This is a genomic window from Noviherbaspirillum soli (genome assembly GCF_015352955.1).
In the GTDB taxonomy this organism is placed as follows: Bacteria; Pseudomonadota; Gammaproteobacteria; order Burkholderiales; family Burkholderiaceae_D; genus Noviherbaspirillum_A; species Noviherbaspirillum_A soli.
Genome location: NZ_JACYOX010000023.1, coordinates 1 through 56,003, shown reverse-complemented (window position 1 = coordinate 56,003; position 56,003 = coordinate 1). Strand labels below are relative to the sequence as shown.

The window sequence follows — 56,003 nt, the reverse complement described above, 5'->3', positions numbered from 1 at the left end:
GGTCATGGCCCGCATCGCCTGCCATGACTGCATGGCCAGGCATCGGGATGCGCCTGATGCGCGCATCCCGATCCACCGCGGCAACGCGTTTCGTCAGAAGCGATAGCCCACGGCTGCTCCGAACAGTACCGGATCGCGCTTCACACCGCTAGTCTGCCCGCCAGCCATCGAGACGTCGCCGCGTAGCTGCACCTTTTTTACCTTCGTGTTGATGGAGCGGTTGCGGTTGAGCCTGACGTCGAATCCGGCCTGCAGCGCCAGGCTCCAGCTGTTCTTCTCCAGCGAAATGTCGCTATCCAGCCTGTCGCCGGAAATGCGGGGGTTAGTTGATGCCGGCACCGAGGCAGGCAGCGAAGGCGGCAACAATGCCAGCTTGTGCATCATCACGGATGAATGTCATGATGCGCAGACCTGCCCGACCGCATCCAACCCGATCCACAAGGAGGATCCAGCATGCTCCATGGCCTGAGCGCCTTTCCCCTGACGCCGATGAATGAAGACGCTGTTGATGAGGCTGCCTTTGCGCGGCTGCTCAAGCGCCTGGTGATGGCCCGGGTCGATTCGATCTGCGTGCTCGGCTCGACCGGCAACTATGCCTATCTCGGCATGGCCGAGCGCAAGCGGCTTGCGGAGCTGGCGCTCGACCAGGCATCCGATGTGCCGATGATGATCGGCATCGGCGCGCTGCGCACCCGGGATGTGCTGGCGCTGGCCGAGCATGCGCAGAAGGCTGGGGCGGATGCCGTGCTGCTGGCGCCAGTGTCCTACCAGAAGCTGACCGATGATGAAGTCTTCGGTCTGTATGAGGCAGTGACGCGCTCCCTTTCCGTGCCCCTGTGCGTGTACGACAACCCCGGTACGACCCACTTCAGCTTCAGCGATGCCTTGCACGCACGCATCGCGCAATTGCCCCGGGTCGGCTCGATCAAGATTCCCGGCGTGCCGGTGGATGCCGTGGCGGCAAGGGAACGCGTGCAGCGCCTGCGCGCGCTGATTCCATCTCATGTGACGATAGGCGTCAGCGGCGATGCACATGGCGCCACCGGGCTCAATGCCGGATGCGATGCCTGGTACTCGGCCATTGGCGGCCTGCTTGCCGGGCCGCTGCTGGCCATCACGCGCGCCGCGCAAGCCGGCAATGCCGACGAAGCGACACGCCTGTCCGAACGCCTGCAGCCCTTATGGTCATTGTTGCAGCGACATGGCAGCCTGCGGGTGATTGCCGCCGCCGCAGAGTTGCTGGGCCTGGTTGCCAGCCCCAGCTTGCCCTTGCCACTGAAGGCCCTGACGGGAGAGGACCGGCAGCAATTGCGCCGCGTGCTGGAAGAACTGGGGCTGGAAGAATAAGTTCTTCCGGCGCGAAGGCGGCAGCCGGCCTGGTGTTCACCGTTCGCCGCGTCGCGGTTACGGCAGCCTGGCAAGGTCGCCCTGCCGGTCCAGCGCATAGCGGTCGAGGTCGCTGGCAAGGAACAGCCTGCCCTGATAGCCGGCGCGCGCTTCGGCTTCGAGATCGGCCAGCGTGGGTGCGCCATTGCGCGCCGTATCCTGCTCCTGATAACGCGGGCTGAAATGGGTGAGCACGAGATTGCGGATGCCGGCCTCGCCGGCAAAGCGCGCCACCGCTCCGGCCGAGCTGTGCTGCGGGCCGGGTCCTACCTTGTCCAGGCCGGCCTGGGTGTAGGTGGCCTCATGCACCAGCACGTCGGCGTCCGCTGCCTCGGCGGCCAGCAGCCCGGGGCTGTCATTGTCGCCGCCCACGATGATCTTGCGCGGCTTGCGCGGCGCGAGCAGGTAATCGCGCGCATGGATGGTGCGGCCGTCTGGCAGCGTCAGCTCGCGGCCCTGCTGGATCCGGCCCCAGCCGGGGCCGGCCGGCACCGCGTCGCGCCTGAGCTTGTCCACGTCCAGCTTGCCCTCCACTGCCTTTTCGCAAAAGCTGTACGCATAGGACGGCACCCGGTGCGACAGCGCGGTAGCCCGCACGGCAAGGTCGGGCAGCGGCTGCGTATCCACCAGCGCCTCCACGCTGATGAATTGCAGCGGATAGGGCAGGTGCAGTCCGGTGGTTTCCAGCACGCAGTCGATAAAGCGGCCTATCGAAGGCGGACCGATGACGGACAGTGTTTCGGACCGGTTGAGCATGCCGGCGCTGGCCAGCAGGCCGGGCAGCCCGTAGCAGTGGTCGCCATGGATATGGGTAATGAAGACGGCGCGCAGCGTCATCAGCGACAGGCTGGTGCGCAGGATGCGATGCTGCGTGGCCTCGCCGCAGTCGATCAGGCACCATTGCCTGGAGGCCTCCGCACGCAAGGCCAGCGCAGACAGGTTGCGGCTGCGTGTGGGCGTGCCGGACGAGGTGCCCAGAAACTGGATTTCCATGGTTCTCCATGTGCTGCGGCAAGCCGCGTTGGCGCCAACTGGCCTGCCGCGTCGCTCTGCTGCTTCTGCTCAGCGGGTGAAACGGTCTCGGGTGGCCTGGGCGCATTCATCATCACCGTCGGTGAGCCCTTGACGATGGACGTTCCCAGGACGAAAGGGTTGCGCTTACTCGCGGCTTGCCTTGCCCTGGCCGCCAGCTTGTCCGACATGCCATCGTAGCCTGAATGATTGGACAGCATCACGTTGATCCCGGCATGGCAGGCACTTTCGCATCGGGGGCCTCACCAGTGAATCGACAACAGCACCCGCTGCATGTTGGGGCCGCACAGGCTGCTGATTTCATTCCGCCTGGCCCACCTGAAGCCATCCATCTCGGGTGTGGGCTGGCCCGTGACCGGATGAATGAAATGGCTGATGCATACCAGCTGGTCGATGCCGTTCACATGATTCGGCGCCTGCACCTTGAACAGGTGCAGGCGCTTGTCGGGCCGGAAATCGAAGAGGCCGATTTCCAGGAACAGGTCGGCGGCGAATTCCAGCCCGGTTTCCTCATGCAGTTCGCGCCGCGCGGTTTTGACGGCCGGCTCGCCGGGTTCCTGCATGCCCTTGGGCAGATCCCACAGATCATGGCCGGTGACATGGCACAGCAGCAGTTCGCCGGCGCTGTTGAGGACCAGGGTGCCACAGGAAATGGGTAAATCCTTGCGTGTACTGAAATCCATGGACGGACCTTTTTAAAGGCATAGTCGGAACTGGAAACCGTGGAATGCGCAAGGGCGTCACGCGGCCAACCGAAGACGATGTCTGCCGCAGGGGCCTGGCGCCGCCGGATGTGCTGTCCAGGTGGCGCCGGCAATGCAGGCGCTCAGGCGCTGGCGCGTTGCAGCCAGCCTACTGCGTCTGGTAGTACCAGGCAATGAAACCGTTGGTCTTCCAGCCCGCTGCCTTGAGCGCGCTGCGGTCGCTTTCAGACATGGCTGAAAACAGGAAATCCTGCAGACTGATCGGTGCCGGTCCGGAGGAGAGCACCACGGCGGGGTTGGGCGAGTACTTCTTGAAAATCGGTAATGCGACTGCAATCGCTGTTTCAAGTTCAGTCAAGGTCATTGATGCTCCCCGGGCAGAGGCGGATGGGCGACAAACCGTAGCGTCAACATACTGCAATCTTCGTTGAAATTCAGTCAGAAAAATTCCCGATCGGGTGTAGGACATCGGCTGCCTGCGCATCGGCCGGATGCCGATAGAGGGTTTTTCCTACGTCGGGTCGGGCATTTCTCTGACGATGGCTGCCTGCAGCATTCGCTAGACTGCTGGTTTACTTTCGAGCCAACTCCGGCACGCCGTGCCATGCGGGCAATGTTGTTTCCCTGTCGATGAGGCTGTCAGCATGCTTGCTTTCTTTACGAGACGTCCAGTACTGCTGGCATTCACCGTCCTCACCGCCACGCTTGCAGTGGGGCTGCTGATCTACTACGACATGATCTGAAACGGCAGGCCGCAGTGTCGGGAGGCGACCTCCTTCCTATCCTTTCACCAGCCGAGATTGATGAAAACCTTTCATTGCGACCGATGCGGGCAGCAGGTGTTTTTCGAGAATGTCCTTTGTGAAAATTGCGGCGGAATGCTGGGCTATCTGCCCGAACAGCGCGGGATCACCACCTTCGAGGCTGATGGCAATGGCCTGTGGCGCAGCCTGCATCCGGCCAATACAGGCCGGCTGTTCAAGCAGTGCTTCAACTATTCCCGTGAAGAGGTCTGCAACTGGATGCTGCCTGCCGATAGCCCGGAAGACCTGTGCGTTTCCTGCCAGCTGACGCATTCCATTCCGGTGCTGTCCGGCCAGAACCGCCTGTACTGGCGGCGCCTGGAGTCGGCCAAGCGGCGGCTGCTGTATTCGCTGATGGAGCTGAAGCTCACGCCGGTATCCAAGCACAAGTCGCCAGAGACCGGCCTGGCCTTCGAATTCCTGCAGGACCTGCCGATGAAACGCGTCATGACCGGCCACGACAACGGCCTGATCACCCTCAATATCGCCGAAGCGGACCCGGCGTTTCGCGAGAAGGTTAGGGAGCAGATGCATGAGCCGTACCGAACCCTGCTCGGCCACTTCAGGCACGAAAGCGGCCACTATTACTTCGACCGCCTGATCGCCGGCAGCCAATGGGTGGAGCCCTACCGCGACCTGTTCGGCGACGAGCGGGCGGACTATGGGGAAAGCCTGCAGAAGCATTACGAGAACGGCCCGCCGGACGACTGGAACCAGCGCTACATCAGCAGCTATGCCAGCAGCCACCCATGGGAAGACTGGGCCGAAAGCTGGGCGCACTATCTGCACATGATCGACACGCTGGACACCGCATTCGCCTGCGGCATGACGCTGCAGCCCAGGCGCGATGACGAGCCGCAGCTGCTGCTGGAAAAGCAGCCGCTGAAAAGCGCGTCGTTCAACGACATGATGACCGACTGGTTTGCGCTGACCTACGTGCTCAACAGCCTGAACCGCAGCGTCGGCATGCCCGATGCCTATCCCTTCACGCTGTCGGCGCTAGTCAGGCAGAAACTGGGATTCATCCACAACGTAATACTGGAACGGCAAAAGACGGCGCCGCAAGCGGCAGGCGAGGAAGGGGCGCCGAGCATCGTGGTATGACGTCCTTTTCGGCAGCAGATCAACCACTTTCGCATGGCAGCCACTGGCGCATGCGCCATTGCCGTCTCGCGCAGCTGGCTGTCACCGAATCGGCCTGGCGGTCCAGCAGCCTTGCCGCCAACGCGTTCATGCCTGCGCGCCGTCATCCTTCAGCGGCTCTCCCTCCAGCACCAGCAGATAGTGGCCGCCATGATCCGGCCCGAAATAGGCCTTCGCGGTGTAGTAGCTTCTCTGGTCCGGCGAAAAGGGCTCGCCGATGGGCGGCATATGGTTCAGCTCCTGGGTGCCAAAGTCCTGGCTGGTGCCGTCCGGCAGCTGGCGGGTGATCCTGACTTGCATGGTGATCCTCGGAATGGGCAAAGCAGGATAGACGCTGCTTGCCCGGCACAGGTTCAACCGCATGGACGGCAGGTCCATCATCCCTTGATGCATACGATAGACCCAGGTCAATAGGGTATGTCCTATGTGCGCCTGCGTACCGATGACGGCCAACCAGCCGGAGTATGATTTTTGCAAGACTGCCCGCGATTGCGCATCGTGATTGCGATTACACATTGCAGCGCCATTTGGCAATGAATCAGCACTGACGCCCACAAGACCAGCCATGAACCAACTACGTGATTTTCCCTCCAGGAACGCTGTCCATGTCGATGACCATGGCAATGCCTTGCTCAGCTACCGGCCCGTGCATCCCAACCTGGCCGAGCGTGTCAAGAAGCCCGCTGCCGTCACCGGCGCGATGCTGGGCGCGGCCGCACTGGGTTACCTTGCCCTGCTGACCAGGGGCCGCGTGAAGTCGAAGCGGCCGCTGACGCCGCAGGAAGCAGCGCACAGGCTGGCCGCCAAGCCGGCGCCCGGCATGCCCGCCGGCCGTTTGCCTGCCGCGCCGCCGACCGGCATCGCCCGGGTCGCTGCGCCCGCCGCCGTCGCGCCTGCTGGCGCCGCCAGGGCAGGAAGCGGCGTCAAGCCGCCGCGCCATGCCAGGGCGAAGGCTGCGCACAAGGAAATCCGGCAGCAGGGCGCATGGCGCCAGATATTCAATACCGGCAAGTCCCTGATGGCCCTGTTCAATGCGGTGGCTGCATTGAAGGCTGCCCAGAACCACGTCGACCCGGTGCCGACGCCGGATGCGCCGCATGCCGGCATGCCGCCGCCACCGACCAGTGTCGAGACGCTGGCAGCCACGGGCCTGCCCGCCGACGCCAGTGCGAAGGCCGCGGCTGGCACGCAGGCCGCCACGGTGGTTGCGCCAGCGGCCAGCCAGCCCGCCTTCAAGCCCGTGCCCAGGGGCTCGCTATTGACCCGCACCTGGCACCTGATCAAGGCAGCCGTGTCGTCGTGGGTGGATGACTTTGCGCCCAGCATGGGCGCGGCCCTGTCGTACTACACCGTGTTTTCGCTGGCGCCGATGCTCCTGATCGTCATCGGCGTGGCCGGCCTGATCTTTGGCGCGGAGGCCGCGCGTGGCGAGATCGTGACCCAGTTGCGTGGCCTCATGGGCGAGCAGGGCGCGGTCGCGGTCGAGGAACTGCTCAAGTCGGCCAGCGATCCCGGCAAGGGCATCGTCGCCACCATCGTCGGCTTTGGCACGCTGCTGGTGGGCGCCACCGCGGTATTCGCCGAGCTGCAAAGCTCGCTGGACCGGATCTGGCGCACGCCGGCGCCGCCCAATGAAAGCGGCATCTGGGGCATCATCCGCACCCGCATCCTGTCGTTCGGCCTGATCTTGGGCCTGGGCTTTCTGATGATCGTGTCGCTGGTGCTCTCGGCCGGGCTTGCAGCCTTGGGCAAATGGTGGGGCGGTTACCTGGGCAACTGGGAATTCGTGCTGCAGACGCTGAACTTCGTGGTTTCCTTTGGCGTGGTCACCGTCATTTTCGCCGCCATCTACAAGTTCATGCCGCATGCAACCATCGCATGGAAGAATGTCTGGGTGGGCGCCATCGTCACCGCGCTGCTTTTCACCATAGGCAAATTCCTGATCAGCCTGTACATCGGCAAGAGCGGCGTTGCCTCCGGCTTCGGCGCTGCCGGATCGTTCGCCGTGCTGCTCGTCTGGGTCTATTACTCGGCGCAGATCTTCCTGCTCGGCGCCGAATTCACCTGGGTTTATTCCCATCGCAACGATCCGCCGCCGAATGCGGCGCCGGTACCCGTGCGTAGCGACACCAATCAGGCAACGGCGGCGGCAACCGCCTGACATCAACCTGTTTCCGGAGGCCAGGGGCCTTCGGCCAAAGAAGAAGAATACGGCAACAAGATATGGTCAAGTTCATCAGCCGGGAAGCCTATTTCTGGATACTGCAGCGTCTCTGCGCGATCTACCGCGCACCGGTTCCCGATGCGCCAGCCCAGCGGCTGGCCGCTTCCTTCCATTCTCCTGAAAGCCTGCTGCAGAGCGCGCGCATGTTCGGCTTCGATACCGCGTCACGCAACTGCAAGGCGGAGCGGCTGTGCAGGGAGCCGTTCCCGCTGATTGCCTGGCAGAGGGGGCAGGGCAGGCAGGCGGTGCCTTCGGCGTTGCGGGAAGTGCTGCGGCCGGTGCTGCTGCTGCGGGCAGACCAGCGCAATGTGCTGATCCTTGCGCCAGGCGACGCCGTTCCGAACACGGTGCCGCTGGCCGAATTCGCGCGCAGCTTCACCGGGGCCATTACCTCGGTGCAGCTGCATGAGGCACGCCAGGAAGCTGCGGCGAGCCTGCCGCCTCGGGCAGCGGCGGCAGCCAGCGCTGCAGCAGTTCGGTCAGCATGTCGCGCGTGATCGGCTTGGGAAGGTAGTCATCCATGCCGGCTGCCAGGCAGCGCTCGCGGTCACCCTCGGTGGCATTGGCCGTCATCGCCACCACGATCTGGTGGCTGCCTGTGTCGGATTCGGCCGCACGGATGCGGCGCGTGGCTTCAAAGCCGTCCATCAGCGGCATCTGGCAATCCATCAGCACCAGCGCATAGTCATGCAGCGCCATCGCGTTCAGCGCTTCCTGGCCATTGGAAGCGACATGGACGGTGTATCCCAGCCGGGCCAGCTGATGCAGTGCCACCTTCTGGTTGGTCAGATTGTCTTCCACCAGCAAGACCCGGCGGTCGGCGCCTTCCCCGGCCGGCGCTGTGTCCGGCGCATTGGCGATCGGGCGGGGTAGCGATGGCGTCTGTTGCAGGTAATGCCGGTGCTCCAGCGCGAAGACGAGCGCCTGGTGGAAGGCCGCCTGACGCAGCGGACGGCGCAGCGTCGCATGAAAAGCCGGCTTCTCGCCGGTCGCTGCCGCATTCTCGGCCAGCAGCACCAGCCGCATGCCGGGATGCGATTGCGCCAGCGCAGAGGCGATTGCTGCCGACATCGGCATGCCGCCGTCGATGACGGCCAGCGCATGCGGCGCGCTGGCCGCCAGCGCCAGCGCCTGTTCCTGCGTGCCGGCACATTGCGGCTGCATGCCCCAGGCCGCCAGATAGGAAGCCAGCGCATCGGCATGACCCGACAGGGCGCAGACCACCAGGGCTTGCGATGCCGGAAGGGGCGCCACTGCCGTCGGCTGTGCCACTTCGGCCAGATGCAGCTCGAACCGGAAGGTGGTGCCTTCGCCAGGCCGGCTTTCAACATCGATGCGCGAGCCCATCAGGCCCAGCAGCCGCTTGCAGATCGACAGGCCAAGCCCGGTGCCGCCGTATTTCCGGGTCACCGAGTTATCCGCCTGGATGAAGGGCTGGAACAGCCGCGCCAGGGCCTGCTCATCGATGCCTATGCCGGTGTCGCTCACTTCGAACATGACCCGGCAGCTGCTCCCGGTGCGTTCGCGCAGGCTGACCCGCAGCACGACCTCGCCCGACTGCGTGAATTTCACCGCATTGTCGATCAGGTTCAGCAGGATCTGGCGTATCCGGCCGCCATCGGCCCTGACCACGGCAGGCACGGCGGGATCGACAAAGCTGATCAGCGCAAGCCCGCGGCTGGCGGCGCGGCCGATCAGGGCGTCGACGCAGCCTTCGGCCAGCGTCAGCAGCGGGCAGTCGACCAGGTCAATGTCCATCTTGCCGGCTTCGATCTTCGAGAAGTCCAGCACGTCGTTGATGATGGACATCAGCGCATGCCCCGAATCCTCGATGGTCCGGGCAAACTCGTCCTGCTGTGAACTCAGCTGGGTTTCGCGCAGCAGCGCGGCCATGCCCAGCACGCCATTCATCGGCGTGCGTATCTCATGGCTCATGGTGGAGAGGAAGATGCTCTTGGCGGCATTGGCCTGTTCCGCCGCTTCCTTTGCCTTGCGCAGTTCCTCGCGCGTGCGCTCGCCATCGAGGATGGTCTTGTGCAGCGCGGTGGTATAGAGCAGGGCCAGCGCCGCGGCGAAGATGCCGATCAGCCTCAGCTTGTGGGCCGACTGTTCCCAGGCAGCCAGCGCATGCTGCTCCGACAGGCCAACCACCGCCACCACGGAAAAATTGCGGCTGGCGCGGAAGTTGACCAGCGTGTTGTCATCCATTTCCTCGCCGCCCTTGCGATTGAGGTCGAAGCGGCCGAACTGCTGGTCATTGTTGAGGGCGTCGAACATGGGCAGCCGGGCGTTGCGGCTGCCGATCACGAAGGGCGCATCCGGCGTTGCCGCCAGCACCACGCCCTGATAGTCAAACAGCGCTTCATAACCGGCATCGCTGCGCGGGCCGGAGCGATGGTCCGGGAACAGATAGGCTGGATTGACCAGCGCCAGCAGGGTCAGGCTGGCGCCGCCCACCCTGACCAGGGTGGCGAAGGGAACCACATACACGCCGCGCTGCCGGTACTGGCCTTCCATGCCGGCGTCGATGCTGTCGTCGAGCTCATACAGGTCGCGCACGAACAGCGGGCTCCCGCTGTTGAGGCCGGCGCCGATCTCGTTGCGAAAGCCCAGCTGCTGCAGCGAAAACCGGCGGCCGATGTTGTCCCCGTTCGAACTGCTGACCACGCGCCCGCCGGCATCGAGCACGGATACCGAGCGCAAGTGGGTGGAACTGGAGGCGATGGTGTCGAGCAGGGCCTGCACATCCACGCCGCCCGGATTGCCGCCGTGCCGCTGCGCGGGCAGCATCAGCATCTTGCTGATGGCCGTGAAATTATTGTCCATGCTGGACAGGGTGCGGCTGACGTGGCTTTCCAGCATGCTGGCCAGGAGCCGCCCGCGCGCGTCCTCGGTGCGCAGTTCGTTCTGGCGGTCGTGCCTGAGCAGGATCAGCGTGCCGGCAAGAATGACGATGCCGCACAGGATGCCCACCGCCACCAGGAAATGCCGCATGCGCAGGGCATGCCGGCCGATAGGGATTGCAAGCTTCATCGTCGCGTTACCTTGCCGTTTCAGCGGTCGAGTATGACCGGGTCCAGCTTGTGCTTGCGCGCGAAGCGGAGCAGGCGGCCATCCTTCCGGATGACCTCCATGAAGGCATCGACCCGGTTGCGCAGGCTGGCGTCGCCGGGCGCGAGCGCGTAGGCATAGTCGGTGAGGTGAAATGGCGCCGGCGGCGGCACCAGCCTTGCCCAGTCGGTGAGGTCCAGCATGCGGCGGCTGTAAGGGAAATCGGTCATGAAGGCATCGGCGCGCCCGGACTCGACTTCCTGCTCGCGGCTTTGCGGCGGGGTCACCAGCATCAGCCTGGCATGCTTGAGCGACTCCCGCATCACCGGCTCCATCAACGTGCCCGCCTGCACCGCAATCACGCGTCCGGGCTTGTCGATGTCCTGCCATTGCCGGATCGCGCCGGAAGAGCGGGACGCGATCGCGTAAATGTCGCTGCGCATGTACGGCCTGGTGAATTGCAGTCGGCTCCGCCGTACCGGCGTAATGCCGACCGCGTGCATGGCAATGTCGCAGTCGTCATCAAGAAGCTTGTCGATCAACTGGATGAAGCTGCTGTCGACATAGCGGATCGCCACGCCCAGCTCATGGCCCAGCTCATTGGCGATATCGATATCGAAGCCGGACAGCAGGCGGGTTTTCGGATTGCGGTAGGTAACGCCGTAATAGTCGGGCCAGATGCATACCCGCAATTCCTTGCTGTCAAGGACACGGTCGAGACGGGAAGGCGCCGCGATCGCCTGGGTTGCCAGGCTGGCGCCTGCAAAGGCGAGGGTGGCGGCGGCCAGTGGCAGCGATCGGATGCGGAACTGCATGCTTGTGATGTCCTGAAGAAACGGATGCTGCTGGTGTCTTGCGGCGCCCCGGACAGAGCAGGGTGGCGTCGGGCAGGCGATGGATTTCTGGTCGTCAATTTTCCCTCAAATCGCACGTTTGCGGAACGTGCAGGCCGTCTATTGTCACCCCAGGCGCCGAACGGTGCCTGGCCTGTGGCGTATTCGGCTACAATGGCGCCCGAAGCAGGCCAGACAGCCGCTGGTTCGCACGGCACTGGTTGTCGGGCGGACGGGAGGAAGGTCCGGACTCCATAGAGCAGGGTGACGGTTAACGGCCGTCCGCTGAAAGTCGCAAGACATAAGGCGAGGAATAGGGCCACAGAGACGAGCGTATTAAGTTACGGTGAAACGCGGTAACCTCCACCTGGAGCAATTCCAAATAGGCACGCGTTGATGTTGCTCGCGGAGCGTGCGGGTAGGAAGCTTGAGCCGTGGAGTAATTCACGGCCTAGAGGAATGGCTGTCATAGCGAACGGTTTGCGCCGTTCGCCGTAACAGAATCCGGCCTATCGGCCTGCTTCATTTACAATTCCAGCGTAGCCTGGTGTTACAATTCCGGCAATCTTCAGTACGGGTTGTGCACGCCATGGCTATCGCTCCCGATCCCCTCATAGACGAAACTCAGGCCGCTTTCCTGCAGGGCGGCGTTTCCATCAGCGCCGCGTCGAGTGGCGCGCAAGCTGCGTCAAGCTTTCCCAGCCTGTGCCGCGTTTTTGCCTGCGAGGTCGCACCCGACCGCCGCCGGCTGACGGTGCTGGTGTCGCGCGCGCAGGCTGCCCCGTTGCTGCGGGATGTCGGCGAGAGCGGTCGCCTGGCGGTTGTCTTCAGCCAGCCGTCGACGCACCGCACGCTGCAGATCAAGGGGGAAGAAGCGCAGATCGGACCGGCCAGCGCGCAGCAACTGGAGGCAGTGCGGCAGCATTGCGACGCTTTCGTCGCCGAGGTGGTGCCGCTCGGCTTTGCCGATGCCCCGGTGCGCCTGCTGCTGACCTGCGACGATGGCGAGATGGTGGCCATCCGTTATACCCCGGTCGCCGTATTCGACCAGTCGCCGGGCCCGCGCGCCGGCAATATGCTCAAGGCGGCGTCATGAGCTTGCCGCTCGAGGGTATCCGTGACTGCTTCGAAGGCGTCATACCGGCCACCATGGCAACCACCGGCGCGGACGCCATGCCCAACATCGCCTACCTTTCGCATGTTCATTATGTGGATGCGCATCACATTGCACTGTCCTACCAGTTCTTCAACAAGACCCGGCAGAACATCCTCGCCCGTCCCTGGGCGCGATTGCAGGTTACCAGCCCGGTGACCGGCGCGCAGTACCACTTGGCGCTCAGCTTCCTGCGCACCGAAACATCAGGACCGCTGTTCGAAAACATGAAAGCCAGGCTGGCCGGCATTGCTTCCCATACCGGCATGAGCAATGTATTCCGGCTGCTCGGCGCCGACATCTACCGGGTGCATGAAGTGACGCAGGTGCCCAGCCCGATGCTGCCGGCGCCGGCCTACCGCAATCCCCTGCCGGGGCTCCGGGCCGCGGTCGAAACGCTGGCCTGCTGCGCCGATCTCGAAACACTGCTGGCGGCCATGCTGGACTGCCTGCGCAGCCAGTTCAATATAGAGCACGCGATGGTGCTGATGGCCGACGGCGCGCGCGAACGCTTGTATACAGTGGCCAGCCACGGCTATGAAAATTCCGGCGTCGGCTCGGAAATTCCATACGGCCAGGGCGTGATCGGCGTCGCCGCGCGCGAGCGCACGCCGATCCGCATCGGTCACATGACATCGGAATATGCCTATAGCCGGGCGATCCGCGAAAATCTGCGGGAAGACGATGGCGCGGCCGTAATCGAACTCGAAATCCCCCTTCCGGGCCTGACCGATCCGCACAGCCAGATGGCTGTGCCCATTCTTGCCTGCCAGCGCCTTCTGGGCGTGCTGTATGTGGAAAGCGGCGAGGACCTGCGCTTTGGCTATGACGACGAAGACGCTTTGGCCTCGCTGGCCAGCCATTTGGGCGCAATGATCTTTCTGCTGCAGGGCGCTGCAGAGGATGCGGCGGATACGCCGGCGCCCGCGCCGCCCGGCGAACTGCCGCGCCAGGGCGTGCCGCTGGTGGTGCGGCATTTTGCCAGCAACGACAGCATTTTTCTGGACGAGGAATACCTGATCAAGGGCGTTGCCGGCGCCATTCTCTGGAACATATTGCGCGACTACACGGCCAGCCGCCGGATTGCCTTCACCAATCGCGAACTGCGCCTGGACGGCCGTATCCGCCTGCCGGATCTGGCCGACAATCTGGAGGCGCGGCTGCTGCTGCTGTCGCGCCGCCTGCTGGAGCGCCAGGCGGCTGTCCAATTGCAGAAAACCGGTCGTGGCAAGTTCCAGCTGTGCGTGTCGCGGCCGGTGCAGCTTCTGGAGCAGGCCTGAATAAGCTCAGGCTGCCATCGGGACCGGGGCCAGCGTCGCCGCCAGCCGGTTCCAATCGTCTGGTGCCAGGCTGTGCCGGGCGAGATCGAGCATTGCTTCGAATGCGGCAGGCGGCGCCTCGGCGCGCATGCCTGCCATCAGCCGCTCCCGTTCGGCCGGACTGGAACCGATCAGGATCCAGCGGGTAGACGTCGCCATTTCCAGCGGCGTCAGGGCGGCCAGGATATCGTGGTGCAGCGCCATCAGTTCCTGGTCGCTGTAGCAGGCCTGCAGCACCGCGTTGTTGGCGTTTTCCTCGGTATCCATATGCAACAGGTTCTCGCCGACGAAGATGGCCAGTTCCCGCTGCAGCCTGCTCCAGACTGCCGGCCTGTCTTCCGGCGCGCCCTGTTCCAGCGCCTCGCCGGCTGCCATGATAGAAGCCACCGTGCGGGCGTGGTGGAGGTGGTCTTCTGCCGTGCCGGCGGAGGAGCCGGGCTGACGCCGTTCCATGGCTGCATGCACAAAGCGGTCTTCATGCGCAATATGGTCGCTGCAGAATTCGAGCATGTCCCGTAGCTGCTTCATGGCACCGGCAATTGCTTGTCTGTCTTCGATATCGAGCGTGGCGACGCGGGCAAGGGTGTTGCACAGAAAAGCGCGCACCGCCTTGTGTATGCCCGCATAGATGTTGAATCGCTGCGCGGCTACGTTACTTTCCATCTTGAAATATTCGGTTGGCATTTGGGTCTCCATGGGTTCGGTGGTTGTCAAGCCGTGTCATGCACGGATGAAGTCCATGGTAGGCGTCGAAAGAACGATCGTTTGCTAAAACTTCCTTCAGCAAATCTTAAAAAAATCCTAAGGCAAACCCCAGACGCAATGATGCGCAATTCACATGACTAATGGTTAAAAAGGCATGTGTCAGGAAAATGTCCTGTAGGAGCGTAGCGTTGAATAAAAGCAACAATTCCGCTTAAAAATCTTGGCTAACTGCACACATTTGGTGCTAAAAAACGGCATTTTTGTTGAATTTCGTAAATGTACTTATGGAAACTGTTTCAATCAGAAAACAGTAAAACACATGTGTATACATAAGAAGATTCTTTGATTAAATGAGATAAGCTATTGATTCTTATATTATTTTGATTTTAAGCAGTTCTTGAGCGAAATCCGCTAAGTCCTTGACTTAATTGGAGAAAATGCAGCGACGTCGTCGGATATTCCTTGACCGCAAATAGAGCATCCTCTAAAGTGGGCGGCAGTGTGAAAAAGTGTATTTTTGTGGGTGATTTTCGATGTGCAGGACCCGGGCATGAAACATTGCGGCGCAGGCCGAAAACGAAAAAACAAAGGAATCCAGGGTGTTTCAAGGCGCGTCTGCACTAACTCTCGATGCGAAGGGCAGGATGACTATTCCTTCCAAGCATCGTGACGCGCTTGCAGTGCAATGCGAAGGAAGGGTCACGCTGACCAAGCATCCGCACGGCTGCCTGCTGTTCTTTCCGCGTCCGGTATGGGAAATCCACCGTGAGCAGATTGCAGCATGGCCAATGTCCGCACGAGCCTGGCAACGGATTTTTTTGGGCAACGCGTCGGATGTCGAAATGGATACCGCCGGCCGCATATTGATTGCGCCGGAACTGCGCAGCGCGGTAGGGCTGTCGCGGGAGGTGATGATGCTCGGCATGGGCAGTCATTTCGAGATCTGGGATGCGGCCAAACTCGCTGAAAGCGAGGCGCAGGCGGTGGCGGACGGCATGCCTGATGTATTGAACAATTTTTCCTTCTAGCCCGTGATGACTGAGAACACGGTGCCAGGGTTGCAGCACCGTACGGTGCTGTTGGAAGAGGCGGTCGATGCACTGGCGATCGAAGGCGCGCGCGCGGATGGCATCTTTGTGGACGGCACATTTGGCCGTGGCGGGCATAGCCGCCGGATACTTGAACGACTGGGCGCGAAGGGCCGCCTGATTGCATTCGACAAGGATCCGCAGGCGATTGCCGTGGCCCACGCGCTGATGCGGTCCGACAGCCGATTTGAAGTGGTGCATGACAGCTTTGCCACGATCAGCGAGGCGCTGCGGGAACGCGGCATCGAGCAGGTCGACGGCATATTGCTGGACTTGGGAATTTCCTCGCCGCAGGTCGACGATGCGGCGCGGGGATTCAGTTTTCGGATGGACGGTCCGCTTGACATGCGCATGGACACGACCCGCGGCGTCTCGGCGGCCCAGTGGCTGGCAACGGCGGATCAGCAATTGATTGAAAAGGTGATACGGGATTATGGGGAAGAACGGTTTGCTTTTCAGATTGCAAAGGCGATTGTTGCTGGCCGGTCAGTCGCGCCAATTTCAAGCACACGACAGCTTGCCGAGATCGTGGCACGCGCCGTCAAGACCCGCGAGAAAGGCAAGGACCCGGCAACTCGCACCTTTCAGGCTATCCGGATTTTCATCAATCGGGAGCTTGAAGAGCTCGAAATAGGCTTGCGCGGCGCATTTGACCGGCTGGCTCCGAACGGAAGGATGGCTGTGATCAGCTTTCATTCGCTGGAAGACCGCATGGTCAAGCAATTCCTTGCCGCCCGTGCCAATGCGCCACAACCCGACCGTCGCCTGCCTATCCGAGCCGTGGACCTGCCGCAGCCGGAAATGAAGCTGCTTGCCAAGATGAAGCCGTCCGCCACCGAAATCGCCGACAATCCACGCGCCCGTTCCGCAGTGATGCGCGTCGCCCTGCGTCTTGCGCAGCAACCCGCCGGGAGCCGCCAGTGAGCGCCCGGCTGTGCATCGTGCTGACCGCGCTGCTTGCCGGAAGCGCCTTGTCGCTGGTCAACGCGCAATACCAGGCGCGTCGCCTGTTCATCGAGATCGAGCGGGCGCAGACCGTCGCCCGCCAGCTCGAAGTCGAATGGTCGCAACTGCAGCTCGACCAATCCACGCTGGGCAAGCATGCCCGCATTGAAGCCAATGCACGGCGCGATCTCAATATGGTGCCGCTGACTCCCGCACGCACGCAATACATTACCGGAGAGGCCAGATAATGCGCGCCGCTTCCCGCCCCAACTCGCGCCGCGCCACTGCACGCGGCGTTCCCTTTTCTGCCAGTCCGCTGCTCGCGGTGAAGCTGCCGCCGTGGCGTTCGCGCCTGGTGCTGTTCATGATGTTCGCGGCATTCCTGGCGCTGGCCGGCCGCGCGCTGTGGCTGCAGGGACTGTCCACCGAATTCCTGCAGAAGCAGGGCGAGGCGCGTTACGCCCGGACGCTGGAACTGCCGGCAACGCGCGGCAGGATCACAGACCGCAATGGCGAAGTGCTCGCCTCCTCGGTGCCGGTCAAGGCGGTATGGGCCATCCCCGATGACGTGCTGGAAGCGCCGGCGGAAAAGCTGCACGCGCTGGCCGGCCTGCTGGAAATGCCCGAAGCCGAACTGCGCAAGAAGCTCGACTCGGACCGCAACTTCGTCTATCTGAAGCGCCAGGTCGAGCAGGAAACCGTGGACAAGGTGCTGAAGCTGGGCATTGCCGGCATCGAGACCCGCAAGGAATACAAGCGCTTCTATCCGCAGGGCGAGGTCATGGCCCATGTGGTCGGCTTCACCAATGTGGAAGATGCTGGCCAGGACGGCATGGAGCTGGGCATGCAGAAGACCCTGGCCGGCGTCACAGGCAGCCGCCGCGTGATCAAGGACCGCCTGGGCCGCATCGTCGAGGACATCGCCGCCGTGCGCGAGCCGCATGACGGCCGCGACCTGGTGCTGTCGCTCGACAGCAAGCTGCAATACATCGCCTTCACACACCTGAAGGAGGCGGTCGAGAAGTTCAAGGCCAAGGCGGGCGGCGTGGTGGTGGTGGACGTCAAGACCGGCGAGGTGCTGGCGCTGGCCAACCTGCCGACCTACAACCCCAACAACCGCTCGATCCTGACCGGCGCGATGCTGCGCAACCGGGTCATCACCGATACCTATGAGCCGGGCTCGACCCTGAAACCGTTCACTATCGCGCTGGCGATGGACACCAAGCGGGTCACCCCGAATACCACGGTGCAGACCGCGCCCGGCAAGCTGACCATCGGCACGGCCACCATCGGCGACGCCCATGCGCATGGCCTGCTGACGGTGTCGCAGGTGATCCAGAAGTCGTCCAACGTCGGCACTGCGAAGATCGCATTGCAGATGCAGCCGCAGGAAATGTGGGAAATGTTCACCACGGTGGGCTTCGGCCAGCAGCCCAAGCTGGGCTTCCCGGGCGCGGTGGCGGGGCGGGTCCGTCCCTACAAGGCCTGGCGGCCGATCGAGCAGGCCACCATGAGCTACGGCCACGGCATTTCGGTGTCGCTGCTGCAGATCGCCCATGCCTATACCATCTTTGCTCGCGACGGCGACCTGATTCCGCTGTCGTTCCAGAAGCTCGGCGCGCCACCGGTAGGCCAGCGCGTGATCACCGAAAAAACGGCGCGCGACATGCGCGCAATGCTGGAAATGGCCGCCGGTCCGGAAGGCACGGCGCCCAAGGCCCAGGTCCCTGGCTACCGCGTGGCCGGCAAGACCGGCACTGCCCACAAGCTGGTGGGCGGCCGCTATGCCAACAAGTATGTATCGTCCTTCGTCGGCTTTGCGCCCGCGTCCGATCCGCGCGTGATCATCGCCGTGATGATCGACGAGCCGACCGGCTCGCATTACGGCGGCGAAGTCGCCGCGCCGGTGTTTTCCAACATCGTCGGCAGCACGCTGCGGGCAATGAATGTCGGCCCCGATTCCACCGTCACCAGCATCATCGTGCCGGCCAATGCGCCCCAGGAGAGCATGTAATGGCGGACGGCACGGTCCGCATCGACGACATCGTGGCCTGGCTGCGATCGGCGGCGCCGTCGGCGCAGCTGACCTCGGACTCGCGCCTGCTCAATGCAGGCGATGTGTTTTTCGCCTATCCCGGCGACAGCGCCGACGGCCGCAACTACATAGCCGCTGCCGTGCAGCGCGGCGCCGCCGCGGTGCTGTACGACGATGGCGACGCCTATGCATGGCCTGCCGCGGCCGATGTGCCGCATTTCGCCGTCCCCGGCCTGAAGCAGCTGGCCGGCGAGATCGCCGGCGCGTGGTATGGCCGGCCGGACAGCCAGATGCGGGTGGTGGCGGTCACAGGCACGAATGGCAAGACCTCCTGCAGCCAGTGGCTGGGCCGCGTGCTGTCGAAGCAGGGCGAGCCGACGCTGGTGGTAGGCACGCTGGGCACCGGCGTCTATCGCAACGGCATGGCCGGCAGCTTCAGCAGCACCGGCTACACCACGCCCGACGCGGTGCTGCTGCAGCGCCGCCTGGCGCAGGCCCGCGCCAGCGGCGCGCGCGCGCTGGCGATCGAGGCGTCGTCCATCGGCCTGGACCAGGGCCGGCTCGGCGGCCTGCATGTCGACATTGCGCTGTTTACCAATTTCACCCGCGATCATCTGGACTATCACGGCGACATGGAGACTTACGAGGCGGCCAAGCGTCGCCTGTTCGACTGGCCGGGACTGCGCCACGCGGTGATCAACCTCGATGACGACATGGGCCAGCGCCTGGTTGCGCATCTGCGCGGCCGCTCCGAAGTCAGCGTCATCGGCTACAGCCTGACCGGCGCCGATGCCGGCGCCGTGCCGGTCCTGCGCGCCAGCGAGATTCGCTCCAGCCAGGGCGGCACCGTGTTTCAGATGAGCACGCCGCAAGGCGCGACCCAGGTTCGCACGCAACTTGTTGGCCAGTTCAATGTCAGTAACGTGCTTGGCATCGCTGGCGTGCTGATGGCGCGCGGCCTGGCGCTGCGCGCCGTGGTCGAACTGCTGGAAGGATTGCAGCCGGTGCCGGGCCGCATGCAGCAGCTCGGCGGCGCCGAAGCGCCGCTGGTGGTCATCGACTATGCGCATACGCCCGATGCGCTGACCAAAACCCTCGCCACCCTGCGCGAGGTCGCCCGGCAACGGCATGGCCGTCTGTGGTGCGTATTCGGCTGCGGCGGCGACCGTGATCCCGGCAAGCGGCCCCAGATGGGTGCGGCCGCCACGGCGGCGGATCACGTGATCGTCACCAGCGACAATCCGCGCGGCGAAAATCCTGCGGACATCATTGAACAGATTATTGAGGGCATGAAGATTTCCAATGCAATGCACAGCGCGCCGCACGTGATTGAAGACCGTGCGGCCGCCATCCTTTACGCAGTCAAGCATGCGTCGCGGGCCGACGTGGTGCTGCTGGCCGGCAAGGGCCATGAAACTTACCAGGAGATCAAGGGACGCAAGCTGCCGTTCCAGGATGCTGACCATGCTGCGCTGTCGCTGGCGGGCCGGGTGACGATGAAGGGCATGCTGTGATCCGGTCTTCCCTGACGCAACTGCAGCCACGCCTGACGTCTGCGCGCCTGACAGCGGCCGCCGCCTTCCAGGACATTTCCACCAACAGCCGGGAAATCAAGCCGGGCAGCCTGTTCGTCGCGCTGCGCGGCGAGCGGTTCGACGCGCATGACTTCCTCGCCGAGGTCGCCGCCAGCGGCGCGGCCGCGGTGCTGGCGGAGAACGTGCCGCAGGCTTATCCGCTGCCGGCGCTACTGGTGCCCGATACCCGCGTCGCCCTGGGCGAAGTGGCTGCCTACTGGCGTCGCCAGTTCGCCATCCCCGTGATCGGCGTCACCGGCAGCAACGGCAAGACCACGGTCAAGGAAATGATCGCGTCCATCCTCGCCGCCGAGTTCGGTTGCGACAACTACCTTGCCACCCGCGGCAACCTGAACAATGACATTGGCGTGCCGCTGACCCTGTTCCGCATGGATGCCGAGCAGAAGGCCGCCGTGATCGAGCTCGGCATGAACCATCCGGGCGAGATCGCGCAGCTGGCCGCCATTGCCCAGCCGACGGTCGCGCTGGTCAATAATGCCCAGCGCGAACACCAGGAATTCATGGCCAGCGTGGAAGCCGTGGCGCAGGAAAACGGCTCGGTGATCAGCGCGCTGCCGGCGGACGGCATCGCGGTGTTCCCGGCCGACGATCCGTACAGCCCGCTGTGGCGCAGCCTGGCCAAGGCCAGCGGCAAGCGCAAGATCCTCACCTTCGGCCTGTCGCTGGATGCCAATGTCAGCTGCACCTATGTGCCCCAGGCTTTCGGCAGCGCGATGACGGTGCGGGTCGGGCAGCGCGAGTTCTCGCTGCGCCTGGCCGCGGCCGGCGCCCACAACGTGCGCAACGCGCTGGCGGCGATCGCCTGCGCGCTCGCCATCGGCATCCACAGGCGCGCCATCGTGCAGGGCCTGGAAAGCTTCGTGCCGGTGAATGGCCGGCTGCAGCACAAGCGCGGACGCAATGGCGCCACCGTGATCGACGACACCTACAATGCCAATCCCGATTCGGTGAAAGCCGCCATCGACGTGCTGGCGCTGGCGCCGGCGCCGCGTGCGCTGGTGCTGGGCGACATGGGCGAAGTCGGCAGCGAAGGCCGCAAGTTTCATGAAGAGATCGGCGCCTATGCCAGCGGCCGCGGCATCGACCATCTGCTGACCCTGGGCGAACTGGCGGCCAGCGCCGCCAACGCGTTCGGCGCGCGCGCCCGTCACCACGACGGCATGGACTCGCTCAACGAGGCGGTTTCCGCGCTGGTGACGCCGCACACGACCGTGCTGGTCAAGGGCTCGCGTTTCATGCGCATGGAGCGGGCAGTGCAGCATCTGGTGGGTGAACCAGTGCGGGAGGCGCACTAGCATGCTGCTTTGGCTGGCTCAATTTTTCCAGGACGAATTTGGTCCGCTGCGGGTATTCAACTTCATCACCTTCCGCGCCGTGTTCGCAACGCTGACCGCGCTCGCCATCGGCCTGTTTTCCGGCCCGGCGGTGATCCGCATGCTGACCCGCATGAAGGTCGGTCAGGCGGTGCGCACCGACGGTCCGCAAACCCATCTGATCAAGTCCGGCACGCCAACCATGGGCGGCGCGCTGATCCTGATCTCCATCGGCATCTCCACGCTGCTGTGGAGCGACTGGAGCAACCGCTTCATCTGGCCGGTGCTGGTCGTGACGCTGGGCTTCGGCGCGATCGGCTGGGTCGATGACTACCGCAAGGTGGTGTACAAGGACCCGAAAGGCATGGCATCGAAGGAGAAGTACTTCTGGCAGTCCCTGATCGGCCTGGGCGCGGCGCTGTATCTAGCCTTTTCGGTCTCGGGCATCTCCAACGCCAATGTGCTGCAGCTGTTCATGGACTGGGTGAAATCCGGCTTCTCGATGGACCTGCCGCCCAAGGCCGACTTCATCGTGCCCTTCTTCAAGACCATCAGCTATCCGCTGGGCGTCTGGGGCTTCATCGCGCTGACCTATTTCGTCATCGTCGGCACCAGCAACGCGGTCAACCTGACCGACGGCCTGGACGGCCTGGCCATCATGCCGACCGTGATGGTGGGCACCGCGCTGGGCCTGTTCGCCTACCTGACCGGCAGCGCGACCTATTCCCGCTACCTGTTCATTCCGCACATACCGGGCGCCGGCGAGCTGATCATCTTCTGCGGCGCCATGGCTGGGGCCGGCCTGGCCTTCCTCTGGTTCAACGCCCATCCGGCGCAAGTGTTCATGGGCGACGTCGGCGCACTGGCTCTGGGCGGCGCGCTGGGCACCATTGCCGTCATCGTGCGCCAGGAAATCGTGCTGTTCATCATGGGCGGCGTGTTCGTGGTGGAAACCCTGTCGGTGATGCTGCAGGTCGGCTACTTCAAATACACCAAGGCCCGCTTCGGCACCGGCCGCCGGGTGCTGCTGATGGCGCCGCTGCATCATCACTATGAACAGAAGGGCTGGAAGGAAACCCAGGTCGTCGTGCGCTTCTGGATCATCACGATGATGCTGGTGCTGTTTGGCCTGTCGACATTGAAGCTGCGCTAATGAACTATCAAGGCAAACAGGTACTGGTGTTGGGGCTCGGTGAATCCGGGCTGGCGATGGCGCTCTGGCTGGGACGCTGCGGCGCCGCCGTGCGCGTGGCCGACACCCGCGAAGCGCCGGAGCGCCTGCAGCAGTTGCGGCAGGCATTGCCTGCGGCCGGCTTCATTGGCGGCGCCTTCAGGCCGGACCTGCTCGACGGCATCGACATCGTCGCGGTCAGTCCGGGCCTGGCGCCGGGCCGCGAACTGGCGCCGCTGCTGGCGCCGGCCGCCGAACGCGGCATCCCGGTCTGGGGCGAAATGGAATTGTTCGCGCAGGCGCTGGACGCACTGCGCGAAGAGCAGGGCTATGCGCCCAAAGTACTGGCCATCACCGGCACCAATGGCAAGACCACGGTCACCAGCCTGACCGGCCTCCTGGTGCAGCGGTCCGGCCTGTCGGCGCAAGTGGCCGGCAATATCAGCCCTTCCGCGCTGGACATGCTGCGCGCGCGGCTCGACGCCGGCGACCTGCCGCAGGTCTGGGTGCTGGAACTGTCGAGCTTCCAGCTGCATGGCTGCGCCAGCCTGCGGCCGGATGCGGCAACCGTGCTCAATGTCACGCAGGACCATCTCGACTGGCATGGCGACATGGCGGCCTATGCCGCCGCCAAGGCAAGGATCTTCGGCGCCGGCACGGTGCGCGTGCTCAATCGCGACGATGCGCTCAGCATGAAGATGGCAGGCAGGGATGCGCCCCTGGTCACCTTTGGCAGCGACCAGCCCGATCAGCCGGACTGCCTCGGCCTGACCCAGGAAAACGGCATGCTGTGGCTGACCCTGGCGGTGGCGGCGGAGGAAGGCGAACGCAAGCGCCGCAAGAAGGACGATGCCGCGCTCCCGGTGCTGCACAAGCAACTGATGCCGGCCGATGCGCTGCAGATCCGCGGCCGCCATAACGCGATGAATGCGCTGGCCGCGCTGGCGCTGTGCCGCGCCATCGGCCTGCCGCTGGCGCCGCTGCTGCACGGCCTGCGCGAGTACCGCGGCGAGCCGCACCGCGTCGAACTGGTGGCCAATGTGGCCGGCGTCGATTATTACGACGACAGCAAGGGCACCAATGTCGGCGCAACCGTGGCCGCGCTCAACGGCCTGGGCGCCGGCCGCGCCGTGCCGCACCTGCTGCTGATCGCCGGCGGCGACGGCAAGGGACAGGATTTCAGCCCGCTGGCAGAGCCGGTGGCGCGCCATGCCCGCATGGTGTTCTTGATCGGCCGCGATGCCGGCGCGATCCGGGCGGCGCTGGCCGACACCGGCGTTGAACTGATCAGCTGCGACACGCTGGAACAGGCGGTGGAGCGTGCTGGCGCGCTGGCGCGGCCGGGTGAAGCCGTCCTGCTGTCGCCAGCCTGCGCCAGCATGGACATGTTCCGCAATTATGCGCACCGGGCCGAAGTCTTTGTCGATGCGGTGCGTGAGCTGGCCCTGGCGCGGGGCGAGGTCATCGCATGAAGTTCGCGCTGCCTTTCTTTTCCCGCGGCACGCCCGCATCCGAGGCGCTGGCCCAGCGGCAGCAGGTCGCCGCCTACGACCAGGTGCTGGTCTGGGTTACCGTGCTGCTGATGCTGTTCGGCATGGTCATGGTGTATTCCGCCTCGATCGCGCTGCCCGATTCGCCCAAGTACGCGTCCTACCAGAACACCCATTTCCTGGTGCGCCAGGCCAGTTTCATCACGGTTGCGCTGATATGCGGCGCACTTGCCTTCAGGGTGCCGATGAAGACCTGGCAGAAACTGGCGCCGTATCTCTTCGTTTTTACCCTGGTGCTGCTGGTGCTGGTGCTGGTGCCCGGCCTGGGCAAGGGCGTCAACGGCGCCAAGCGCTGGCTGTCGTTCAAGGTATTCAACCTGCAGCCTTCCGAACTGATGAAGCTGTTCATGGTGCTGTACGCGGCCGACTACACGGTGCGCAAGCAGCAGCACATGCACCGGTTCACCAAGGGCTTCCTGCCAATGGCGATGGCGGTTGGCTGCGTCGGCCTGCTGCTGCTGCTGGAGCCCGACCTCGGCGCCTTCGGCGTGATCGTCTGCATCGCCATGGGCATCCTGTTCCTGGGCGGCATCAACGGCGTCTGGTTCGGGGGCATCGCTTCCATCCTGGTGGTGGTATTCGGCCTGGTGATCGGCTTGTCGCCCTGGCGGCGCGAGCGCATCTTCGCCTATCTCAATCCCTGGACCGAGGAAAACGCGCTGGGCAAGGCTTACCAGCTGTCGCATTCGCTGATCGCCTTCGGCCGCGGCGAACTGTTCGGCGTCGGCCTTGGCGGCAGCGTGGAAAAGCTGCATTACCTGCCGGAAGCCCATACCGACTTCCTGCTGGCCGTGATCGGCGAGGAACTCGGCTTTGTCGGCGTGCTGGTGGTGGTGGTGATGTTCTACTGGATCATCAAGCGCGCCTTCGAGATCGGCCGCCAGGCCATCGCGATCGACCTGACCTTCGCCGGCCTGACGGCAAAGGGCATAGGCCTCTGGATCGGCGTGCAAACCTTCATCAACATGGGCGTGAACCTGGGCCTGCTGCCGACCAAGGGCCTGACGCTGCCGCTGATGAGCTATGGCGGCTCGGGCGTGCTGATCAACTGCGTCGGCCTGGCCATCCTGCTGCGCATCGATTACGAGAACCGCATCCGCATGCGCGGAGGCCGGCTATGAAGCGCATGAAGCTGATGGTGATGGCTGCCGGCACCGGCGGCCATATCTTCCCGGGCCTGGCGATCGCCGAGACCATGAAGGCGCGCGGCTGGGATGTGTCCTGGCTCGGCACCGCTCGTGGCATGGAGCAGGAACTGGTGCCAAAGCATGGCGTGGCGATGGACAGCATCGACTTTTCCGGCATGCGCGGCAAGGGCCTGATGCATACGCTGTCAGGCGCCTTTCGCCTGAGCGCCAGCTTCGTGTCCTGCCTGCGCATCCTGGCGCGGCGCAACCCCGACGTGGTGCTGGGCATGGGCGGCTATGTCACCGTGCCGGGCGGCCTGATGGCGCGCCTGCGCGGCGTGCCGCTGGTGCTGGTCAATGCCGACGCCGCGCTGCTGCTGTCGAACAAGACCCTGACGCCGGTGGCGCGGCGGGTGCTGTTCGGCTTTCCCGCCGACTTCGGCGCGGCCGCCGGCAAGGCTTCCGTGACCGGCAATCCGGTGCGCCGCGAAATCACCGATCTGCCGCCGCCGGCGCAGCGCTATGCCGGCCGCACCGGTCCGCTGCGCCTCCTGGTGGTGGGCGGCAGCCTGGGTGCAAAGGCGCTCAATGACGCGGTGCCCGCAGCGATGGCGCTGCTGCCGGAGGAAAAGCGGCCGGTGCTGGTGCACCAGTCCGGCAAGCAGCATATCGATGCGCTGCGCCGCGCCTATGCCGAGGCCGGCATCAAGGCCGAAGTGGTGGCCTTCATCGACGACATGCCGGCCCGCTATGCCGAAGCCGACCTGGTGCTGTGCCGCGCCGGCGCGATCACGGTGTCGGAACTGACCGCGGCCGGCGTGGCCAGCGTGCTGGTGCCCTTCGTCGCTTCCACCACCAGCCACCAGCGCGACAACGCGCAGTGGATGGACGGGCAGGGCGCGGCGCTCTATCTGCCGCAGAATGAACTGACGCCGCAGCGGCTGGCCGCGCTGCTGGCGGAAATGCCGCGCGACCGCTGCGCGGCAATGGCCGAGGCGGCATACCGCAACGGCAGGCGCGACGCCAATCAGGCGATTGCGGATATCTTGGAAAAACTGGCGGCAACGCCAATGACAGCATGAAACATAAAGTAAAGAACATCCATTTCGTCGGCATCGGCGGCAGCGGCATGAGCGGCATCGCCGAGGTGCTGCTCAACCTGGGCTATACCGTCTCCGGTTCCGACATCGGCAGCAATGCCGCCACCGAGCGCCTGGCCCAGTTGGGCGCGAAGGTCAGTCGCGGGCATGAAGCCGCCCATATCGAAGGCGCCGACGCGGTGGTCACATCGACCGCGGTGAAAGCCGACAACCCGGAAGTGCTGGCGGCGCGCGCCCGCCGCATCCCCATCGTGCCGCGCGCGATGATGCTGGCCGAACTGATGCGCCTGAAGAATGGCATCGCCATTGCCGGCACCCATGGCAAGACCACCACCACCAGCCTGGTGGCCAGCGTGCTGGCCCAGGGCGGGCTGGACCCGACCTTCGTGATCGGCGGCCGCCTGACCAGCGCAGGCGCCAACGCCAAGCTGGGTTCGGGCGACTTCATCGTGGCCGAGGCCGACGAGTCGGACGCGTCCTTCCTGAACCTGTCTCCGGTGATCGAAGTCATCACCAACATCGATGCCGACCACATGGAGACCTATGACCACAGCTTCGCCAAGCTGAAGCAGGCCTTCATCGAATTCACCAACCGGCTGCCGTTCTACGGCGTGGCCATCCTGTGCCTGGATGATGCCAACGTGCGCGAGATCATGCCCTTCATCTCCAAGCCGGTGCTGACCTATGGCTTCCACCCGGAAGCGCAGGTGCGCGCAGTCGATGCCCGCGCCAGCGATGGCCTGATGCAGTTCACGGTAATCCAGGAAGGCTATGCGCCGATGGACATCAGCCTGAACCAGCCGGGCATGCACAACGTCCAGAATGCCTGCGCCGCCATTGCGATCGCCCGCGAACTGGGCGTGGCGGACAGCGCCACGCAAAAGGCGCTGACCGAATTCAATGGCGTGGGCCGTCGTTTTACCCGCTATGGCGATATCGCGCTGCCCAACGGCACTACCTTTACCCTGGTGGATGACTATGGCCATCATCCGGTGGAAACCGCGGCCACGCTGGCGGCGGCGCGCGGCGCCTATCCGGGCCGGCGCCTGGTATTAGCCTTTCAACCGCATCGCTACACCCGCACCCGCGACCTGTTCGAGGACTTCGTGAAGGTACTGTCTTCCACTGATGCGCTGGTGCTGGCCGAAGTGTATGCAGCCGGCGAGCAGCCCATCGTCGCCGCCGACGGCCGTTCGCTGGCGCATGCCTTGCGCGTGCTGGGCAAGGTCGAGCCGGTGTTCGTCGAGGACATCGCCGACATGCCCGCCACCATCGCCGATGTCGTGAAGGACGGCGATGTGGTCATCACCATGGGCGCCGGTTCCATCTCCGGCGTGCCGGCCCAGCTGGCGCAGCGCGCACGGGAGGCGGCATGACTGGCTTCAACCTGACGCAGGAACTGGGCAAGGTCGGCGTGCTGTACGGCGGCCGCTCGGCCGAACGCGAAGTCTCGCTGATGTCGGGCGCAGGCGTGCTGGCCGCGCTGCGCGCCAGGGGCGTCGACGCGCATGGCTTCGATCCGGCCGAACAGGGCCTGGCGCAACTGGCTGCGCAACAGTTCGACCGCGTCTTCATTGCGCTGCATGGCCGCTACGGCGAGGACGGCACGCTGCAGGGCGCGCTGGAACAGCTCGGCATTCCCTATACCGGATCCGGCGTGATGGCATGCGCGATCTCGATGGACAAGATCATGACCAAGCGCATCTGGCTGTCGCACGGCCTGCCGACGCCGCGTTTCATGGCACTGGACAAGAATGCGAGCGGGGAGCAATTGCAGGGCGTGGCGAAGGAACTCGGGCTGCCGCTGATGCTCAAAGCGCCGCATGAGGGTTCCACCATCGGTATTTCCAAGATCGAATCGCCGGAGGCCATGCGGGCCGGCTTTGACGACTGCGCCCGCTACGACGATACGGTGCTGGCCGAGGCATTCATCCGCGGCCGCGAGCTGACCGTGCCGGTGATGGGCGCCGGCCGCGATGCCCGTGCGCTGCCCGTGGTGGAAATCCGCGCGCCGCAGGGCAACTATGACTATGAGCACAAGTATTTCAGCGACGACACCGAATACCTGTGCCCGGCGCCGCTGGACGACGCGCTGACGACACGCATCCAGGCGCTGGCAGTGCAGGCCTATAACGCGCTGGGCTGCACCGGCTGGGCGCGCGTGGATTTCATGCTGCGCGCCCCGGACGATGAGCCCTTCCTGCTGGAGATCAATGCATCGCCCGGCATGACCGGCCATTCGCTGGTGCCGATGTCGGCCCGCGCCAGCGGCGTCAGCTATGAAGACCTGTGCCTGGAGATCGTCAGATCGGCCAGCCTGGACCTGCAACCCGCGGCCGGCTGGAAGCCGTCCATGGCAAACAAGAGCGAGTGACGGCAAACATGTGGCAAGACATCCGACTGCTCAATGCGACGGCCAATGCGCTGCTTGGCCTGCTTGCGCTTGCGCTGCTCGGATCGGCGCTGTGGTGGCTGGTGCATCGTCCGCTGTTTACGCTGCGCGAGGTGAAGCTGGAAGGGCCGGACCACGGCGCGCTGCAGCATGTCAGCCCCTCGACCGTGCGCGGCACCGCGCTGCCGCGCATCAAGGGCAACTTCTTCACCGCCAACCTGGAAGAAGTACGGGTGGCGTTTGAATCGGTGCCCTGGGTGCGGCGCGCGGCGGTGCGGCGCGAATGGCCCAACAAGCTGGTGGTCGTGATCGACGAGCACAAGCCGCTGGGCACCTGGGGCGAGGACGGCAAGCTGATCTCGGTGGAAGGCGACATCTTCACCGCCAACCTGGCCGAGGCGGAGGAAGAGGGCGACCTGCCCGAGTTCAACGGGCCGGCCGGCTCGGAGCGCGAGGTGGTTGCCCGCTACCGCGACATGATGCAATGGCTGGCGCCGGTGGAACTGAAGCCGGAAGCGGTGGAACTGTCGGGTCGCTATGCATGGACCGTGAAGCTGAGCAATGGCGTCACGGTGGAACTGGGCAGGGAACAAAACAGGGAGACCCTGAAAAACAGGGTAGAGCGGCTGGTGCGGATCTATCCGCAACTGGTGGCACGGTTGCAGGACCGGATCGAAAGCGTGGACATGCGTTACCCGACCGGGCTGGCGCTGAAAGCGTCGGGTCTGACTCTTGCACCCGAAACAAAAAAGAAATAAGCGAAAGAACATGACTAAAGACGCGAAAAACCTGATCGTCGGCCTCGACATCGGCACCTCCAAGGTGGTGGCGGTGGTGGCCGAGGTCATGTCGAATGGACGGCATGAAGTGATCGGACTCGGGCAGCATGAATCGCGTGGCCTGAAGAAGGGTGTGGTCGTCAACATCGAGGCGACGGTCGAATCCATACAGCGCGCGCTGGAGGAAGCCGAGCTGATGGCCGACTGCAAGATCCGCAATGTCTATACCGGCATCGCCGGCAGCCACATCCGCAGCTTCAATTCCAGCGGCATGGTTGCCATCAAGGACAAGGAAGTCACCGCGACCGACGTGGCGCGCGTGATCGAAACCGCGAAGGCGGTCAACATCGCCACCGACCAGCAGCTGCTGCACACGGTGCCGCAGGAATTCATCGTCGACAACCAGGAAGACGTGCGCGAGCCGATAGGCATGAGCGGCATCCGCCTGGAAGTGAAGGTGCATATCGTGACCGGCGCGGTGTCGGCGGTGCAGAACATCGTCAAGTGCGTGCGCCGCTGCGGCCTGGAAGTGTCGGACCTGATCCTGCAGCCGATGGCCTCGGCCGACGCCGTGCTCACGCCCGATGAAAAGGAACTGGGGGTGGTGCTGATCGACATCGGCGGCGGCACCACCGACGTGGCGATCTTCACCGAAGGCGCGATCCGGCACACCGCCGTGATCCCGATCGCCGGCGACCAGATCACCAACGACATCGCGATGGCGTTGCGCACGCCGACCGCGGAAGCCGAAGAGATCAAGCTGCGCTACGGCGTGGCAAAGCAGGTGCTGGCCGATCCTGGCCAGCAGCTGGAAGTGCCTGGGCTGGGTGACCGCGATCCGCGCACCCTGTCGCGCCAGGCGCTGGCCGCGGTGATCGAGCCGCGCGTGGAAGAATTGTTCGCACTGGTGCACCAGGTGGTGCGCGAGTCGGGCTACGAGGAAGTCCTGTCGTCAGGCCTGGTCCTGACCGGAGGCACCTCGATGATGCCGGGCATGGTCGAATTGGCTGAGGACATCTTCCTCAAGCCGGCCCGCCTCGGCATGCCGGAGTACAGCGGCCAGCTGGCCGACGTGGTGCGCAGCCCGCGCTACGCCACCGTGCTGGGCCTGCTGCTCGAGGCAAAGAAGCAATATCTGCGAGGCCATATCGTGACCCGCCAGGAAGGTTCGGTGAAGGCGGTATGGCAGCGCATGAAGGAATGGTTTTTGGGGAATTTTTAATCGGGTTTGCTTTCAACATCAACGGCAGTAGGCAGTCGTTAGTCGTCACGGGCCGTGAGGCCTACTGACTGCACGCTGCAACATCTCAACGAGGAGTCATCATGGAAATCGATATTCTGGACAATACGTCTGACGGCACCGTCATCAAGGTTGTCGGCGTCGGTGGCGCCGGCGGCAATGCAGTGCAACACATGATCAACAAGGGCGTGTCGGGCGTGGAATTCATCTGCGCCAACACCGACGCCCAGGCGCTGAAGGTATCGAAGGCGCACAACGTGATTCAGATCGGCGACACCGGCCTGGGCGCCGGCATGAAGCCCGCCATCGGCCGCCAGCTGGCCGAGGAATCCCGCGGCCGCATCGAGGATGCGCTGCGCGGCGCGCACATGGTCTTCATCGCCGCCGGCATGGGCGGCGGCACCGGCACGGGCGCGGCGCCCGTGGTGGCGCAGATCGCCAAGGAGCAGGGCGCGCTGACGGTGGCCGTGGTCTCCAAGCCGTTCTCCTACGAAGGCCAGAAGTGCATGGACATCGCCAATGAAGGCCTGGAGGCGCTGTCGCAGCATGTCGATTCGCTGATCATCATCCTGAATGAAAAGCTGGAAGAGATCTATGAGGACGACAGCATGATCGAGTGGCTGCAGCATGCCGACGACGTTCTCAACAACGCGGTGGCCGGCATTGCCGAGATCATCAACGTGCCGGGCCATATCAACGTCGACTTCAACGACGTCAAGACCATCATGGGCGAGCAGGGCAAGGCCATGATGGGCACCGCGGTGGCTTCCGGCGTGGACCGCGCCCGCCTGGCCGCGGAACAGGCGGTCGCCTCGCCGCTCTTGGACGGCATCGACCTTTCGGGCGCGCGCGGCGTGCTGGTCAACGTCACCGCCAGCCGCAGCCTGAAGGGCAAGGAAATCAAGGAAGTCATGGCCACCGTGCGCGCATTCGCCGCGCCGGACGCCTCGATCGCGCAGGGCATCGCCTACGACGAGTCGATGGGCGACGACATCCGCGTGACCGTGGTCGCCACCGGCCTGGGCCGCACCCGCAAGACGGTGCAGCTGGTCCAGACCCAGGCGCTGCGCACCGGCACCCATGACGAAGTAATGATGGGCGGCATGGGGCATGCCCATGTCGGCAGCCATGGCGGCGCGGGGATGGACAGCCTGAAGGCGCCGGCGGTATGGCGCAACAAGACGGCATCGGAAACCGTGCGCGCTCTGGAAAAGAACGGCATGGAAACCTACGACATCCCGGCCTTCCTGCGCAAGCAGGCAGACTAAACGTATCGAGTGGCCTGTTCTGCAAGAAGTTGCGGAACGAGGCATACTCCGTGCTTCGCGCCGAGCCCGATATCGGGCTCGGTTTTTTTTCGCATTTTTCCAGCACATCGAAAGGACCATCATGACCATCAAAGTTGGCGACCGCCTGCCTGACGCTACCCTCTCCGAGTTCATCGACGTTGAAACCCAAGGCTGCACCCTCGGCCCCAACAACTTCAAGGTCAGCGACCTGACGCGCGGCAAGAAGATCGCCATCTTCGGCCTGCCGGGCGCCTACACCCCGACCTGCTCGGCCCAGCATGTGCCCGGCTACATTGCCAATGCCGAAGCGCTGAAGGCCAGGGGCGTCGACGAGATCTGGTGCGTGTCGGTCAACGATGCCTTCGTGATGGGCGCCTGGGGCCGCGAGCAGAAGGCCACCGGCATCGTGCGCATGATGGGCGACGGCAGCGCCGAATTCACCAAGGCGATCGGCATGGAATTCGACCTGACCGCGCGCGGCATGGGCGTGCGCTCGCAGCGGTATTCGATGCTGGTCGAAGACGGCGTGGTCAAGCAGCTGAACCTGGAAGCGCCGGGCAAGTTCGAAGTGTCGAACGCGGAAACCCTGCTGGGCCAGCTGGGCTGATGAAACAGGCGCAATGCCTGTGCGCATTGCGCCACAGGGTCCGTGGTATTTGCCCTACCTGGGCGTGATGCCCGGACCCGGTTGTTATAATCGCGCGATGTTAAAACAACGCACCATCAAGCAGTTGGTCAAGACCACCGGCGTCGGCCTGCACTCCGGCACCAAGGTCGAACTCACCCTGCGCCCGGCCGCCGTCGATGCCGGCATCCTGTTTCGCCGCGTCGACTTCGATCCGCCGGTGCTGCTGCCCGCCTCGGCGCTTGCCGTGGGCGACACCCGCATGGCTTCCACGCTGCAGCAGGAAGGCGCCAAGGTCTCGACCGTCGAGCACCTGATGTCGGCCTGCGCGGGCCTCGGCATAGACAATATCTGCATCGACCTGACCGCCGAAGAAATTCCCATCATGGATGGCTCGGCCTCTTCCTTCGTCTTCCTGCTGCAGCAGGCCGGCCTGCACGAACAGGACGCGCCGAAGAAATTCATCCGGGTCAAGAAACCGGTGGAAGTGCGCGAGGGCAGCGGCGCCCAGGAGAAATGGGCCAGGCTCGATCCCTACAATGGTTTCCGGCTGAAGTTCTTCATCGAGTTCAATCATCCGGCGGTGGACAGCACCGGCCAGATCGCCGAGGTCGACTTCAATGTGGAATCCTATGTGCGTGAAGTGGCCCGTGCCCGCACCTTCGGCTTCATGCAGGATGTCGAGACCCTGCGCGGCCTGGGCCTGGCGCGCGGTGGCTCGCTGGAAAATGCCATCGTGATGGATGAATACCGCATCCTCAACCCGGATGGCCTGCGTTATGAGAATGAATTCGTGCGCCACAAGATACTGGATGCGATCGGCGACCTTTACCTGGTCGGCCATCCGCTGCTGGCCAGCTATACCGCCCACAAGTCGGGCCATGGCCTGAACAACCAGTTGCTGCGCGCGCTGCTGGCGCAACCCGATTCCTATGAGCTGGTCAGCTTCCCGAAGCTGGCCGACGCGCCGCCGGCCTATGCCGGGCAGGTGAGCGCCGAGTGGGCGCTCAACTGATCTAACCCTACTTGCGATGGCGGCCGACCATGGCCGCGATCGCTGCCCGCAGTGCTTCATTGCGCGGCGAATTTTCCAGGGTATCGCCGAGTTCCGCCAGGGCTGACACCGCCTGCTGCGGCAGGCGCAGCTGCTTGACCGGCACCGGCCTGGGCGGGTTGCTGGGCCGTACCTGCACCTTCAGGCGTATCGCGCCGATCTGCCATCCCTGCGCCGCCAGGCTTTCCTGCAGTTTCGGCAACCTGTTCTTCAGCTTCGCGGCGACCGAGGCATTCGGCACGCCCAGCACCATCTGCTCGGCGCTGCACTGGAGCACCTCGCAATAGCCGAACATGTCGGGCAGGATGGCCGCGCAGGCCTGCTGAAGCTGCGCCATGCGCCTGACGGCCGGCAACAGCAGCGCCATCTTTTCATTTGCGCCAAGGTAAGAAGCCGCATCGTGCGCTGCAGGTGTTTTGATGCCGCGCACCAGATTGCGCGGAAATCCTTGTGAACTAATCATCGGCTTAGCGTATCACATCGCACGGTTGAGTTTGATTGAGGAACAAGATGCAGATCATTCTGTTGCATCCAAGAATGACGCAGGCAAAGTCGCTGACGCTCAAGCCGCGTCATGTTGCGCTGTTTGCCGTGGCCTTTGCCATTTGCGTGCTGGCAGTGGCCGGCATGCTGTATTACTTCACCGTTGCAAGCGGATTGGCCGACAAGCTGCCGTTCGCGCGTACGGCGCATGGTAACGGCGCCACGCCGCGGGCGCAGGCGCCGGACCCGCAAGTAAAGAAAAGCCTGGCGCAGATGGCCACCCGGGTGGGTGAGCTGCAGGCGCAGCTGGTGCGCCTGGATGCGCTGGGCGAGCGGGTGCAGGGCCTGGCCGGGGTGCGGCCCGAGGAATTCAATTTCCGTGAAAAGCCCGGCCGCGGCGGCGCCGAGCCGTCCAGCCATCCATCCAGGGAACTGGGCGTGCAGGAATTCCAGCAGATGCTGGACAGCCTTGCGCAGGATGTCGAGCATCGTGCCGACTACCTTAATGTGGTGGAAAGCGCCCTGATGCGGGAACGGGTCCAGGCCAAGCTGTTGCCGACCAGCCAGCCGGTGGCGGTCGGCTACAACGCGTCCAGCTTTGGCTGGCGCTTTGATCCGTTCAATGGCCGCAGCACCTTTCATGAAGGCATCGACTTCGCCGCGCCGACCGGCACGCCGATCGCGGCCGCGGCGGGCGGCGTGGTGGTGACCTCGGAATACCATCACCAGTTCGGCAACATGCTGGAGGTCGATCATGGCAATGGCATCGTCACCCGTTATGCCCATGCGTCGCGGCTGCTGGTCAGGGTGGGCGACATCGTGCGTCGCGGCCAGCATGTGGCCGATGTCGGTTCCACCGGTCGCTCCACCGGCGCGCACCTGCATTTCGAGGTGCTGGTGATGGGGGTGCAGCAGGACCCGTCGAAATTCCTGGCGGCCGGCGCCGACCAGGCATTCAGGACGGCGCAGAAGGGCAAGTGACCGGGGTTGGGCCGGGAAACGGGTAAAGTTTGACCAGACATTGTTTCCGGCAGGGTAGGCCCAATCTGTCCGGGGCTGCATGCTAAAATCCCCCGATTTGGCAACAATCCCTATTCTGCTCGACGCGATCATGGTGGTTTGCGCGAGGTTTTTTCCACGCCGCCCTTATTAGACTCCAAGCATGTCATTACTGACCCAGATTTTCGGCAGCCGCAACCAGCGACTGCTCAAGCAGTACCAGAAGACCGTACGCGAGATCAATGCGCTCGAGGCTGTCGTCGAGAAACTCTCCGACGCCGAACTGCAAGCCAAGACCCCTGCCTTCAAGGATCGCATCGCCAAGGGCGAGTCACTCGACGCTCTGCTGCCGGAAGCCTTCGCGGTCTGTCGTGAAGCCAGCAAGCGGGTGCTGAAGATGCGCCATTTCGACGTGCAGCTGATTGGCGGCATGGTTCTGCACAACGGCAAGATCGCCGAGATGGGCACCGGCGAGGGCAAGACGCTGATGGCAACATTGCCGGCCTACCTGAATGCGCTGGCCGGCAAGGGCGTGCATATCGTCACCGTCAACGATTACCTGGCACAGCGGGACGCCGAATGGATGGGCAAGCTCTACGGCTGGCTGGGCCTGTCCACCGGCATCAACCTGTCGCAGATGGAGCACAGCGCCAAGCAGGCCGCCTATGCCGCCGACATCACCTACGGCACCAACAATGAGTTCGGCTTCGACTACCTGCGCGACAACATGGTCTACGACGCCGCCGACCGGGTGCAGCGCGCGCTGCATTACGGCATCGTCGACGAAGTGGACTCGATCCTGATCGACGAGGCGCGCACGCCGCTGATCATCTCCGGCCAGGCCGAGGACCATACCGACCTGTACGTGAAGATGAACGCGCTGCCGCCGCTCTTGACGCTGCAGATCGGCGAGGAAAAGCCGGACGGCAAGTCCACCGTGGAAGTGCCGGGCGACTACACCAAGGACGAGAAGGCGCACCAGGTATTGCTGACCGAGGCCGGGCACGAAAAGGCCGAGCAGATCCTGACCAGCATGGGCCTGCTGCCCGAAGGCGCATCGCTCTACGACGCCGCCAACATCACCCTGATCCACCACCTGTATGCGGCGCTGCGCGCCCACGTGCTGTATCACAAGGACCAGCACTACGTGGTGCAGAACGGCGAAGTGGTGATCGTCGATGAATTCACCGGCCGCATGATGACCGGCCGCCGCTGGTCCGACGGCCTGCATCAGGCGGTCGAAGCCAAGGAAGGCGCGCGCATCCAGAACGAGAACCAGACGCTGGCCTCGATCACCTTCCAGAACTACTTCCGCATGTACGGCAAGCTGGCCGGCATGACCGGCACGGCCGACACCGAAGCCTATGAGTTCCAGGAGATCTATGGCCTGGAAACGGTGGTGGTGCCGCAGAACCGGCCGAACCAGCGCAAGGACCGCCAGGACCAGGTCTACAAGAGCGCCGAGGAAAAATACAATGCAATGCTGAAGGACATTCAGGATTGCTACGAGCGTGGCCAGCCGGTGCTGGTGGGCACCACCTCGATCGAGAATTCCGAGCTGCTGTCGTCCATCCTGACCAAGGCCAAGCTCGAGCACAACGTGCTCAATGCCAAGCAGCATGCGCGCGAAGCGGAAATCGTCGCGCAGGCCGGCCGCCCGCGCATGATCACCATCGCCACCAACATGGCCGGCCGCGGCACCGACATCGTCCTGGGCGGCAATGTCGAGAAACAGGTGCAGCTGATCGAAGCCGATCCGTCGCTGTCGGATGCGGAGAAGGCCGAGCGGTCGCAGAAGCTGCGCGATGAATGGCAATCGCTGCATGATCACGTAGTCAAGGCCGGCGGCCTGCACATCATCGGCACCGAGCGCCATGAGTCGCGCCGGGTCGACAACCAGCTGCGCGGCCGCGCGGCGCGTCAGGGCGACCCCGGTTCCTCGCGGTTCTACCTGTCGCTGGACGACCCCTTGCTGCGCATCTTCGCCGGCGACCGGGTGCGCGCCATCATGGAACGGCTGAAGATGCCGGAAGGCGAGCCGATCGAGGCCGGCATCGTGTCGCGCTCGATCGAGTCGGCGCAGCGCAAGGTCGAGGCCCGCAACTTCGACATCAGGAAGCAGCTGCTGGAATACGACGACGTCGCCAACGACCAGCGCAAGGTGATCTACCAGCAGCGCAACGAGCTGCTGGAAGCGCATGACGTGTCCGAGATGATCGGCTCGCTGCGCCAGGGCGTGTTCACCGACCTGTTCCGCGCCCGCGTGCCGGAAGAGTCGCTGGAAGAGCAGTGGGACCTGGCCGGCCTGGAACAGGAACTGGCCAATGAATGGCAGCTGCCGGTGCCGCTGACGGCCATGATGGCGGCCGAGCCCAACCTGACCGATGAAGACCTGCTGGAGCGCCTGCTGAAGGCGGCCGACGATGCCTACAACGCCAAGGTTACGGTGGTAGGCAAGGAAGCCTTCGCCGGCTTCGAGCGCAGCGTGATGCTGCAGAGCGTCGACAGCCACTGGCGCGAGCACCTGGCGGCACTGGACCATCTGCGCCAGGGCATCCATCTGCGCGGTTATGCGCAGAAGAACCCGAAGCAGGAATACAAGCGCGAAGCCTTCGAGCTGTTCGGCCAGATGCTGGACCTGATCCGCAATGAAGTGGTGCGCATCGTGATGACGGTGCGCATCGAGTCGCGCGAGGAAATCGACGCGGCCGAGGAGCAGCTGGCGCATCAGCCGGTGGGCAATGTGCATTACCAGCATGCCGACTTCAACCCGGCGCTGGCGCCGGAAGAACTGATGTCGCCCGACAGTTCGGCCGAGGGCGGCGCGATGCCGGACGTGACCGAGGTGCCCAAGGTCGGGCGCAACGATCCATGCCCGTGCGGCAGCGGCAAGAAATACAAGCAGTGCCACGGACGCCTGTCCTGATCGCTGGTCATTACCGTTATCTGAAAGAAAAGAGCAAGCAGCCATGGCCGTCAATCTTCCCCTTCCCGTCGCCGCCAACCTGAAGCCGGTGCCCGGCATCGAACTCGGCCATGCCGAAGCCGGCGTGCGCAAGGCCAACCGCAAGGACGTGCTGGTGATGCGGCTGGCGCCCGGCGCCACCGTGGCCGGCGTGTTCACCACCAACCGCTTCTGCGCGGCGCCAGTGCAGGTATGCCAGTCGCACCTGGCGGCCGGCAAGGGCATACGGGCGCTGGTAGTCAATACCGGCAATGCCAATGCCGGCACCGGTGAAACCGGCCTGGCGCATGCGAACCAGACCTGCGAGGCGCTGGCAAACCTGCTGGGCTGCGACGCGCAGCAGGTGCTGCCGTTTTCCACCGGCGTGATCCTGGAGCCGCTGCCGGTGGACCGCATCAAGGCCGGCCTGCCGCAGGCGATTTCAAACCTGAACGCCGACAACTGGTACAACGCCGCCGAAACCATCATGACCACCGACACCCAGCCCAAGGCGGCGTCGCGCACCGTGGAGATCGCCGGCAAGACCATTACGCTGACCGGCATCAGCAAGGGCGCCGGCATGATCAAGCCGAACATGGCGACCATGCTGGGCTACGTCGCCACCGACGCCAGGGTGGCGCAGCCGGTATTGAATGAACTGGTCAAGACCGCCGCCAACCAGTCCTTCAACTGCATCACCATCGACGGCGACACTTCCACCAACGACTCCTTCATGCTGATCGCCACCGGCGCCTCGGGCGTGGACGTGGGCGCGCCGGGTTCGGCCGACTATGCGCTGTTCGAGCAAGCCGTGGTGGCGCTGTCGCAGGAGCTGGCGCAGATGATCATCCGCGACGGCGAGGGCGCGACCAAGTTCATTACCGTGACAGTGGAAGAGGGCGCAAGCGTCGAGGAATGCCGCAGGATCGCCTATTCGATCGCGCATTCGCCGCTGGTCAAGACCGCCTTCTTCGCTTCCGACCCCAACCTTGGCCGCATCCTGGCCGCCATTGGCTATGCCGGCGTCGACGACCTCGATGTCAGCAAGCTCAACCTGTACCTGGACGATGTCTGGGTCGCCAAGAATGGCGGCCGCAATCCGGATTACCAGGAAGCCGATGGACAGCGGGTGATGAAGCAGAGCGAGATCACGGTGCGGGTTAAACTCGCGCGCGGCGCCGCCCAGGCCACGGTCTGGACCTGCGACCTGTCGCATGACTATGTCAGCATCAACGCCGACTACCGTTCCTGATCCTTCAACCGATTCCGACCTCACGGCGGCGCCTGCGGGCGCCGCAATGCCATCATGACCCAACTCGATACCTTCCTGTCCCGTGCCGAAGCGCTGATCGCGCGCATTGAAACCCTGTTGCCGCAGGCCGCGAATGCCGCGCCCGACTGGGATGCCGGCCATGCCTTCCGCTGGCGCAAGAGCAATGGCCACGGCAGGCTGCAGCCGGTGCGCCACATCGCGCCGATCGCACTGGACGACCTGCAGCACATCGGCCCGCAAAAGGAGCAGATCGCGCAGAACACGCTGCAGTTCGTGTCCGGCCGGCCGGCCAATAACGTGCTGCTGACCGGCGCCCGCGGCACCGGCAAGTCCTCGCTGATCAAGGCCTGCCTGAATGAATATGCGGCGCAGGGCCTGCGCCTGATCGAGGTCGACAAGGATGACCTGGTGGACCTGCCCGACATCGTCGAACTGGTGGCCGCCCGCCCCGAGCGCTTCGTCATTTTTTGCGACGACCTGTCGTTCGAGGAAGGCGAAAGCGGCTACAAGGCGCTGAAGACGGCGCTGGACGGCAGCATCGCCGCGCAGTCGGACAACGTGCTGATCTATGCCACGTCCAACCGCCGCCACCTGATGCCCGAGCGCATGTCCGACAATGCTACCTATACCCATGACGAGGACGGCGACCTGCATCCTGGCGAAACCGTGGAAGAAAAGATCTCGCTGTCCGAGCGCTTCGGCCTGTGGGTGACCTTCTACGCTTTCAAGCAGGGCGACTATCTCGATATCGTCGGCCACTGGCTGCGTCATTTCGGCTGCAATGACCAGCAGGTGGAAGCCGCCCGCGGCGATGCGCTGCGCTGGGCGCTGCAGCGCGGCTCGCGTTCCGGCCGCGTCGCCTGGCAATTTGCCCGCGACTACGCCGGTCGCGGCACGGCCTGATGACTGCGCCGATCAATGTCGCGGTCGGCATCCTGATGCGCGACAACGGCGACGTGCTGCTGGGCCAGCGGCCGGAAGGCAAGCCGTATGCAGGCTACTGGGAATTCCCGGGCGGGAAGGTCGAAGAGTATGAGTCCATCGCCGACGCGCTGCGCCGCGAGTTCGTCGAGGAACTGGGCATCACGGTGGTATCGGCCGAGCCGTGGTGCTGCGTCGAGCATGTCTATCCGCATGCCCATGTGCGGCTGCATTTCTACATCAGCCGGGAATGGCAGGGCGAGCCGCAAAGCCTGGAGGGGCAGGCTTTTTCCTGGCAGGGCAGCGTCGACGTCGAGCCGCTGCTGCCGGCGACGATTCCCTTGATCGAATGGCTGGACCGGGTGCGCTATCCGGGACAGGCTGCCTGAAGTCGTTCGTTCCAGAGGGCGTTCAGCCTGACCCTTTTGCAGCCGGAAGGCAATCGCTTGCATGGCGAGGACGCTAATAAAAACCCACCCTGAATTCGTAGGGTGGAATACCCCGAAGGGGCATTCCGCCATGCATGGACCAGCGAAGGTCCTTGAGATGATCTTTACGGTATGCGCTGGGGTGCAATGCCCTTCGGGTATTGCACCCTACTCACCCCTAGGCGAATCTTCCAAAGGCAATCTTGCTTGGCCGGCTGATGCCAGTCAGGTTAGAAATGCGCTAATTCTTTTGGCGAAGCAATTGCAACTGTCGCTGCGCGTACGGCAACGTCAAAAGCAACTGCGCCATCGCATAACTCGCTGCCCGCGACCTGCCTTGCGTGCCGCTACCTCGGCGGAATGCCCCTTCAGGGTATTCCGCCCTACGGAATCGGGACGGCTTGGTGGTATTCCTGTGTCGGACTTGATGCGCTTCGGCCTGCCGAGGCAATCTGGCCTTAGCGCTTTGCAGCGTCGTCGTCCTCCGGATCGACCGGCGGTTCAGCTGACGGGATCACGTATTTCTCCTCGGCCCAGGCGCCCAGGTCGATCTGCTTGCAGCGATCGGAACAGAAGGGACGGTACTTGCTGGCCTCGGTCCATTCCACTTTCTTGCCGCAGGTCGGGCAATTGACAGTTGCTACCATTGCACTTCCATCTTAAAAATTGCAGAGCGCCAGGTCGAACGGCACATCATGGTCATAGGGCCTGGGTTTCATGTCGCCGTCCTGGGTGGTGAAGCGTACCCAGAGCATGTATTTGTTGGCCGAGATCTCGGGAATCGCGCCCAGCCGCTCGTCCAGCGTCAACCGCAGCATCTGATATACCTTGCCCTGCAGCATCTGCTGGAAACTGCCGGCCTGGGCGATGATCTTGGTGGGGCGGCCGGTCTCGCGCAGAAGGCGCAGCACGAAGGTCAGCGCGGAAAACAGCGGCGCCATCGGCGCGAACCAGGTGGAAATGTCTTCCATGCGCTGCTGCGCCGGCCGGTGTTGCCAGGCGTAATAGGAAGGCAGGTCGAATTCGCAGGCGCCGCCCGGAATGATGGTGCGGCCACGTATGCTCATCAGCCATTCATTGTCGCGGATGTTTTGCCCGGTCTTGCCGCCCGAGGCCATCAGCGCAGCGCTGACGCTGTCGACTTCATCCAGTACCGCGTCCAGCGCCTCGGCTTGCACATTCGGGTTGGCCTTGAAGCTGAGCAATGTTTGTTTCTGCCGCTCCAGTTCCTGCAGGAGATCGGATTTCAGGTCAGCGCGGCCTGCCACTTCCAGCATTTCGAAGATCGTGGACAGCGCCACGTGATGTTGCAGCGGATGCGCCTGCCGAACGAAGAAAAGGAATTTCTCGTAGAGGTCTTCCAGCCGCAACAACGTGCGAATACGCTCGTTGAAAGGGTATTCGTAGACGATCAAAGTGACATCCCTTTACAGTGGGTTCCGCTTCATGCCGGAAGATTTGAAGAACCAGCATGATATTACAAACTTGGCAAATTCTTATTGCATTCGCCCGGCGTCCGGCAGCGGTTCTCCACGCGCGATGCGGCTGTAGAGCGCATGCAGGCGCTCGACCTGCGGCGTCAGCGCGGCGATGTCGGCGTCGTTGACGATCACATCGTCGGCCGCCGCCAGCCTTTGCTCGCGTGTTGCTTGCGCCGCCATGATGGCGCGCACCTGGGCCTCCGGCAGACTGTTGCGGGCCATGACCCGCGCCAGTTGCAGGCTTTCAGGGCAGTCCACCACCAGCACCCGCGATACCCGCTCCTTCCATTTGCCGGATTCGACCAGCAAAGGCACCACAAAGATCCGGTAAATTCCGGTTGCCTGGCTGGCGGCGCGTTCGGTCTCGGTGCGGATCAGGGGATGCAGGATGGCTTCCAGCCGTTTCTTGGCGAGCGGATCGGAAAAGACTTCGGCCCGCATGCGGGCCCGGTCCATTGCGCCGTTCCCGGCGATGAATTCGGCGCCGAACTGTTCAAGAATGGCTGGCATCGCCCGGCCGCCGGGTGCGGTCAACTGGTGCGCGATCTGGTCAGTGTCGATCAGGGAAGCGCCGAGCGCGGCGAACATGTCGGCTACCAGGCTCTTGCCGCTGCCTATGCCGCCCGTCAGGCCGATTGAAAACGGGGAATCGATGATGAAGCTCCTTGTCGCTGGCCTCTACAGCGGAAAGCCGAGATAGCTCTGGACCAGCATTTTGCCCCAGATCAGCGCGATCAGCCCAGCGGCGGCGAGGTAGGGACCGAACGGAATCGGGTTGTCGCGGCCGCGCTTGGTAAAGGCGATCAGGCAGATGCCGACCACCGCGCCGACGATGGACGAGAGCAGGATAATCAGCGGCAGCATGGTCCAGCCCATCCATGCGCCCAGCGCCGCCAGCAGCTTGAAGTCGCCATAGCCCATGCCTTCCTTGCCGGTGACCAGCTTGAACAGCCAGTACACCGACCACAGCGAAAGATAGCCGGCGGCGGCGCCGATCACGGCCTCGTGCAGCGGCACGAAGGCGCCGTTCAGGTTGACCAGGAGGCCCAGCCACAAGAGCGGCAGGGTCAGGTCGTCCGGCAGCAGCTTGGTGTCGGCATCGATGAAGGTCATGGCGATCAGCAGCCACAGGAAGACCAGCGAGGCCATGCCGGCTGCGCCGCTGCCGAAATGCCAGACCATGAAGGCCGACAGCACGCCGGTCAGCGCTTCCACCAGCGGATAGCGGATGGAGATCGGCGCCTTGCACTGGCTGCACTTGCCGCCGAGCACCAGGTAGCTCAGCACCGGGATGTTTTCCAGCGCGGTGATCCGGTGGCCGCAATGCGGGCAGGCGGAGCGGGGCAGCACCAGGTCGTAGCGCTCCATGTGCGGCAGCGGCCGGCCGCTTTCCTGGGCGACATAGTTGTCCGACTCGCGCTGCATCATCTTCGGCATGCGGTGTATCACCACGTTGAGGAAGCTGCCGATCAGGAGGCCGAGGATGCCGGCCACGATGGCGGGAAGCAGGTTGCCGGGACCCGCAAATAACAATGTGCCGTTGAGTGCGCCTAGGGTTGCCGCGTCGTTCATGAGGTGTCCGGAAGAGAAGGTCGGTGGTTGCAGGGCGGGGCAAGCCGGAAAGCTGCCCAAAATCAACAGATTGTACTTGGAGTGACGGCGCGATTTTGCATTCCTGCAGGCCGGCGTGGCGCGAACTATACATTGCGCGGCGCCCGGCACGGTTTGCAGCGGTCCGACATAATGCCTGTCTGCCAAGAGCGTACCGACCCGCAGGCATGCCACCCTTACGAGAGGAAGACAACATCATGGAAAAACGCAAGCTCGGCCGTTCCGGCCTGGAAATCGCACCGCTGGTATTCGGCGGCAATGTGTTCGGCTGGACCGCCGACGAGGCCACGTCATTTGATATGCTGGACCGCTTCACCGGCGCCGGCCTGGACGCGATCGATACCGCCGACGCCTATTCACGCTGGGTGCCAGGCCATGTCGGCGGCGAATCCGAAACCATCATCGGCAAGTGGCTGGCGGCGGATGCGTCGCGCCGCGGCAAGGTCACGCTGATCACCAAGGTCGGCGTCGACCTCGGGCCGGACAAGAAGGGCCTGTCGGCACGCCGCATCGTGGCCGCGGTGGAAGACTCGCTGCGGCGGCTGCAGACCGACTACATCGATCTCTACCTGAGCCACTATCCCGATACCGCCACGCCGATCGAGGAAACCCTGGGCGCCTATGACACGCTGCTGAAGCAGGGCAAGGTCCGCGCCATAGGCTGCTCCAATTACGACAATGCCCAGTTGCGCGCCGCGCTCGATGCGGCCGACGCCGGCAAGCTGCCGCGCTATACAGTGCTGCAGCCCGAGTACAACCTGCTCGACCGCGCCGGCTTCGAATCCTCGCTGCGCGACCTGTGCATCGCCGAAGACCTGGGCGTGATCACCTATTACAGCCTGGCCTCGGGTTTCCTGTCCGGCAAATACCGCTCGGCCGACGACCTGGGCAAAAGCGCGCGCGGCGGCCGGGTCGAGAAATACCTCAACCCGCGCGGCATGCGGGTGCTGGCGGCACTGGATACGGTCGCGGCCGAAACCGGCGCCAAGCCGGCCGAAGTCGCGCTGGCCTGGCTGATCGCCCAGCGCGGCGTGACCGCGCCGATCGCCAGCGCGACCAGCGTGGAGCAGGTCGACAGCCTGGTGCGCTCGGTCAGCCTTGCGCTGTCGGCGCAACAGCTGGCGCTGCTGGATCAGGCCAGCCAGGCTTGATTGCACGCATGGAAGCTTACGGTCGGCATGAACTTCGCGGCGGCAAGTCATGTCCTAATGGCATTTTTGGGAGAAGAAAATGCACAAGATCATCGCCATACTCGCCGCCGCAATGCTATCCACCGCTGTCCATGCGCAGGACACCAAGGCCGAGGTGAAGGCGCAGGGCGACGTCGAGCGCGCTGCCATCAAGGCCAATGAAAAGGCCAACCGTGCGCTGAACAAGGAAGCCGAGGCCAACGTGAAGGCCGATGCCGATGCCGACCGCAAGAAGCTCAAGGCCAACCGCAAGGCACAGAAGGAAGTCAGCGAGGCCGCAGCCGATCTGTCCAAGGCGCAGACCAAGGCGCAGGCCCGCGTGGTCGATCAGAAGTAACGACCGTCCTTGAACGAGGCAGCCGCGGCTGGCATGCGCCAGACCGCGGTTTTTTTGTGCCTTCACAGGCGGCGCAGCGCCTCGAATCCCTCGAAGTCCCACGACCGCATTGCCAGCAGCAGCGTATAGCCTTCCCGGTGCTGCGCCGGCAGCTTCTGGTCGGCCTGGTGCGCCTGCGCAAAGTCCTGTGCCACCCGCTGCATGCGCTCGATGAAGGAGGGCGCCAGGCTCTTGCTGATGGAGCCGTGCACCAGCATCAGCGATTCGTCCTCCCGGTCGAAGCCGCCCGAGAAATAGTCGAGCAAGGCATGCTGGCGGAAGAACTGCATCACGGGGCCATGCGGCCGCCAGCGGAAGGTCTTGGCCAGCTTCAGCCGGTAGCGGTTCAGCGGACGCAGCTCGATGATGCCGAGGCGATCCAGCCGCACCAGCCGGGCGATGGTTTCGGCTTCGGTCATCCGGTAATAGGCGGTGATCTGCTCCAGCGTCCATTGGCTGAGCACGCAGATGGCCGTCAACAGCAGCTTCTTGTCGGCCACCACGGCCTTTTCCTGCGCCAGCGTCAGTTCGGCCAGCAGCGGCCTTGCATCCGCCACGCTGCGCGCCAGGTCGGCGAAGTCGATCTTCAATGCGGCGCAGATCGCATCCAGCCGCGACAGCGGCATTTCCCCCCTGGCCAGCATGCGCTTGACGCTGGACTCGGCCATGCCCAGCTTGCCGGCCAGGGTGGCGTAGGTCATGCCGGCCGCTTTCAGTTCCTGCTTCAGCGCATCGATCAGCGTAGCGGTGGTGGTCATGGCGAGGCTCCCGGAAAGTATCGAAACATGATACTCGCTAGCTAATAAATATAGACTAGGATCGTATTTCGAGACTTCAGGATCGGGTTGGCCAATACTGCGCCTACCCCAACCACTGAAGGAGAAGACGATGAAAACCATCATGATCCGCGATTCCGGCGCATGGCAGATGCAGGTCTGGATCTCGTTTGCGATCGCGGTATTCCTGTGCGGCGTCGGCCTGGCCTATTTGCCCGGCGCCGACCTCGACCGGGTATTCATGATCATGGGTTACCTGTTCTGCCTGTCCAATGTGTTCGTGCTGTCGAAGATGGTGCGCGACAACCAGAAGGCGCGGCAGGGCGGCCGCGCCGACACGCCGATGTTCCGCTACGTGGTCTGGTCCGGCTTCCTGCTGGCGATGGCGCTGACCGCATGGGGCCTGCTGCGCATGGACATCAACGGCACCTACAAGGCCTTCCTCGGCGTGGCCTGGCTGTACCTGGTGACCAGTGCATTCACCCTGGCCAAGATGCTGCGCGACCGCCATGAAGCCGATCTGCTCGAGCGCGGCGGCGAAGAAAGCGCGGCGGCGAAGAAAGCGCGGCCTGAACCAAACCCGCTATCGACCTGATATTGACCCAAGGAGACATCATGAAACGCACCCTGTTGAACTGGTTTGCCGCAGCGATGCTGGCCATGGCGGCCGCCAGCCCGGCCCATGCGCATGGCGAGGGCTCCGCGCTCAGCGCGCTGTCGGCCCTGCCGATGGCATCGGTGTTCGGCGGCAGCGCCGTGGCCGGCTCGGTGGCCGCGATTCCGCTGGCCCTGTCGGTCAGCGGCGCGGTGCTGGTGGTGACCGCGGTGGAAGCCAGCGCCCGCGGCATGGTGCTGGTGCTGGAACGGGCTTCGGACGGCGCCCGCGCCAGTGTCGAGATCGTCGGACGTGGCATCGCCGGTGCGTCGCTCGCGGTGGGCAGCGTGGTCGGCTGCAGCGTGATCGGCTCGGGCGTTGTGCTGTCGGCGGCGGGCCAGGCGATCGCCTTCATTCCGAATGCGATCGGCCGCGCGCTGCTGCATGACGAACAGCTGTCCTACTAGGAGGCCGCAATGAAAGCGAGACTATCCCTGGGAGCCTGCGCGGCAGAAGAGTCGGCGGCTGCAATGCGCGAGAAAACGGTCCAGTTCAGTATCACCGCCGGCGCCCAGGGGACCACCCTGGGCTTGTCGGTGCTACCAAACTGTCCTCGTTTTTCGCACGTTTCGCTACGCCGCCTTCTGCCGCGCAGGCTCCTGGCCCGCCTGATGCTGCTTGTCTGCTGCGTCTTCAGCGCCACTGCCCATGCCGGCCGCAACTGCGAGGAAAAGCCGCCGACCGTGCAGGCAGTCATGCGCGGCATGGAGCTGGCCGAGCGTACCCGCGATGCGCTCGATGCCAGCGGCCAGGACCTGGTGCTGCTGGCCCGCGTCGGCCAGGACCTGCGCAAGTATGGCGTGCATTATTCCCACCTGGGCTTTGCCTATCGCGAGCCGGACGGCAACGGCGGCCATGTCTGGCGCGTGCTGCACAAGCTCAATGAATGCGGCAGCGACCATGCCGCCATCTATCGGCAGGGCCTGGGCCAGTTCTTCCTCTCCGACCCCTTCCGCTACGAAGCCGCGTTTGCCGCACCCAGCCAGGCATGGCAGCAGAAGCTGCTGCCGTTCATGCGCGACAGGCAGCTTGCGCTGCAGATGCATCACCGGCCCTACAGCATGGTTGCCTATGCCTGGGCCACCCGCTACCAGCAGTCCAACCAGTATGTGATCGAGACCATGGCCGCGGCCATGCTGCCGTCCGGCGCCAGCCGCATGAAGGCGCAGGCCTGGCTGATGGCGCAGGACTATGAGCCGGCCACGCTCAGGCTGGATGCGCTGACGCGGCTGGGCGGGCGCATCTCCTCTGCCAATATCGCCTTCGACGACCATCCCAACGGGAAGCGCTATGCCGACCGCATCGAGACCGTGACCGCCGACTCGGTGTTCCGCTGGTTCGAACGCAGCGGGCTGGGTGGCAGGGCGCAGGTGGTGGCGCTGCCGGGCCCGGGACGGTAAAGCATCAACAGTACTTGCCGATGCGACACATCGAGGTGGGATTCCCGCATAGAATGGCTGCGCTTTGCCGTCTCTCACCTCAACCCGGACCCGGCCAATCCATGAACATGCTTTACGCAGCGCCCGTATTGCTTCTTTCGTCCGTCACGCTGGCCACAGCAGCCGAGCCCAGCGAAAAAACGCTGGCGCCGGTGGTGGTGGAATCGAGCCTCGTCAACCCGATCGGCGCGGCCGATTCGGCCACCGAGGGCACCGTGACCGGGAAGCAGCTGGAGAACCGGCCGCTGCAGCGCACCGGCGCCCTGCTGGAAGCCGTGCCGGGCGTGATCGTCACCCAGCATTCCGGCGACGGCAAGGCCAACCAGTATTTCGCGCGCGGCTTCAACCTTGACCATGGCACCGACTTCCGCACCACGGTGATGGGCATGCCGGTCAACATGCCCAGCCATGCCCATGGCCAGGGCTATTCGGACCTGAACTTCATCATCCCTGAACTGGTCGGCACCATCCAGTACAAGAAGGGGCCGTACTATGCAGAGGAGGGCGACTTCTCCGCCGCCGGCGCCGCCTCGTTCGACTACTTGAGATCACTCGACCGCGGCCTGCTGAGCCTGGAGGCCGGACAGCATCGGTACCGGCGCGCGCTGCTGGCCAATTCATCGGCGATGGGGCCGGGCACGCTGCTGTATGCGATCGAAGGCGCCGGCCAGAACGGTCCGTGGGACAAGCCCGAGCAGTACAAGCGCTTCAACGGCGTCCTGTCGTATAGCCTGAAAAACGGCGCGGACGAAACCCGCGTCACCGCAATGGCGATGCAGTCCTCCTGGAATGCCACCGACCAGGTGCCGCAGCGCGCGCTGGCTGCCGGCCTGGTCGGCCGCTATGGCGCGATCGACCCCACCGACGGCGGCAGCACCGCCCGCTACAGCCTCTCGGCCGACTGGCTGGGCCGCTATGCCGACGGCAGCGCCCGCATCAATGCCTACCTGATCCGCTCAAGTCTGGACCTGTACAGCAACTTCACCTATGCGCTGGACGACCCGATCAATGGCGACCAGTTCAACCAGTCCGAGCGCCGCACCGTGGGCGGCCTGAATGCGCAGCGCAGCTGGCAGCATGCGACGGCCGGGCTGGACACGGAAACCACGCTGGGCATGCAACTGCGCGCCGACCGGCTCTCGCCGGTTGCGCTGTATGCGACCGCGGCGCAGCGGCGGCTGTCGACCATCCGGCGCGACGAGGTAACGCAGCGCTCGGCCGGCATCTTCGCTTCCAACACCACGCGCTGGCTGCCGTGGTTCCGCACCGTCGCCGGCGTGCGTGCAGACCATTACGGCTTCGATGTGACGAGCAATCTGCCGGCTAACTCCGGCAGGGCCGACGCCACCATCGTCAGCCCGAAGCTTGCCGCCATCTTCAGCCCCGCCGCCAACAGCGAGCTGTACCTGAACTGGGGCCGTGGCTTCCACAGCAACGATGCGCGCGGCGTCACCGGCACGGTGGACCCGCGCACCGGCACCGACCGCAACGCCGATGGCGAGCCGGTAATCCGCGCCACGCCCCTGGTGCGCGCCACCGGCTATGAAACCGGCCTGCGCTACAGCGGGCTGCTGCCCGGCCTGCAGACCACGCTGTCGGTCTGGCGCCTGGCGCTGGATTCGGAACTGGTCTTCGTCGGCGACGCCGGCACCACCGAAGCCAGCCGGCCGAGCCGGCGCAGCGGCATCGAACTGGCCAATTACTATGTGCCGGCGCCGGGCTGGGTCGTCGACCTCGACCTGGCATGGTCGCGCGCGCATTTCAGCGACGCCGACCCGGCCGGCTCGGCCATTCCCGGCGCGGTCAGGCGCACCGCCGCGTTTGGCGTTACCGGCGAACAGGGACGCTGGTCGGGCGGCGTGCGGCTGCGTTACTTCGGCGGCCGGCCGCTGGTGGAAGACAACACGGTACGCTCGCCATCGTCCACGCTGGTCAACGCCAGGCTGGCCTATGCGCTCACGCCGGATGTCAAGGTCAGCCTGCAGATCCTGAACCTGCTGGACCGCCGCGTCAGCGACATCGACTATTACTACACCTCGCGCCTGGCCGCCGAGCCGGCGGCGGTCGCCGATATCCATACCCATCCCGCCGAGCCCCGCACCCTGCGGGTCGGGCTGGCGATGAAATTCTGATGCACGAGCGGCCCGACGGGACCGGTAGCATGTTGAGGCGCTCCTCTTTCCCATTGGTTTGATAACGCTCTCAAAACGTATCAGCGTCCGGTAGTCATGCTTTTGGATGCCTGCCAAAAACTACCGAGGTGGTCATGCCCGATAAACCACCTGTGCCCAGCCTGGCAGTCGCATGCAAAAAGTCACGCAGGCAGCAGGGGGGGGAACACGCAAGCGCTCGGATTTTCAATTCGACATTGTCGGTAGAGGCGATTTTTACACAGCCCTCATGAAGAAAACGTGTCGCTGCAAATGACCCATCGCTGTCTGCAAGCATGCCTACGATGCCTTGCTGCATCTGTTTGGTGCGCCGCACCAAATAAAGTCCTTTACTAATCGACCGGAAGTATTATTATTCCGCCTTGTTAGCGTTATCATCGCAGCGAGCAAGAATTGAAAAATCAAGAGACAACGGCGCCCACCGGCGCCAGCGGCCGCTACGTCGTCATGGGCGTCAGCGGTTGCGGCAAGAGCGAGATCGGGCAGCGGCTGGCGCAGCGCCTAGGCACTGCCTACGTCGAGGGCGACGCCTTCCACCCGGCCGACAATGTAGCCAAGATGAGCGCCGGCACGCCGCTCGACGACAGCGACCGCGCCGGCTGGCTCGCGGTGCTGCGCGACAAGATCGCCGAAGCACGCAGCCAGGGCGTCGGCCTGGTGCTGTCCTGCTCCTCCCTGAAGCGCCATTACCGCGACCTGCTGCGCAGCGGCGACCCCGACCTGACCTTCATCCACCTGCATGGCGAACGCGCGCTGATATCCGCGCGCATGCAGGCGCGGCCCGGCCACTTCATGCCGCCGGCCCTGCTCGACAGCCAGTTGCGCGACCTCGAGCCGCTGCAGGCCGACGAGCGCGGTTTCCAGGTCGACATCCGCCTGGCGCCGGAAGAACTGATTTCACAGATCGCGCGGCAATGCGGCGCCTCTGCGCAGGCAAATCCAGAAAATCAAAAGGAGACGAAATGAAAACCCTGGCGCCACGGCTTGAACGCCTCGTGGAATGGCTGATGGCGCTTGCGCTTGCCATCATGGTGGTACTCGTATTCGGCAACGTGGTCCTGCGCTATGCGTTCGGCTCGGGCCTGGCATGGGCGGAAGAAGTCGCGCGCCTGATGTTCGTCTGGCTGATCTTCCTGGGCGCGATCCTGGCATTGCGCCACCATGCCCACATCGGCGTGGAAATGCTGCAGCAGCGGCTGTCGCCCAAGGCGCGGCGCGCCTGCGCGGTGGTGAGCCACCTGTTCATGCTGTACGCGCTGTGGCTGTTCCTGTACGGCAGCTGGAACCAGACCGTGATCGGCCTGGACACCTATTCCACCGTGCTGCGCTTTCCGAATGCCTTCATGGCCTCGGCCGGCCTGCTGTGCGCGGCATCGATGACGCTGATCGTGGCGGTCAACCTTGTGCGCATCCTTACCGGCAGCGACAAGGCAGTGGTGCCCGGCGACATTCCCGCTGATCAGGCAGGCGTGGGGGTGATCGAATGACGCTCGCGATCTTCCTCGGCGCCCTGATCTTCTTCATGATCCTGGGCATGCCGATCGCCTTCGCGCTGGTGCTGACCGGCGTGGCGCTGATGTTCCATCTCGATTTCTTCGATGCGCAGATCGTCGCGCAGAACCTGCTGGCCGGCGCCGACAACTTCCCGCTGATGGCGGTGCCGTTCTTCATCCTGGCCGGCGAACTGATGAATGCCGGCGGCATCTCCAAGCGCATCATCAACCTGGCCGTCAGCATGGTGGGCCACCTGCGCGGCGGCCTGGGCTATGTCGCCATCGCCGCCTCGGTGCTGCTGGCCAGCCTGTCGGGCTCGGCGATCGCCGACACCGCTGCGCTGGCCACCCTGCTGATCCCGATGATGCGCGACCACGGCTATCCGGTGCCGCAGAGCGCCGGCCTGATCTCGTCCGGCGGCATCATCGCGCCCATCATTCCGCCGTCGATGCCCTTCATCATCTACGGCGTGACCACCAATACCTCGATCAGCAGCCTGTTCCTGGCTGGCGTGGTGCCGGGCCTGCTGATGGGCATCGTGCTGATCGCGGTCTGGGTCAGGCTGGTGCCGAAGATGAATGTGAAGGCGCAGCCCAAGGCCAGCTGGGCCGAGCGTCGCCATGCGCTGATCGATGGCGTCTGGGCGCTGATGCTGCCGGTGCTGATCCTGGGCGGCCTGCGCGGCGGCCTGTTCACGCCGACCGAGGCGGCGGTGGTGGCGGCAGTGTATTCGCTGGTGGTTTCCGTCTTCGTCTACCGCGAAGTCAAGGCCAGGGACGTGGTGCGCCTGCTGGTGGAAGCGGCCAACACCACTGCCATCGTGATGTTCCTTTGCGCCGCCGCCGTGGTGTCATCCTACATGGTGACGCTGGCCGACCTGCCGGCGCTGGCCATCGAGATGCTGCAGCCGCTGATGGGCAATCCCTATGTGCTGATGATCGCCATCATGCTGCTGCTGCTGGCAGTGGGCATCGTGATGGACCTCACGCCCACCATCCTGGTGATGGGCCCGGTGCTGCTGCCGGTGGCGGTCAAGGCCGGCATCGACCCGATCTACTTCGGCGTCATGTTCATCCTGGTCGGCACCATCGGCCTGATCACGCCGCCGATCTGCACCGTGCTCAACGTGGTGTGCGGCGTGGCAAAGATTTCGATGGAGAGCGCAACCCGCGGGGTATGGCCATTCCTGATGGCCTATACCGCGCTGCTGGCGCTGTTCATCGCCTTCCCCGGCATCATCACCGCTCCCATGGTGTGGTTCCGCTAATTGTTCTTCGTATCCGCAAGTACTGCTTGATCAACTTAAAAAACCGGAGGAGTCATGAAGTTTCTCGTTAAATCCATCGTCCTGGCACTGGCCATGACAGGCGCCGCCAGCGCCGCCCAGGCGGCCGACTACAAGCCGCGCATCATCCGTTTCGGCTATGGCCTGGCGGAAGACAGCAACCAGGGCCGCGCGGTGAAGTTCTTCGCCGACGACCTGGCCAAGCGCACCGGCAACAAGCTCAAGGCGCGCCCTTTTGGCAATGCCAGCCTCGGCAGCGACACCCAGATGCAGAACGCGCTGATCGGCGGCGCGCAGGAAATGATGGTCGGCTCGACCGCCACCCTGGTCGGCATCGTCAAGGACTTCGGCGTCTATGACCTGCCGTTCCTGTTCAACAACGAGAAAGAAGCCGACGCGGTGCTGGACGGCCCGTTCGGCCAGAAGCTGGCAGCCAAGCTGCAGGAAAAAGGACTGGTCGGCCTGGTGTATTGGGAAAACGGTTTCCGCAACCTGACCAACACCAAGCGCCCGGTCGCGAAGATGGAAGACATGCAGGGCATCAAGCTGCGCGTGATGCAGAACCCGGTCTACATCGACATGTTCAACAGCTTCGGCGCCAACGCCGTGCCGCTGCCGTTCTCGGAGCTGTTCACCGCGCTGGAGACCAAGACCGTCGACGGCCAGGAGAACCCGGTCAACACCATCCAGTCGAGCAAGTTCTACGAAGTGCAGAAGTACCTGTCCATCACCAAGCACGTCTACAGCCCATGGATTGTCCTGGCCAGCAAGAAGTGGTGGGATGGCCTGTCGGCCGACGAGCACAAGGCGATCAATGAAGCGGCGGCGGCATCGCGCGACTTCGAGCGCAAGGACAGCCGCGAAGCCTCGGTCAAGGCCATCGACTTCCTGAAGGAAAAGGGCATGCAGGTCAGCGTGGTCAGCGACACCGAACTGGCGCGCATGCGCGAGAAGGCCAAGCCGGCGTTCGACAAGTTCGCAGCCGAAGGCGGCGCCGACGTGATCAAGGAACTGCAGGCTGAAATTGCCAAGGTCCGCAAGTAAGCCGGCGGCGCTGGTTTCCGGCGCGCCGCCAGCAGAGGTCGACGCCGCGCCGGAGAGCGCCGGCCGGCCGCTTGCGGCGGCAAAGCGGGCGTCACGCAGCCGCTCAAGCGGCCGCGTGACGCTGGCCGACGTGGCCCGGCATGCCGGCGTGGCGCTGATGACCGCGTCGCGCGCCATCTCCAACCCTGGCCTGGTGTCGGAAGCGCTGCGGCTGCGGGTCAACGAGGCGGTGGCCGCGCTGGGCTATGTGCCGAACCGGGCTGCGCGCAGCCTGGCTTCGTCGCGTTCGAACGTGATCTCGGTGCTGGTGCCGTCGCTGTCGAACGCCGTCTTTACCGACACCCTGGCCGGCATCCAGGATGCGCTGGATGCCGACGGCTTCCAGATGTTGATCGGCAATACCCGTTATTCCAATGCGGAGGAAGCCAAGTTCCTGCGCATTCACCTGCAGTCCAATCCCGACGGCGTGCTGCTGACCGGCGTGGCCCAGAGCGCCGAGGTGCGCCAGATGCTGGAAGCCTCCGGCGTGCCGGTGGTATCCATGATGGACATTCCCGATGATCCGAGCCGGCTCGCGGTGGGTTTCTCGCAGCATCAGGCCGGCTACGCAATGACCAGCCACCTGGTGAAGAAGGGCAGGCGCCGCATCGGCTTCATCGGCGCCCAGCTCGACGACCGTACCCTGAAGCGCGCCGAAGGCTATCGCGCCGCGCTGCGGCAGGCAGGCCTGTACGACCCGAAGCGGGAACTGCTGGTGCCCGATCCATCGACGGTGGCGCTCGGCGCCGAGCTGCTGGGCCGCATGCTGGCGATGGCGCCCGACTGCGACGCAGTGTTTTGCTGCAACGACGACCTGGCCTATGGCGCGATCTATCAGTGCCAGCGGCGCGGCATCGCGGTACCGGAGGAACTGGCCATCTGCGGCTTCAACGATCTGCCGCTATCGGCCTGGATGAATCCATCGGTCACCACCATCGCAACGCCGCGTTATCGGATCGGGTTCGAGGCGGCGCGCATGTTGCGCAGCGTGATCGAGGGGGAGGAGCCGGCTGCCCGGCAGATCGATCTGGGGTTTACGCTGATGGCGCGGGAGAGCGCGTAGGGTGGTCGTTACCGTTGCGGTGGCCGGTGCAGCTGCGGTTGCAGTTGCCGTTGCGGTTGCAGTTGCAGTTGCAGTTGCAGTTGCTTTTGACGTGGCCGTTGCCGTTAGGGTCCCCGTCTGTGTACCGCCGTGTCGGCGATGGCCGGAGCGGGAAAAGGTGCGGCGTCTGTCTGAGCGCAGCGCAGCGTAGCGAGTTTAGCCGCGCCCCGCTCCGGGCATCGACGGCACGGGAACCCCGCGCAGCGGGGCGGCACAGTCGGGGTCGCCTTTTTTTGGTTACTTTTTTTGGCGAAGCAAAAGAAGTAGGTCGCCCGCCGGGGCGAACACCCGGCCTGGTCATGATGCGAGGACATGCGCATTGGGTCACCAGGGGTAAGACGTCACTGCGAAGCAGCAGTTGCTTTTGACGTTAAGCCATGTTCAACGAACACGTCAACGACAACACCGACAGTGCTGCCCGTGCGTTGCCGGGTGACGCAATGCGGTTGCACTGCCGTGGAGGCAAGCCGGGAGTCCGTCCCGGCGGCCGGGTCACTTTTTTTGCTTCGCCCTCTATGTCAGGCTAGTTGTCGCATCCACTGATATCCAACAACCTGGAGGGCGATAGCGAGTGAGCAATGAAGAAACGACATCCGGAGCCAGTCCGGGAATGGGCCATACAGCAAATCATGTTGC

Annotated in this window: 54 protein-coding genes and 1 other RNA gene; 40 read left to right on the top strand and 15 right to left on the bottom strand. The window is 64.2% G+C overall.

Annotated elements, in window-relative coordinates:
* Positions 1–93: 93 nt before the first annotated feature.
* Positions 94–384 (bottom strand): OmpW family protein, encoded by a 291-nt coding sequence (locus IGW04_RS16150; RefSeq protein ID WP_194714114.1) that lies wholly within the window; start codon positions 382–384, stop codon positions 94–96.
* A 69-nt stretch (positions 385–453) separates the two neighbouring features.
* On the opposite strand from IGW04_RS16150, the gene IGW04_RS16145 reads away from it, so the two are divergent.
* The gene (locus IGW04_RS16145; protein WP_194714113.1) at positions 454–1,347 is read left to right on the top strand and encodes a dihydrodipicolinate synthase family protein; all 894 of its coding nucleotides are present in this window, start codon (positions 454–456) and stop codon (positions 1,345–1,347) included.
* Positions 1,348–1,404: 57 nt separating this feature from the next.
* On the opposite strand, the gene IGW04_RS16140 is transcribed toward IGW04_RS16145, so the two are convergent.
* From IGW04_RS16140 to IGW04_RS16130, 3 genes are all read right to left on the bottom strand, one after another.
* A complete protein-coding gene (locus tag IGW04_RS16140; protein ID WP_194714112.1) occupies positions 1,405–2,379 on the bottom strand; it encodes an MBL fold metallo-hydrolase in 975 nt (324 codons plus the stop codon).
* Positions 2,380–2,660: 281 nt separating this feature from the next.
* Positions 2,661–3,101, bottom strand: coding sequence for an NUDIX hydrolase (locus IGW04_RS16135; protein WP_194714111.1), 441 nt, complete (start codon positions 3,099–3,101; stop codon positions 2,661–2,663).
* A gap of 169 nt (positions 3,102–3,270) precedes the next feature.
* Positions 3,271–3,486 carry a hypothetical protein gene (locus IGW04_RS16130; protein ID WP_194714110.1) on the bottom strand — a complete coding sequence of 72 codons (216 nt, stop codon included), beginning with the start codon at positions 3,484–3,486 and terminating at the stop codon, positions 3,271–3,273.
* Positions 3,487–3,925: 439 nt separating this feature from the next.
* Between IGW04_RS16130 and IGW04_RS16125 the strand changes: the two genes are divergently transcribed.
* Entirely contained in the window at positions 3,926–5,029 is a 1,104-nt protein-coding gene (locus IGW04_RS16125) for a zinc-binding metallopeptidase family protein (RefSeq protein WP_194714109.1), read from the top strand.
* Positions 5,030–5,155: 126 nt separating this feature from the next.
* Here the strand turns inward: IGW04_RS16125 and IGW04_RS16120 are convergent, their stop codons facing one another.
* Entirely contained in the window at positions 5,156–5,368 is a 213-nt protein-coding gene (locus tag IGW04_RS16120) for a hypothetical protein (protein ID WP_194714108.1), read from the bottom strand.
* A 265-nt stretch (positions 5,369–5,633) separates the two neighbouring features.
* Here IGW04_RS16120 and IGW04_RS26135 point away from each other — a divergent pair, with 265 nt between their 5' ends.
* The gene (locus IGW04_RS26135) at positions 5,634–7,229 is read left to right on the top strand and encodes a YihY/virulence factor BrkB family protein (protein WP_323744866.1); all 1,596 of its coding nucleotides are present in this window, start codon (positions 5,634–5,636) and stop codon (positions 7,227–7,229) included.
* Between the two features lie 62 nt (positions 7,230–7,291).
* On the top strand, positions 7,292–7,789 hold the full coding sequence (locus IGW04_RS16110) for a cysteine peptidase family C39 domain-containing protein (RefSeq protein ID WP_194714107.1): 498 nt from the start codon (positions 7,292–7,294) through the stop codon (positions 7,787–7,789).
* Here the strand turns inward: IGW04_RS16110 and IGW04_RS16105 are convergent.
* Positions 7,680–10,325, bottom strand: coding sequence for an ATP-binding protein (locus tag IGW04_RS16105; RefSeq protein WP_194714106.1), 2,646 nt, complete (start codon positions 10,323–10,325; stop codon positions 7,680–7,682). The two genes, IGW04_RS16110 and IGW04_RS16105, sit on opposite strands and share 110 nt — an antisense overlap.
* 20 nt (positions 10,326–10,345) lie before the next feature.
* On the bottom strand, positions 10,346–11,158 hold the full coding sequence (locus IGW04_RS16100) for an ABC transporter substrate-binding protein (RefSeq protein ID WP_194714105.1): 813 nt from the start codon (positions 11,156–11,158) through the stop codon (positions 10,346–10,348).
* A 201-nt stretch (positions 11,159–11,359) separates the two neighbouring features.
* On the opposite strand from IGW04_RS16100, the gene rnpB reads away from it, so the two are divergent.
* The 3 genes from rnpB to IGW04_RS16085 all read left to right on the top strand — a co-directional run bounded on the left by rnpB (position 11,360) and on the right by IGW04_RS16085 (position 13,609).
* An RNA gene (gene rnpB, locus IGW04_RS16095) (RNase P RNA component class A) lies at positions 11,360–11,704 on the top strand.
* Between the two features lie 61 nt (positions 11,705–11,765).
* Complete coding sequence (locus IGW04_RS16090) at positions 11,766–12,272, top strand: hypothetical protein (RefSeq protein WP_194714104.1); 507 nt, start codon at positions 11,766–11,768, stop codon at positions 12,270–12,272.
* Positions 12,269–13,609 carry a GAF domain-containing protein gene (locus IGW04_RS16085; RefSeq protein WP_194714103.1) on the top strand — a complete coding sequence of 447 codons (1,341 nt, stop codon included), beginning with the start codon at positions 12,269–12,271 and terminating at the stop codon, positions 13,607–13,609. The genes IGW04_RS16090 and IGW04_RS16085 overlap by 4 nt, the downstream gene beginning before the upstream one ends.
* Positions 13,610–13,615: 6 nt before the next feature.
* Here the strand turns inward: IGW04_RS16085 and IGW04_RS16080 are convergent, their stop codons facing one another.
* Positions 13,616–14,332 (bottom strand): hemerythrin domain-containing protein, encoded by a 717-nt coding sequence (locus IGW04_RS16080; RefSeq protein ID WP_194714102.1) that lies wholly within the window; start codon positions 14,330–14,332, stop codon positions 13,616–13,618.
* Between the two features lie 620 nt (positions 14,333–14,952).
* Between IGW04_RS16080 and mraZ the strand changes: the two genes are divergently transcribed.
* From mraZ to lpxC, 17 genes are all read left to right on the top strand, one after another.
* Positions 14,953–15,381, top strand: a complete 429-nt coding sequence (gene mraZ / locus IGW04_RS16075; protein ID WP_194714101.1) for a division/cell wall cluster transcriptional repressor MraZ — start codon at positions 14,953–14,955, stop codon at positions 15,379–15,381.
* A 6-nt stretch (positions 15,382–15,387) separates the two neighbouring features.
* Positions 15,388–16,365, top strand: coding sequence for a 16S rRNA (cytosine(1402)-N(4))-methyltransferase RsmH (rsmH, locus tag IGW04_RS16070; RefSeq protein WP_194714100.1), 978 nt, complete (start codon positions 15,388–15,390; stop codon positions 16,363–16,365).
* Entirely contained in the window at positions 16,362–16,634 is a 273-nt protein-coding gene (gene ftsL / locus IGW04_RS16065; RefSeq protein ID WP_194714099.1) for a cell division protein FtsL, read from the top strand. Before rsmH ends, ftsL begins: the two co-directional genes overlap by 4 nt.
* The gene (locus tag IGW04_RS16060; protein ID WP_407672132.1) at positions 16,631–18,400 is read left to right on the top strand and encodes a peptidoglycan D,D-transpeptidase FtsI family protein; all 1,770 of its coding nucleotides are present in this window, start codon (positions 16,631–16,633) and stop codon (positions 18,398–18,400) included. The genes ftsL and IGW04_RS16060 overlap by 4 nt, the downstream gene beginning before the upstream one ends.
* On the top strand, positions 18,400–19,935 hold the full coding sequence (locus tag IGW04_RS16055) for a UDP-N-acetylmuramoyl-L-alanyl-D-glutamate--2,6-diaminopimelate ligase (protein ID WP_194714097.1): 1,536 nt from the start codon (positions 18,400–18,402) through the stop codon (positions 19,933–19,935). The genes IGW04_RS16060 and IGW04_RS16055 overlap by 1 nt, the downstream gene beginning before the upstream one ends.
* Positions 19,935–21,311, top strand: a complete 1,377-nt coding sequence (locus tag IGW04_RS16050; RefSeq protein WP_194714152.1) for a UDP-N-acetylmuramoyl-tripeptide--D-alanyl-D-alanine ligase — start codon at positions 19,935–19,937, stop codon at positions 21,309–21,311. The genes IGW04_RS16055 and IGW04_RS16050 overlap by 1 nt, the downstream gene beginning before the upstream one ends.
* Position 21,312: 1 nt before the next feature.
* Complete coding sequence (gene mraY, locus IGW04_RS16045) at positions 21,313–22,482, top strand: phospho-N-acetylmuramoyl-pentapeptide-transferase (protein ID WP_194714096.1); 1,170 nt, start codon at positions 21,313–21,315, stop codon at positions 22,480–22,482.
* The gene (gene murD, locus IGW04_RS16040) at positions 22,482–23,972 is read left to right on the top strand and encodes a UDP-N-acetylmuramoyl-L-alanine--D-glutamate ligase (protein ID WP_194714095.1); all 1,491 of its coding nucleotides are present in this window, start codon (positions 22,482–22,484) and stop codon (positions 23,970–23,972) included. Before mraY ends, murD begins: the two co-directional genes overlap by 1 nt.
* Positions 23,969–25,171 carry a putative lipid II flippase FtsW gene (gene ftsW / locus IGW04_RS16035; protein WP_194714094.1) on the top strand — a complete coding sequence of 401 codons (1,203 nt, stop codon included), beginning with the start codon at positions 23,969–23,971 and terminating at the stop codon, positions 25,169–25,171. Before murD ends, ftsW begins: the two co-directional genes overlap by 4 nt.
* The gene (gene murG, locus IGW04_RS16030) at positions 25,168–26,259 is read left to right on the top strand and encodes an undecaprenyldiphospho-muramoylpentapeptide beta-N-acetylglucosaminyltransferase (protein ID WP_194714093.1); all 1,092 of its coding nucleotides are present in this window, start codon (positions 25,168–25,170) and stop codon (positions 26,257–26,259) included. The genes ftsW and murG overlap by 4 nt, the downstream gene beginning before the upstream one ends.
* Positions 26,256–27,653 carry a UDP-N-acetylmuramate--L-alanine ligase gene (gene murC, locus IGW04_RS16025; RefSeq protein ID WP_194714092.1) on the top strand — a complete coding sequence of 466 codons (1,398 nt, stop codon included), beginning with the start codon at positions 26,256–26,258 and terminating at the stop codon, positions 27,651–27,653. The genes murG and murC overlap by 4 nt, the downstream gene beginning before the upstream one ends.
* Complete coding sequence (locus IGW04_RS16020; RefSeq protein ID WP_194714091.1) at positions 27,650–28,651, top strand: D-alanine--D-alanine ligase; 1,002 nt, start codon at positions 27,650–27,652, stop codon at positions 28,649–28,651. The genes murC and IGW04_RS16020 overlap by 4 nt, the downstream gene beginning before the upstream one ends.
* Before the next feature lie 8 nt (positions 28,652–28,659).
* Positions 28,660–29,427 carry a cell division protein FtsQ/DivIB gene (locus tag IGW04_RS16015; RefSeq protein WP_194714090.1) on the top strand — a complete coding sequence of 256 codons (768 nt, stop codon included), beginning with the start codon at positions 28,660–28,662 and terminating at the stop codon, positions 29,425–29,427.
* Positions 29,428–29,437: 10 nt separating this feature from the next.
* The gene (ftsA, locus tag IGW04_RS16010; RefSeq protein ID WP_194714089.1) at positions 29,438–30,670 is read left to right on the top strand and encodes a cell division protein FtsA; all 1,233 of its coding nucleotides are present in this window, start codon (positions 29,438–29,440) and stop codon (positions 30,668–30,670) included.
* A 101-nt stretch (positions 30,671–30,771) separates the two neighbouring features.
* Positions 30,772–31,956, top strand: coding sequence for a cell division protein FtsZ (gene ftsZ, locus IGW04_RS16005; protein WP_194714088.1), 1,185 nt, complete (start codon positions 30,772–30,774; stop codon positions 31,954–31,956).
* A 121-nt stretch (positions 31,957–32,077) separates the two neighbouring features.
* Complete coding sequence (locus IGW04_RS16000) at positions 32,078–32,584, top strand: peroxiredoxin (protein WP_194714087.1); 507 nt, start codon at positions 32,078–32,080, stop codon at positions 32,582–32,584.
* A 97-nt stretch (positions 32,585–32,681) separates the two neighbouring features.
* A complete protein-coding gene (lpxC, locus tag IGW04_RS15995; RefSeq protein ID WP_194714086.1) occupies positions 32,682–33,617 on the top strand; it encodes a UDP-3-O-acyl-N-acetylglucosamine deacetylase in 936 nt (311 codons plus the stop codon).
* Between the two features lie 7 nt (positions 33,618–33,624).
* Here the strand turns inward: lpxC and IGW04_RS15990 are convergent, their stop codons facing one another.
* The gene (locus tag IGW04_RS15990; protein ID WP_228527134.1) at positions 33,625–34,023 is read right to left on the bottom strand and encodes a DciA family protein; all 399 of its coding nucleotides are present in this window, start codon (positions 34,021–34,023) and stop codon (positions 33,625–33,627) included.
* 143 nt (positions 34,024–34,166) lie between these two features.
* Between IGW04_RS15990 and IGW04_RS15985 the strand changes: the two genes are divergently transcribed.
* From IGW04_RS15985 to IGW04_RS15965, 5 genes are all read left to right on the top strand, one after another.
* A complete protein-coding gene (locus tag IGW04_RS15985; RefSeq protein ID WP_194714084.1) occupies positions 34,167–35,120 on the top strand; it encodes a M23 family metallopeptidase in 954 nt (317 codons plus the stop codon).
* Positions 35,121–35,301: 181 nt separating this feature from the next.
* A complete protein-coding gene (gene secA / locus IGW04_RS15980) occupies positions 35,302–38,064 on the top strand; it encodes a preprotein translocase subunit SecA (protein ID WP_194714083.1) in 2,763 nt (920 codons plus the stop codon).
* Between the two features lie 43 nt (positions 38,065–38,107).
* On the top strand, positions 38,108–39,334 hold the full coding sequence (gene argJ / locus IGW04_RS15975) for a bifunctional glutamate N-acetyltransferase/amino-acid acetyltransferase ArgJ (RefSeq protein ID WP_194714082.1): 1,227 nt from the start codon (positions 38,108–38,110) through the stop codon (positions 39,332–39,334).
* 54 nt (positions 39,335–39,388) lie between these two features.
* On the top strand, positions 39,389–40,258 hold the full coding sequence (locus tag IGW04_RS15970) for an ATP-binding protein (RefSeq protein ID WP_194714081.1): 870 nt from the start codon (positions 39,389–39,391) through the stop codon (positions 40,256–40,258).
* Positions 40,258–40,665 (top strand): NUDIX domain-containing protein, encoded by a 408-nt coding sequence (locus tag IGW04_RS15965; RefSeq protein ID WP_194714080.1) that lies wholly within the window; start codon positions 40,258–40,260, stop codon positions 40,663–40,665. The genes IGW04_RS15970 and IGW04_RS15965 overlap by 1 nt, the downstream gene beginning before the upstream one ends.
* Before the next feature lie 497 nt (positions 40,666–41,162).
* Here IGW04_RS15965 and yacG read toward each other — a convergent pair whose 3' ends face one another.
* The 4 genes from yacG to IGW04_RS15945 all read right to left on the bottom strand — a co-directional run bounded on the left by yacG (position 41,163) and on the right by IGW04_RS15945 (position 43,757).
* Positions 41,163–41,351, bottom strand: coding sequence for a DNA gyrase inhibitor YacG (yacG, locus tag IGW04_RS15960; protein ID WP_194714079.1), 189 nt, complete (start codon positions 41,349–41,351; stop codon positions 41,163–41,165).
* Between the two features lie 12 nt (positions 41,352–41,363).
* Positions 41,364–42,119: a cell division protein ZapD gene (zapD, locus tag IGW04_RS15955; RefSeq protein ID WP_194714078.1), complete on the bottom strand. Its 756-nt coding sequence runs from the start codon at positions 42,117–42,119 to the stop codon at positions 41,364–41,366.
* 81 nt (positions 42,120–42,200) lie between these two features.
* On the bottom strand, positions 42,201–42,842 hold the full coding sequence (coaE, locus tag IGW04_RS15950) for a dephospho-CoA kinase (RefSeq protein WP_194714151.1): 642 nt from the start codon (positions 42,840–42,842) through the stop codon (positions 42,201–42,203).
* A gap of 21 nt (positions 42,843–42,863) precedes the next feature.
* Entirely contained in the window at positions 42,864–43,757 is an 894-nt protein-coding gene (locus IGW04_RS15945) for a prepilin peptidase (RefSeq protein WP_194714077.1), read from the bottom strand.
* Positions 43,758–43,993: 236 nt separating this feature from the next.
* Here IGW04_RS15945 and IGW04_RS15940 point away from each other — a divergent pair, with 236 nt between their 5' ends.
* Positions 43,994–44,947 (top strand): aldo/keto reductase, encoded by a 954-nt coding sequence (locus tag IGW04_RS15940; RefSeq protein WP_194714076.1) that lies wholly within the window; start codon positions 43,994–43,996, stop codon positions 44,945–44,947.
* A 79-nt stretch (positions 44,948–45,026) separates the two neighbouring features.
* Positions 45,027–45,323 (top strand): hypothetical protein, encoded by a 297-nt coding sequence (locus tag IGW04_RS15935; RefSeq protein WP_194714075.1) that lies wholly within the window; start codon positions 45,027–45,029, stop codon positions 45,321–45,323.
* A 62-nt stretch (positions 45,324–45,385) separates the two neighbouring features.
* On the opposite strand, the gene IGW04_RS15930 is transcribed toward IGW04_RS15935, so the two are convergent.
* Entirely contained in the window at positions 45,386–46,120 is a 735-nt protein-coding gene (locus IGW04_RS15930; RefSeq protein WP_194714074.1) for a helix-turn-helix domain-containing protein, read from the bottom strand.
* A 130-nt stretch (positions 46,121–46,250) separates the two neighbouring features.
* On the opposite strand from IGW04_RS15930, the gene IGW04_RS15925 reads away from it, so the two are divergent.
* The 4 genes from IGW04_RS15925 (at position 46,251) to IGW04_RS15910 (ending at position 50,364) form a co-directional block, all read left to right on the top strand.
* Positions 46,251–46,733 (top strand): YiaA/YiaB family inner membrane protein, encoded by a 483-nt coding sequence (locus IGW04_RS15925; RefSeq protein ID WP_194714073.1) that lies wholly within the window; start codon positions 46,251–46,253, stop codon positions 46,731–46,733.
* Positions 46,734–46,753: 20 nt separating this feature from the next.
* On the top strand, positions 46,754–47,200 hold the full coding sequence (locus tag IGW04_RS15920; RefSeq protein WP_194714072.1) for a hypothetical protein: 447 nt from the start codon (positions 46,754–46,756) through the stop codon (positions 47,198–47,200).
* Positions 47,201–47,404: 204 nt separating this feature from the next.
* Entirely contained in the window at positions 47,405–48,193 is a 789-nt protein-coding gene (locus tag IGW04_RS15915) for a DUF2145 domain-containing protein (protein ID WP_194714150.1), read from the top strand.
* A gap of 101 nt (positions 48,194–48,294) precedes the next feature.
* A complete protein-coding gene (locus IGW04_RS15910; protein ID WP_194714071.1) occupies positions 48,295–50,364 on the top strand; it encodes a TonB-dependent receptor in 2,070 nt (689 codons plus the stop codon).
* Between the two features lie 94 nt (positions 50,365–50,458).
* Here IGW04_RS15910 and IGW04_RS15905 read toward each other — a convergent pair whose 3' ends face one another.
* Positions 50,459–50,722 carry a hypothetical protein gene (locus tag IGW04_RS15905; protein WP_194714070.1) on the bottom strand — a complete coding sequence of 88 codons (264 nt, stop codon included), beginning with the start codon at positions 50,720–50,722 and terminating at the stop codon, positions 50,459–50,461.
* A gap of 128 nt (positions 50,723–50,850) precedes the next feature.
* Between IGW04_RS15905 and IGW04_RS15900 the strand changes: the two genes are divergently transcribed.
* From IGW04_RS15900 to gntR, 5 genes are read left to right on the top strand one after another with little or no spacing between them, the layout of a single operon-like run.
* Positions 50,851–51,369 (top strand): gluconokinase, encoded by a 519-nt coding sequence (locus tag IGW04_RS15900; RefSeq protein WP_194714149.1) that lies wholly within the window; start codon positions 50,851–50,853, stop codon positions 51,367–51,369.
* Positions 51,366–51,890, top strand: a complete 525-nt coding sequence (locus IGW04_RS15895; RefSeq protein ID WP_194714069.1) for a TRAP transporter small permease — start codon at positions 51,366–51,368, stop codon at positions 51,888–51,890. Before IGW04_RS15900 ends, IGW04_RS15895 begins: the two co-directional genes overlap by 4 nt.
* Complete coding sequence (locus IGW04_RS15890) at positions 51,887–53,164, top strand: TRAP transporter large permease (RefSeq protein ID WP_194714068.1); 1,278 nt, start codon at positions 51,887–51,889, stop codon at positions 53,162–53,164. Before IGW04_RS15895 ends, IGW04_RS15890 begins: the two co-directional genes overlap by 4 nt.
* Positions 53,165–53,218: 54 nt before the next feature.
* Positions 53,219–54,226, top strand: coding sequence for a TRAP transporter substrate-binding protein (locus tag IGW04_RS15885; protein ID WP_194714067.1), 1,008 nt, complete (start codon positions 53,219–53,221; stop codon positions 54,224–54,226).
* Positions 54,207–55,328 carry an HTH-type transcriptional regulator GntR gene (gene gntR, locus IGW04_RS15880; RefSeq protein ID WP_228527133.1) on the top strand — a complete coding sequence of 374 codons (1,122 nt, stop codon included), beginning with the start codon at positions 54,207–54,209 and terminating at the stop codon, positions 55,326–55,328. The genes IGW04_RS15885 and gntR overlap by 20 nt, the downstream gene beginning before the upstream one ends.
* Positions 55,329–56,003: the final 675 nt, after the last annotated feature.

Excerpts from the sequence above, each read along its gene's own strand:
- IGW04_RS16150 (WP_194714114.1), bottom strand. The coding sequence starts at position 384 with ATGATGCACAAGCTGGCATTGTTGCCGCCTTCGCTGCCTGCCTCGGTG.
- IGW04_RS16145 (WP_194714113.1), top strand. The coding sequence starts at position 454 with ATGCTCCATGGCCTGAGCGCCTTTCCCCTGACGCCGATGAATGAAGAC.
- IGW04_RS16140 (WP_194714112.1), bottom strand. The coding sequence starts at position 2,379 with ATGGAAATCCAGTTTCTGGGCACCTCGTCCGGCACGCCCACACGCAGC.
- IGW04_RS16135 (WP_194714111.1), bottom strand. The coding sequence starts at position 3,101 with ATGGATTTCAGTACACGCAAGGATTTACCCATTTCCTGTGGCACCCTG.
- IGW04_RS16130 (WP_194714110.1), bottom strand. The coding sequence starts at position 3,486 with ATGACCTTGACTGAACTTGAAACAGCGATTGCAGTCGCATTACCGATT.
- IGW04_RS16125 (WP_194714109.1), top strand. The coding sequence starts at position 3,926 with ATGAAAACCTTTCATTGCGACCGATGCGGGCAGCAGGTGTTTTTCGAG.
- IGW04_RS16120 (WP_194714108.1), bottom strand. The coding sequence starts at position 5,368 with ATGCAAGTCAGGATCACCCGCCAGCTGCCGGACGGCACCAGCCAGGAC.
- IGW04_RS26135 (WP_323744866.1), top strand. The coding sequence starts at position 5,634 with ATGAACCAACTACGTGATTTTCCCTCCAGGAACGCTGTCCATGTCGAT.
- IGW04_RS16110 (WP_194714107.1), top strand. The coding sequence starts at position 7,292 with ATGGTCAAGTTCATCAGCCGGGAAGCCTATTTCTGGATACTGCAGCGT.
- IGW04_RS16105 (WP_194714106.1), bottom strand. The coding sequence starts at position 10,325 with ATGAAGCTTGCAATCCCTATCGGCCGGCATGCCCTGCGCATGCGGCAT.
- IGW04_RS16100 (WP_194714105.1), bottom strand. The coding sequence starts at position 11,158 with ATGCAGTTCCGCATCCGATCGCTGCCACTGGCCGCCGCCACCCTCGCC.
- IGW04_RS16090 (WP_194714104.1), top strand. The coding sequence starts at position 11,766 with ATGGCTATCGCTCCCGATCCCCTCATAGACGAAACTCAGGCCGCTTTC.
- IGW04_RS16085 (WP_194714103.1), top strand. The coding sequence starts at position 12,269 with ATGAGCTTGCCGCTCGAGGGTATCCGTGACTGCTTCGAAGGCGTCATA.
- IGW04_RS16080 (WP_194714102.1), bottom strand. The coding sequence starts at position 14,332 with ATGCCAACCGAATATTTCAAGATGGAAAGTAACGTAGCCGCGCAGCGA.
- rsmH (WP_194714100.1), top strand. The coding sequence starts at position 15,388 with ATGACTGAGAACACGGTGCCAGGGTTGCAGCACCGTACGGTGCTGTTG.
- IGW04_RS16055 (WP_194714097.1), top strand. The coding sequence starts at position 18,400 with ATGGCGGACGGCACGGTCCGCATCGACGACATCGTGGCCTGGCTGCGA.
- mraY (WP_194714096.1), top strand. The coding sequence starts at position 21,313 with ATGCTGCTTTGGCTGGCTCAATTTTTCCAGGACGAATTTGGTCCGCTG.
- murD (WP_194714095.1), top strand. The coding sequence starts at position 22,482 with ATGAACTATCAAGGCAAACAGGTACTGGTGTTGGGGCTCGGTGAATCC.
- ftsW (WP_194714094.1), top strand. The coding sequence starts at position 23,969 with ATGAAGTTCGCGCTGCCTTTCTTTTCCCGCGGCACGCCCGCATCCGAG.
- murG (WP_194714093.1), top strand. The coding sequence starts at position 25,168 with ATGAAGCGCATGAAGCTGATGGTGATGGCTGCCGGCACCGGCGGCCAT.
- murC (WP_194714092.1), top strand. The coding sequence starts at position 26,256 with ATGAAACATAAAGTAAAGAACATCCATTTCGTCGGCATCGGCGGCAGC.
- IGW04_RS16020 (WP_194714091.1), top strand. The coding sequence starts at position 27,650 with ATGACTGGCTTCAACCTGACGCAGGAACTGGGCAAGGTCGGCGTGCTG.
- IGW04_RS16015 (WP_194714090.1), top strand. The coding sequence starts at position 28,660 with ATGTGGCAAGACATCCGACTGCTCAATGCGACGGCCAATGCGCTGCTT.
- ftsA (WP_194714089.1), top strand. The coding sequence starts at position 29,438 with ATGACTAAAGACGCGAAAAACCTGATCGTCGGCCTCGACATCGGCACC.
- ftsZ (WP_194714088.1), top strand. The coding sequence starts at position 30,772 with ATGGAAATCGATATTCTGGACAATACGTCTGACGGCACCGTCATCAAG.
- IGW04_RS16000 (WP_194714087.1), top strand. The coding sequence starts at position 32,078 with ATGACCATCAAAGTTGGCGACCGCCTGCCTGACGCTACCCTCTCCGAG.
- lpxC (WP_194714086.1), top strand. The coding sequence starts at position 32,682 with ATGTTAAAACAACGCACCATCAAGCAGTTGGTCAAGACCACCGGCGTC.
- IGW04_RS15990 (WP_228527134.1), bottom strand. The coding sequence starts at position 34,023 with ATGGCGCTGCTGTTGCCGGCCGTCAGGCGCATGGCGCAGCTTCAGCAG.
- IGW04_RS15985 (WP_194714084.1), top strand. The coding sequence starts at position 34,167 with ATGCAGATCATTCTGTTGCATCCAAGAATGACGCAGGCAAAGTCGCTG.
- secA (WP_194714083.1), top strand. The coding sequence starts at position 35,302 with ATGTCATTACTGACCCAGATTTTCGGCAGCCGCAACCAGCGACTGCTC.
- argJ (WP_194714082.1), top strand. The coding sequence starts at position 38,108 with ATGGCCGTCAATCTTCCCCTTCCCGTCGCCGCCAACCTGAAGCCGGTG.
- IGW04_RS15970 (WP_194714081.1), top strand. The coding sequence starts at position 39,389 with ATGACCCAACTCGATACCTTCCTGTCCCGTGCCGAAGCGCTGATCGCG.
- IGW04_RS15965 (WP_194714080.1), top strand. The coding sequence starts at position 40,258 with ATGACTGCGCCGATCAATGTCGCGGTCGGCATCCTGATGCGCGACAAC.
- yacG (WP_194714079.1), bottom strand. The coding sequence starts at position 41,351 with ATGGTAGCAACTGTCAATTGCCCGACCTGCGGCAAGAAAGTGGAATGG.
- IGW04_RS15945 (WP_194714077.1), bottom strand. The coding sequence starts at position 43,757 with ATGAACGACGCGGCAACCCTAGGCGCACTCAACGGCACATTGTTATTT.
- IGW04_RS15940 (WP_194714076.1), top strand. The coding sequence starts at position 43,994 with ATGGAAAAACGCAAGCTCGGCCGTTCCGGCCTGGAAATCGCACCGCTG.
- IGW04_RS15935 (WP_194714075.1), top strand. The coding sequence starts at position 45,027 with ATGCACAAGATCATCGCCATACTCGCCGCCGCAATGCTATCCACCGCT.
- IGW04_RS15930 (WP_194714074.1), bottom strand. The coding sequence starts at position 46,120 with ATGACCACCACCGCTACGCTGATCGATGCGCTGAAGCAGGAACTGAAA.
- IGW04_RS15925 (WP_194714073.1), top strand. The coding sequence starts at position 46,251 with ATGAAAACCATCATGATCCGCGATTCCGGCGCATGGCAGATGCAGGTC.
- IGW04_RS15920 (WP_194714072.1), top strand. The coding sequence starts at position 46,754 with ATGAAACGCACCCTGTTGAACTGGTTTGCCGCAGCGATGCTGGCCATG.
- IGW04_RS15915 (WP_194714150.1), top strand. The coding sequence starts at position 47,405 with ATGCTGCTTGTCTGCTGCGTCTTCAGCGCCACTGCCCATGCCGGCCGC.
- IGW04_RS15910 (WP_194714071.1), top strand. The coding sequence starts at position 48,295 with ATGAACATGCTTTACGCAGCGCCCGTATTGCTTCTTTCGTCCGTCACG.
- IGW04_RS15900 (WP_194714149.1), top strand. The coding sequence starts at position 50,851 with ATGGGCGTCAGCGGTTGCGGCAAGAGCGAGATCGGGCAGCGGCTGGCG.
- IGW04_RS15895 (WP_194714069.1), top strand. The coding sequence starts at position 51,366 with ATGAAAACCCTGGCGCCACGGCTTGAACGCCTCGTGGAATGGCTGATG.
- IGW04_RS15890 (WP_194714068.1), top strand. The coding sequence starts at position 51,887 with ATGACGCTCGCGATCTTCCTCGGCGCCCTGATCTTCTTCATGATCCTG.
- IGW04_RS15885 (WP_194714067.1), top strand. The coding sequence starts at position 53,219 with ATGAAGTTTCTCGTTAAATCCATCGTCCTGGCACTGGCCATGACAGGC.